Raw genomic sequence first — 57,671 nt, forward strand, 5'->3', positions numbered from 1 at the left:
ACCAAAACCAGACGGTTTCATGCTATTTTTATGCCAGTTATTATTGAATTTTCAAGGTGCATAGGCACTTATTCAAGTGCGAAGTTTGAGTTATTTAAATAAATTGCCGGAGGGCTATATTTTTATCCATTATCAGTTATAATAGTAATATGCTACAAGAATTATAAGATCATACTGCTTCTGCTGAGGTACTTGCAGACCAGTGATGATTTCTACTTTGAAAGGAGAAAACAATCATGAAAGCATCGGTTGACCAGGACGGCTGCATCAGCTGCGGATTATGCGTGGATGTCTGTCCGGAGGTATTTAGCTACAACGACGATGAGGTATCCCAGGCAATTGAGGGAGAGATCCCCCAGGACTGCCTGGAACGCGCAGAGGAGGCCCGTGACGGCTGCCCTGTCAGCGTAATTGATCTCTTTTAACACTCACCCTGTAGAAAGCGAAATGCATAATTGTGCCGGTATCATTATGTCTAGGGAATTCTGCCTGCACAATGGTACCGGCGCGATTATGCCCACCTATCTGCTTAAGAAAAGGATGGTATTATGGATTTTAAACAAGAGGCGAACAGAATTTATCTTAATGATGACAACAACCATATGATTGCTGTTGTAACCTTTCCAAAGCTGTCGGAGGGCGTGGTCCAGATTGACCATACCTTCGTCGACCCTTCCCTCCGGGGACAGGGTGTGGCAGGAAAGCTGATGGAGGCCGCCGTGGCTTATTTCCGGGCCAATGCGCTTAAGGCAAAGCTTACCTGCAGCTATGCGGTAAAATGGTTTGAGGAACATCCGGAATGCAGCGATGTGCTGGTATAAGCTCTAACAAAATAATCTTCTCCCAAGGCGGAAAACAGAAAGGCAACATATTTTTGTGTCTTTTGGCCAATCCTATTAATTGAAAACAGAGGGGTTTCTTTCTATTTCGTAATATTAATCGGAGGTAATGTTTATGAACTTTGTAAAAATAGGCGTTTCCGCCTTGGGTACCTTAGTCTCACTCTTTGTATTCACAAAAATCATGGGAAACCGGGAAATGTCGCAGCTGAGTATGTTTGACTATATCAGCAGCATCACCGTCGGTTCCATAGCCGGCGAGATGGCGGTAATGTCCACCGGCAGCTTCTGGGAACCCTTCGTTGCCATGAGTGTCTTCAGCGTATTATCCATGCTCGTTTCCTATGCCACCTGCAAATCCATGAAGCTGCGCCGATTATTAGGTACCCAGGTTCTCCTTCTGTACCAGGAGGGACAGATCTATGAGAAGAATCTGTTAAAAGCAAAGCTTGATATCAATGAGTTTCTTGCTGCTTGCCGTCTCTGCGGCTACTATGATCTGGAGGAGGTACACACCGTCTTTCTGGAGGCGAACGGAACCATCAGCGTCCTCCCCCTGTCGCTGAAGCGTCCCGTCACGCCCGCGGATCTCAAGCTGACGCCCACCCAGTGTAAGCCCTTGGCCAATGTCATTGTTGACGGCAATATTCTCTATGATAATCTCAAGAGCACCGGTAAGGACGATGCCTGGCTGAAGAATCAGCTTACCGGGAAGGGGATCTCGGATATCCGGGATATCATCCTGGCAACCTTCGATGCCAGCGATGATTCTGTCAATTTTTACCGGAAATCCCATGGTAAGGTAACAAGGGATATCTTTCAGTAAGTATCCGTACCCCGGCCAGGGAAAGTGTATGTATCCGGCGTACAGCGCTATGCCATAATAATCATGATACGATTATGGTATAGATGCTTTACGGACAACATAAAATATTACAACGATGTAATACTGGGGAAGTCTTATGCTCATGGTCCGTCACATCAAAGCAAAACATATCATACTCCTGGAGTCTATTGTATTAATCCTTCTCGCTGCCTATCTTCTTCCTTTCCGGCATCAGGAGCCGGCAATTACTGTGTCAACCAATGCACAGGGAAATGATTATATAAAATGGGTCAGTTTCGATGTCACCAGCTCCGCCATGGAGCGCGCCTGCAAATATGATGTTGAATCCCAGTCGGAAGAAGTAAAGATAAACTGGATTCAACTTCTGGCAATCCTGGGCTGCAGGTACGGCGGTGATTTTTCCAGGTACAAGGCCAAGCACATGGATGAAATTGCAGAAATGCTCAAGACAAAGCAGGCAACCATAGAGACTCTGACCGCAGACATGAAATACTATCCTTATTATTATGAGGCCTATGAGGCAGTATTGGGCGGAATGGTCGGCACCTATGAGATCGAGGTTCCGGACGAGACCGCCCCGGGAGGCCGGATATGGAAGGAACGGTATGGCTTGAAGGCCTATCTTCCTCTTGCAAAGAACTATCCCTACAGCCATTTTAATGATTTCGGGGTGTCCCGAAGCTATGGTTTTCGCAGAAAGCACCTCGGCCACGATATGATGGGCCAGGTGGGCACTCCGGTAATCGCCGTAGAATCAGGTTATGTGGAAGCGCTGGGCTGGAACCAGTACGGCGGCTGGCGTATCGGTATCCGCAGCTTCGATAAAAAACGCTACTATTACTATGCTCATCTGCGTCAGAACTTTCCCTACAATAAAGGCCTGGAGGAGGGAAGCATCGTCCAGGCCGGTGATGTCATCGGATATCTGGGAAGAACCGGCTACAGCAGCAATGAGAACTCCAACAACATCCGTACCCCCCATCTGCACTTCGGCTTACAGCTGATCTTTGATGAATCCCAGAAGGAAAGCAATAACGAGATCTGGATCGATTGCTACGAGTTGGTGCAATTCCTGTACAACAACCGCTGTGAGACGGTTAAAAATCAGGAGACCCGTGAATACCACCGGGTCTATCAATTCAAGGACCCCATTGCCCAGCATTATATCTACCGTTCCCTGTACAAATATGAGGATGATGAAATTAATATTCGTATTTATGAGTAGTTATATAACCGTTCAATCGGTCTGCGCAAAAAGATATCGAGCGCTACCGGCTGAACGGTTATGACTGCTTTACCGGTACCTTCTTTCTGCGGAACAGGCACAGCAGGGCCACCAGTGCCGGTATGGCATATTCAAAGATCAGATTCAGATTCACCAGCAGTACCCGGTAGAGATAATTAAATTCAAACTGGGTGCTGCTTAAATAATGAGTCAGATAGAAAATAATTACCGCCATAGGAATCAGCAGATACGAACTGTTCTCCAGATGAAAGATCCATTCCAGACACCGGAGCAGTAACACGGCAAATATGGCAATGGCGATATAATCGGACAAAATACAGATCAGCGTCACCAACACCTCAAACCGCTCAAATACATTAAAGAAGGAAATACTCTTCACGGTGATATAGAAGGGAAAGGGCAGACCCGCCGTAAGACCGGCACCCGATATTCCGAAGGTAAATAAGGTAATGACGAAGGCCAGTGCCGTAAAGGTGAATGCCGCGCCCCACAATCTGCGAAAATGACTTTTGTTCAGCTGCACCCCCAGCTTATCCGCAAAAAATAATGCAATAATAATATTCCCCCCAACCGCTGCCACATGCTTTGCAGCAAAAGCAGTTTTTGAAAAATTAACAGTGGATATGGGAAGCAGATAATCCGTGCGGAGTCTTGGAAGCGCGCTTAGAAAAAGAAGGCCGAACAAAATGAGTACCGTGCCCAGGGTCAGCTCCGAGAAGCGGAATATGGCTTTCATCCCATGCAGCAGCGCATAAAAGACCAGAATGAGCATTACTGTCATAAAGAAATCCGATCTGGTTCTGGGCATTAGGGTGAATTCCAGGGTAAGGCTGTAGCTGCTCACCTTTGCCGTCGTCGCCAGCAGCAGCCAGATAAAATAGAACAACAGAATCACCTTTGACAGAAAGCTCCCCGCCACCTGCTCCAATACCTCATAAAAGCTCTTGCCGGGATAGGATTTCATAATAAAGATGATCACCGCGGTCAACGGCACCGTAGCTGCCAGTGACAGAAGGGGACTGATATAACCGCTCCTGCCCGCCTCGGCGGCCAGGGCCTGGGGAATCTGACGAAGTACGGTAGATATGGATATAAACAGATACATAAAGGTAATCTGCCGGAAGGTTATCTCGCGATTCATTGTAATCACCTCATTCCATGTATTTTTCCATCATAAGGGTAATGCTGGGCAGATAGGGATTGATCAAGTATACAATCCCCAGCGCAAGACCCACAGTGGACAGGAATAGGTAGATAATCAGGTTTTTTTTAGACTTAAGCAGCTTCTCCCTTTGACGAATCAAGGTGTAAATAATGGTAAAGCCAAAGATATAAATCATATTCACAACCATGCCTTTCCTTATACTTTTTATAACTCAACATGGGAAACCCTTGATTTCCGCACTATTTTTCATACCAAAATTAATAATTTTCCGTATTTTCTCCAAGAATAAAAGATTTTGTAATCTGTGACCGTACCTCATACCGGTACTGTATCTCTGGAATGATCTCCTTCCAGTTTTTCTCCAGGCCCTTCCAGTCGCGCACATTCTGGTTCTCCACCATCCGGGCTAAGTTGAGAATATCCGTTCCTTTCTCATGGGAATACTGCACCGGCTTTTCCAGCACGGCCCGGATATAGTTATTCTGTTCCTCCGTCAGGCGCAGCAGCTCCCTTCGGTTAAACACATTGCCCGACCGATTGATCTCCTTCAGCATGGTTTCAAAATACACCTGGATGGTCACAGTAACTACATTATCCTTCCACTCCGTCTTTAATTTTGTATTGGTATAAGAGATGGCCAGACTGACTCCCTCCGGCAGATAGATGGGATAGCTCCGCATGGTATTCCGGATAAAATTCACCCCGTCCGAGGTCTGGGTATCCAGATAATCCGCCAGCTTTAAGTCCTGGAATACTCCATATCCTTCTATTAAAAAACCGGCTTCCGTGGCTGTGATATACGGCAGCAGAATACCGGAATAACTCTGCTCCATATCATTTAAAATATTGACAAAGGTATTATCGTTGCGGGTCAGAAGCTCCTTCTGCTTCTGCTGTATTGCCTTCAGATCCTCATGGATAACCTGTTCCTGCTTGATTCCCTCTTCCATGAAATCAATTGCTTTCGTTCCCTTTACAATATAGAGCAAGGCCTCCATCTTAACCGTCTCATCCCGCTTTAGAAAGTCCAGACACCGGTCAAGCCCCTGCTCTGCCGCCGCCTCACCGATTAAAAAGGAACCCGCCTGAGCCAGGGTGATATTCTTCCTGTTCTTTTGCTTCAGATCCTCCAGCGCCTCATACATGGAGCCGCCCTTTCCCTTTGCCAGCTTCTCCTCGCCGGAAGCTCCCCCTTCCTCTGAATCCGCTCCTCCTCCGGCGCTGTAAAGAGCGCTTAATTCGTATTCGGAGTCAGAATAATCAATTCCCAGTACCAGGGCCAGATCAATTTCATCAATCTCCTTCCGGTTCATGTCATGCGTACAGCCGCACAGCAGCCCGCACAACAATAAGGAAAGTATTCCAGGGAACATACGTCGTTTCATCGTCAATTCCTCCATTACGGTGCATCCCCGGCCTGTTTTCTCGGATTCTCAGGGGCAATTCCCTCCGGCCTTCGGGTGAAATATTTAATGGGAAAACGGAACAGGGTATCCTTATGATTGCTTTTCTCCCCGTCCACAAAGGGCGCCAGATACGCCACCCCGTAGTTATCCAGACTGCAAAGATGAGTCAGCAGCAGAATCAGCCCGACGGCCAGACCAAGGAAGCCTCCAAGGGCGGCAATCACTGCAAAAACAAACCGGACCACCCGGATTCCGCTGCTCAGATCCTGGTTCGGGACAATAAAGCCGGCAATGCCTGCCAGGGATACGATCACCACCACCAGAGGAGATAATATATTAGCAGCAACAGCGGCTTGTCCTACCACGATACCGCCCAGAATGGACATGGCCGTACCCACATTCTTCGGCAGCCGCAAGCCCGCCTCAATCAATATCTCAAAGGAGATCAACAGCCCCAGTACCTCCGAGGAGGAGGAAAAGGGCACATTCTGCTTCGCCGCCTGGGTCGACAGAGCCAGCTGCACCGGCAGCATCTGATTCTGATAGGTTGTTGCCGCAATGTAAAAAGCGGGCAGAAATATGGTTACGATCATTGCAAGATAGCGCAGCATCCGCAGGGAGGAGCCGATATAAAAATGGTTTGCATAATCCTCCGGTGACTGCATCAGCATGGGAAGCTGGCAGGGGAGGAGATATACAAAGGGAATTCCATCCACCGCCAGGGCGATGCGGCCATCGGTGAGATTCGCCGCCACCCGGTCCGGCCTCTGGGTATACATAATCTGCGGAAAGAGGCTTTTCTTGTTCTCTATCAGATATTCCTCGATAAAAGCCGGGCTGGATATATTATCAATGGTTATTTCCGTAATCACATCCCGGATCTTATCCACCGTTGCCATATTGACAATATTGCTGATGTAAATCAGAGACATGTCCGTCTTCGACAGCTCCCCGGCGGTCAGACTCTCCACAACCAGATACTGGGAGCGTATTCTCCTTCGGATTAAGGCGGTATTCGCTCTCATGACCTCGATAAAGGAATCCTTCGCCCCTTTTATGACAGCTTCCTCCGTGGGCTCGGAAACAGAACGCTTCTCTGCTTCACGGATATCATATACAATGGCTTTTTCTTCCGCATCGAACAGAAATGCCACCAGACCGCTGAGCACGGATTTAATTAACTTGTCATAGTCGCTTTCTTCCTCTGTAAACACATGATAGGCCCCCCCGCTCAGGAGATAATCCATGACTTCCCGCTGTGTTTTGCATTTCTCCAGATTCCTGTCGATCAGCATGGATTGAAAAATACCTTTATCCACCAGCGCGGAATCAATCAGCCCGTCCACACAGAAGATGGAGAAGGTGATTCCATTCTGGTTCATCTGAATCGGGCGGACTAAGACATCGCTGCTCTTTTCAAATAATTTCTTGATATAAGCCGAATTTATTCTCTCTTCCATTATTCCCTCGCATTCTGCATGTACAGAAACATACGTGTTAACCGATACTATTCTTTTATTCTTTCATAATGTGCCGGGCTTTATTCACATGCGTTAACTTTTTCCAATAAAAAAAGGCTGTCCTGCGCAGAGGTTGCGCTGGAACCAGCCCTTTTTCAGTCAGCTTTATGTAGTCATAATCTTACGTCCATGATAATATAGTAGAAACCAATCTGTGACTGCTTCCTTTTATCACGTATCCCAAACCGGCCTGCTCACGCCTCCGGCCTCTTTTGTATGCTACATTAAGGCAATATGTAGAAGCTCATACCGCAAAATAATCAGCTGCGATATCCTGTATATGTACGGGAGACACTTTTCCCCTGGCTACTATCTGAAGAAAAGCTTCTGCCTCTCCTTCATCATCTGTAATATCCTCTGCCAGGCAATAGTTATTGGGGTCATCCAGATCGGAATCTTCCCGATAACACTCTATGCTGTAGAGAGCATTTCTAAAAATAAGATTATAGACTACTGTACTTATTGTACTATTCCCTTGCCGTACTTTCTTCGCGTCGGATTTTAACAACTGTTCTACCATGCAACGCCACCCTTCTTCTTAGATTGAATACGACCACATAAATATATCTATGACATAACTATTATATCATAAAATAAACGTTTGATAAGTAGGGAATATCGCAAAAGACGATGTAAATAATAGTACCGCTGGCTTATAAAACCAATTTCCAAGGCTAAAAAAGCCTCCCCTCTCGGAACCTGGCAAAACAGCCTTTAAAAAGGAGCCGTTACATAATTGTAACAGCTCCTGTCTCAATTTATTCAGACTGATCGGAGTGGCTGCCAATGGGCTCCGCTTCCGCCATCTGCTTATAGATAGCATACCGTTCCTTTGCCATCTTCTCTGCCTGCCCAAAGAGTGTCTGGGCTTTCTCCGGAAATGCTTTCTCCAGGGAGCTGTAACGCACCTGTCCCAGAATGAAATCCCGGAAGCTCTCCGTCGGCGCCTTCGAGTCCAGAATGAAGGGATTCTTTCCTTCCTCCTTCAGCACCGGATTATACCGGTATAAATGCCAATAACCGCACATCACCGCTTTCTTAATTGTGGCCATGCTCCTTCCCATGCCTTCCTTAATACCATGATTAATACAGGGAGCATAGGCAATGACAAGGGAGGGCCCGTGATATTCCTCCGCCTCCCGCAGGGCTCTGATTAGCTGGGTATTGTCCGCATTGATTCCCACCTGGGCCACATATACATTTCCATAGGTCATCATCATTCTTCCCAGATCCTTCTTCCCCTGCTTCTTGCCGGAAGCTGCAAATTTGGCAATGGCCGCCGTCGGTGTGGACTTGGAGGCCTGCCCGCCGGTATTGGAATATACCTCCGTATCAAATACCAGCACATTGACATCCTCTCCCGAGGCCATCACATGATCCAGTCCGCCATACCCAATGTCATAGGCCCATCCGTCACCGCCCACCAGCCAGACAGAACGCTTGACCAGATAATCCCGGTTCTCTTTGATATCCTTAACCAGCATCATTGTTTCTATATCTGTAGAGGTAATGGTTTCCAGCACATTCAGCACCTTTTTGCTTGCTTCCTCCGAGGCCTTGCCATCCTCCTTATAGTGAATCCAGTCATGAAGAGCTTCTTTTATTTTCTCTTCCACATTTTTGTCCATCAGCAGGCGCATATCCTGCTCCAATTTATTTCTCAGCTGCTTCACCGCAAGATACATTCCGTATCCGTACTCCGCGTTATCTTCAAAGAGCGAATTTGCCCAGGAGGGGCCTTTTCCCTCCCGATTGACGGTATAAGCCGTACTGGGTGCCGAGGCCGCCCAGATGGAGGAACAGCCGGTGGCATTGGCAATCATCATCCTTTCTCCGAACAGCTGGGTAATCAGCTTAATATAGGGCGTCTCTCCGCACCCGGCACAAGCGCCGGAGAATTCAATGAGGGGGGTCTTAAACTGACTGTCCTTGAATGCCGGTCCGTAAGCCACACTGCGCTTAAAGGATAGATTACCTATGGCATATCTCCAGTTCACTTCTTCCGTCGGAAGCTGGGTCTCTATGGGTTTCATGATCAGCGCCTTACCCTTGGCAGGACATACTTCGGCACAATTGCCGCAGCCGGTACAATCCATGGGGCTGATTTGGATTTTATAATAATAGCCCTCCAGGTTCCGTCCCGTCGCTTTTTTCGTGATGAAGGTCTCCGGCGCCTTTTCCCGCTCATCCTCATCCAGCAGGAAGGGACGGATGACGGCATGAGGGCAGACATACGCACACTGATTACACTGGATACAGCGTTCTTCAATCCACTCCGGGACATTTACCGCTATGCCGCGCTTTTCGTAGGCACAGGTTCCGGGCGGAAAGGTTCCGTCCTCTCTTCCGGCAAAGGCACTGACCGGAAGCTCCCCTCCTTTTAACTCTGACATGGGGCGCATAATCTTTAGTATAAATTCAGGTTCTTTGAGTTCTCCTGTCTTATTCAGAGGGTTTTCTACACTTGTAGATCTATTAAGGGCTGCATCATTCCACTCTTGTGGAATCTTCACCTTATGAATGGATTTGATACCGCGTTCCAATGCATCCACATTCATTCTGACAATCTTATCGCCCTTATTGCCATACAGCTTATGAATTCCTTCCTTCAGCTCCTTAATATAGACATCCTCGCTTAATATTTCAGTGAGTTTAAAGAAGGCCCCCTGCATTATCATATTGATTCGGTTTCCCAGCCCCAGCTCCTCTGCAATACCCATAGCATTGATGGTATAAAACTGTACTTTTTTCTCCGCCAGCTGTTTCCTAAGCTCAGCCGGAAGGTTCTCATCCAGCTCCTTATCCTTCCAATGGGTATTCAGAACAAAAATGCCTCCGGGCTTGATGCTCTTCAACAGATCATATTTATTTACATAGGACTGATTATGGCAGGCAACATAATCCGCGCTGGAAACAAGGTAGGTGGAGCGAATCGGCTCCCGGTCAAACCGCAGATGGGATACGGTCAGTCCGCCGGATTTCTTGGAATCATAATCAAAATACGCCTGAACCTTCAGTTCCGACTGTTCCCCGATAATCTTTACCGCCTGCTTATTGGCGCCTACCGTACCGTCGGAGCCCAGTCCCCAGATCTGGCAAGCCTTCATTCCCTTGGATTCCACATGAATATCCTTTACCGGCGGCAATGAATTCCCGGTGATATCATCGGTGATTCCTATAGTAAAACCAGTTCTCGTCCTGCTGTCGTTCCGATTTTCACACGTCTTTAACAACAGATATACAGCTGCAATATCCCCGGGGGTGGTATCCTTGGAAGCAAGACCATATCTTCCTCCGATAATCACCGGTACCCTCTCCTTTCCCAGATAACAGCCGCAGACATCCAGATACAGCGGTTCCCCTACGGCTCCCGGTTCCTTGGTCCGGTCCAGGACAGCCACTTTTTTTACAGTGACCGGCATCTCTCTCAGGAAATGTTCCATGGAGAAAGGCCGGTACAGGCGCACCTTAATCAGGCCGTATTTCTCTCCCAATTGATTATAATAATCAATGGTCTGTTCGATGGTCTGAGTGACGGAACCCATGGCAACAATTACATACTCCGCATCCGGGGCGCCGTAGTAATCGAATAAGCCATAGCTTCGCCCGGTATAGCGTTCCATTTTCTTCATATATTCTTCCACAAGGGGAACCATATTCTCATAGAAAGGGTTGGCCGCTTCCCTTCCCTGGAAATAGATATCCGAATTCTGCGCCGTCCCGCGGATGGCCGGATGGTTGGGTGACAGAGCCCGGTCACGGAAGCTCTTTACCGCCTCCATATCCATCATATCCGCATAATCCCGGTATTCCAGCACTTCAATTTTCTGTACCTCATGGGAGGTGCGGAAGCCGTCAAAAAAATGAACAAAGGGGAGTCTTCCCTTTACCGCTGCCAGGTGGGCAATGGGAGCCAGATCCGCCACCTCCTGTACGGAGCCGGAGGCAAGCATGGCACAGCCTGTCTGCCTTGCCGCCATGACATCCTGATGATCTCCGAAAATACTCAGCGCATGAGTGGCAATCGCTCTTGCACTGACATGAATGACTCCGGGAAGCAGCTCTCCTGCTGCCTTATACATATTTGGTATCATTAACAGAAGTCCCTGGGACGCCGTAAAGGTTGTGGTCAGGGCACCGCCCTGCAGGGAGCCGTGGAATGCCCCTGCGGCTCCTGCCTCCGACTGCATTTCTACCACATTAACCTCCTGCCCAAAGATATTCTTCCTGCCGTTTGCCGCCCATTCATCTGTGGATTCCGCCATGCCGGAGGAAGGCGTGATGGGATAGATTGCCGCCACCTCCGTGAAAGCATAAGCCGCATAGGCAGCGGCTGTATTACCGTCCACTGTCATTTGAATCTTTGCCATATTATAATAACCATACCTTTCTCAAAGTCTGCAAATCTGGAGGTATCGACACAAATTTGCCGCTTAAAAATATTGATCTTTCTAACCACTTTCCTTTGCTGCCCTGCGGCATCGCCGTTCTTCCCCGCGGCCGGCCCATCATAATTTGCTTCCGTTGTCCACCCAGTCCTTGGCATCAATGACACGCTCGATGGGCGGCTTCCCCACATGGCCCGGCTGATAATCCGTGGCTGAGTCCTGCCATGCGGCCGTCCCTTCGTTATTGGTCGGCTTCGGCCAGATTACAGAATTCTTCTTCTTTTTGTCGTCGTCCTTATCCTTCGGTCTGATGATCATATCATTTCCTCCGTTTCTACGTTACACTATCTCTACGTTTTGTTATTTTTCTACACATTGTTAACAAGGCATCGGTTGCTAACATCGTATACGCATTGCCTCTTTTTATTGAAGCAGGCATCTTCGTAGATATACTTTCTACTGCTTTCATTGTTTCCGAATCCTTATCTATCTATAACCAGTTTTAAAAATTTTAATTATAAGCAAAAAAGCAGCAAAAAAGAGGACCTCACCTTTTGTAAGATCCCCTGCCCCTGTTCCTACTGCCCTTGGTTCTCGGACATCAGACGCTTCTCGCCCTGGATTGCCTGAATCGGTGCGATATCCTGGGTAAATTCCAGAACTCCCAGGAATTCTCCCTTTGCATCCCTGACGGCAAAATACCGGATCAGCACGTATTTATCCCTCATGCGAATCCAGAAATCCTCATGATCCTTCTTCCCGGATTTCAAATCCTCCACAATCTGCTCCACAATATGAACGCTTGCCGGAGGATGGCAGTTGGACACCTGTCTTCCGATTACCGCCTTTGTTCTGGGGAATATCCGTTCCTTCCCCTGGGTGAAGAACTTGACCGCTCCCTCCTTATCCACAAAGGTAATGTCTACCGGCAGTGTGTTGAACACCGCTTCAATCTCTTCCCCGGTCATCAGGCCGGATTCAAACTGAAGATAGCCATCTCCGGCCGGAGCCTCTCCCTGCCGGATTGCCTTATCCTCCATATCCACCCTCGCCGGCTTCCATACCTGCTTCGGTTCGTAGAGACAATAGCCGATCTCCCGGCTTTCCTCGGCAATTTTAAGCCATTCGTCTTCGGATAAGGTCTCCAGCACCATGGGGAATAGTATATTCTCTTCCTTGAAGATCATTTCCTCTACCCGTCCAAAAGCTGCTTCCAGGATCTCTCCCAGCCCCTGTTTTTCCTTCTCCTCTTCCGCCGAGTTCTGCTTTCCTTTTTCCCAACTGCTAAGACGCCGGAGTGCTTCCTTCAGATCCGCCCGGATCTCGTCATCCACTCCCCACATGACCTTGGGAGGGGCGGTAATGCCGTATTTCTCCATATAAGGGAAGAGCAAATTCTCTTTTCGAAGATAGTGTTTATCCAGCTCCCAAAGCTGTTCCATGTACATGACAAGCTGTTTCCTGCTCTCTTCCCCTTCTCCCGCAAGAAATTCCTCCAGAGCGGGACGGAGCTTTTTATCCAGAAGCCGCTTCACAGCCCGGTTCTCCGCCCGAAAGGTGAATACCGGATGCCCCGGATTATCCTCCGGCTTCTCCGGCCTGTGGATCTCCTCGATGGAGCCCTTGAAAACCGCGGCATGCACATCGCATAATCTTTGCACCTCCGATACCGGCATCCCCTCCTTGATCAATTCCGTCTCCATGGCGGATATCTCCGTGGCGGATACGCCCTCAATCAGCTTGCCAAACTGCTCCTTCACCTCTTCCACGCTTTTCCCGTCATGCAGCTCCAAAATCAGTTCCTTCAGTACCTTCTGCCGGTACTCTCTGTTATTAATGTACTCACTCATGCTTCATCCTCCATTTCTGTAATGATTGTTTATCTATTATATAATCACTATAGCTTCTTTATGGGAATTTAAGTGTGATACGAATCACACTTTTTATCTTTTGCAGTTTGGCCTTTTTTATGTACAATGCAAACCGACATGTGTTATAATTTTACTATTGTACTAAAATCATATCATAGAAAAGGGGCGATTAAGTGAATTTTCCAGGATTGCTCATCCGCCGGACGAGATTGGAAAAAGGATGGAGCCAACAGGGTTTGTGCGATGGTATCTGCGCCGTGTCTTATTTAAGCAAGATCGAGCAGGGAAAAGCGGAACCAAGTGCTGAGGTATTGGAGCTTTTGCTGAAGCGCCTTGATATTGTATGGCATACAGGGAAGGATGCAAGAAAGGCAAAGGAGCTGACAGAGCAAATTTATGATGCTGCGGGTGCAATGGATGCCGCTCTGCTGGAACAACTTTTCCAGGAACTAGAGGAAAACAGGGAGGCTTATGTCAACGGTCCCTGCATGCTGGATATGCTTTTATTCGACTGCCTTCAGAAGGAAATGCCGGATCAGTCATTAGAGTTGTTTGAAAGTGTGATGAATGAACGGCAGCGCACTCTGTGGTTTATTATAAATGAACGCTATGAGGAGGCGTTACGTCTCTCTCCTTCGCCCCTTTCCTATGCTCTTACCGGTCTTTCCCATTACAGATCCGGGAGCTACACACGGGCCGAGGAACGGCTTTGGCATGCCTTTCATCTGGCAGCAGAGGATTGTCTTGTGCATGTGATGCTGTTCTGCCGCCTGATTTTGGGCAATTGCTACAGCGATTTAAATCAAAATGAAGCCATGCTGCACCACTACCGTGCTGCGGAAAGACTGGCCACCGCATTAAACAACAAAGAAATCCTCAGAGACATCCGCTACAACATTGCATCCACCCAAATACAATTCAAGCATTATCAGAAGGCATACTCCTATTTTAGCACTATTAAAGAACCTACGGTCATGGATCTGCATAAGCTGGCTATTTGCTGTGAGGGGCTGGGATACAGGGAAGAGGCATTAACCGCTCTGGAAAGAACGGCAGACTTATCCCCCAATCTTATAGATCCCCTGATTGGGATACAAATGTGTGAGGTAGTACGCTATCGCCTGACCCATTCCAACTATCTGCACGACGAGACCTATGGGCATCTGCTGATCGATTGCTTCCAGGCAATGCGCAGCAGCCTTCCCAGAGGTTATGCGGCATTCCATCTGCCCTGGGTAGAGGCATGGTATACCGCCAACCGGCAATACCGGCAGGCCTGGGAATTGCTTCGTGATTTTCCTTCCTATGCCTCTTTAACCGACGTTAAAGGCTGAAACATCGGCATGGTTTTCCCAAAACAACGGGATGTTCTTCGTATAAGCAGCATGCTATACTTGTAGAGAAAGGAAGGTATCCCTATGAAAAAAGATCTTTGGACAAAAAATTTTACATTGCTCACGGTGGCAACTGTGCTGGGTGCGGCTGGCGGCATTGCATCCTCCTTCGCACTCTCATTTTTAGTGTTTGACGAAACCGGAAGCACCCTGGCTGCTGCTCTTTTGATTGCAATCCAGTTAGTGCCTCAATTTTTAATCCCATTAATTGCTGCACCATGGCTGGACCGCCTGCCGCGCAAGCCTTTCCTGGTTGCGGGTGATGCGGTGAACGGCGCCTTATATGCCCTGGCCGGAATGTATCTGCTTTGCCGTCCATTTACCTATACCGGGTATATGTTTTTTTCACTGTTGCTGGCCTCCCTTGGCTCCTTCGATTCACTGGCCTATAACAGCCTGTATCCAAATCTGATTCCGGAGGGCTGCGAACAGAAAGGCTATACGGTCAGCGGCATGGTTTATCCTACTATGACGGTAATCATGACCCCCATCGCAGCAATTCTTTATGAGCATACGGGAGTTGCAGTGATCCTGATTGCTCAGGGCGCACTGTCACTGCTGGCCGCAGGGCTGGAAAGCCGAATTCAAGTGAAGGAGACACGCCGGCTCCATGAGGAACACTTCTCCTTTCAGCTATGGAAGCGCGACCTTAATGATGCGTTTCAATATTTGCGAAAGGAACGCGGCATTGCATCCATTTATTCTTACATGGCTGTTACCAATGGCATCGGAAATGGCTACTCCCCGATTCTGATTGCATTTTTCCGCAGTACGCCGGGCTTCACCATTGCGATGTACTCCTTATTCTCAGTGGCAGAGTTTGCGGGACGTACCTTGGGCGGGTTCCTGCATTATCATATCCAGATCCCCAAAAAACACCGTTTTTCTTTTGCATTCCTCATCTACCAGTTCTACGAGACAATGGATATGCTGCTTCTATGGCTTCCCTACCCTCTTATGCTTGCCAGCCGGGGGATCTGCGGTTTTCTGGGTATCAACAGCGCCACCATGCGGGCAACCGCAGTACAAGTCTATATCCCCGATGAACTGCGGGCAAAGCTCAATGCCTTTGAATCTATTCTAATCTCGGCAGCTTGCTGTATTGCCGCATTGCTGGTGGGAGCATTGGGTGAAATCCTGGATTACCGTGTCTGCATAACATTATGCGGCACAGTCACCCTCCTGGCCTGCTGGCTGACTATTTGGCGGAACCGCCGTACCGTCCGGCAGGTGTATGTTATACCGGAGCCGGAAAGGTAATCCTTGAAACAGATGAATTTATTTCAGCAGTATCGCTCTGACTGGAGCGGCCTCGGCTTCCGGAATGCTGATGGGGATCGCAATCAGCTGATAGCTGTCCTCCATAATATCCGCCAGGCGCAGTCCCTCCAGAATATGAGCTCCTATTCCCATCAGGGCCAGATGGGTCTCATGCCCCGGCTGGTCCCTTTCAATTCCCAGTCCGTCAATTCCCACACCCTTAATATTCAAATCCGCCAGGTATTTTCCGCCGCTCTGATCCAGATAGATAAATTCCCCTTCCAGAATCGGTTCAAAGGAATTCCTTGTCTTGAGAAGAATGAAGTCACCGGGCTTGATATCCTTCCTGGCCAGGTCCTGGTCGGTGATCTTCTCTCTCACCTCCGTCAGATTCAGCACCTTGCATTCGGTCACCAGATCAGAAAGCTTCAGCGTCCCGATGGTATTGCCTCCAGGCATCATGTGAAGCGTCCGGTCCAGATGAGTGCCGGTATGAAGATTCATTTTAATGCTGCTCTCACAGACCGTCCCGGTATTAAAGTCACTTTCCAGAGTGATAACCGGTCTCTTGGAATCTCTTCCCTTATAAACCGGCATATCCGCAGTAATCGGCATTGATATGTCATAAATTTTCCTGTTTGTATACTCCATTTCCCTTGCTACCTCCATAAAATCAGAATTCTGCACCGCTTACACATGCCACCATTTTCTTCCGTCCCTGGCCAATAATTCGAATGCCCGGACCGGTCCCATGGAACCCGAGTCATAATTCGGGAAGATATGCTTTTTCTGTTCCCTGTATTGAATTAATTTATCCGCTATGGACCATGCGGCCTCCACCTCATCCCAGCGGGAGAACAGCGTCGCATCCCCGCGGAGAATATCATAGATCAGCCGCTCATATGCCTCCGGGGTATTTCCCTGGGTCGGGCTGTAGGAGCTGGTATCCATCTGTGTCGGAACAATTCCCTGGTGGCTGCTGAAGTCCTTGGTGTTAAACTGGAGAAATACTCCCACATTGGGCTGAATCCGAAGCACCAGAAGGTTCGGCTCCGGAATTTCCTTGTCTTGAAAATACAGGATATTAGGCACATCCTTGAATTGAACCACAATCTCCGCGGAGCTCTTGCCCAGCCGCTTGCCGGTGCGGATGTAGAAAGGTGTTCCTGCCCACCGGAAATTATTGATGTGCAGCTTAAGGGCAACAAAAGTCTCCGTATCGGAATTTTTCGGAACATTCAGCTCCTGGCGGTAGCCCTCCACAGGATTCCCGTCGATGACACCGGCGCCGTATTGTCCGAACACCACATTATTGCGTAGAAATTCCGGCGTGATATTCTCGATTGCCTCCAATACCTTCAGCTTCTCCGTCCGTATGGAGTCCGTCTTCAGATTAATAGGCGGCTCCATTGCAACCATGGAGAGTATTTGGATGATATGATTCTGTATCATATCCCGCATCGCTCCCGAATGCTCATAATAGCCTCCCCTGGTGCCGACCCCTAGCTTCTCCGTCAGGGATATCTGGATATTATCAATAAATTTGTTATTCCAGATGGACTCAAAGATGGAATTCGTAAAACGGAGCACCATGATATTCTGTATCATTTCCTTACCCAGATAATGGTCAATCCGATATATATCCTTCTCCTGAAACACCTCAATTATTCTTTGATTTAATTTTCTTGCCGTCCCTAAATCCTTGCCGAAGGGTTTCTCGATCACCAGGCGGCTCCAGGCACCCGGCGCATCTGCCAAATGGCTTGACTGCAGCCCCTGGACGATGGTTTCAAAGTACTCCGGAGCAACCGCCAGATAAAACACCCGGTTCCCTACCGTATGGCAGATCTGATCCAATTGATCCAAATAGTCCTTGAGCCCCGCAAAACCTTCCAGGTTCGTAAAATCAAACTGGTAATAGTGTATCCTTTCCTGGAACTGATTCCAGGTTGGTGCATCGATTTTATTTCTGGAATACTTTTTAACGGATTCATAGATATCCCTTCGATATACCTCCTCCGATATATTCCTTCGTCCGACACTCACAATAGAAAAATGTTCCGGAAGCAATTGATCCAGGACCAAATTATACAGAGCGGGCATCAGCTTGCGGTTGGTCAGATCTCCGGTTCCCCCGAAAATAACCAGGGAGGCGGATAAATTATCTTCTTTATAAGCTCTTTCTGTCATAAATACCTCCTTATTCCATGTCCGCTGTATATTCTGCACAGGTGTCCATGCATGACACTGTGTGCCGGAATACACTTACGCTTACTCCATCCAGTTGGTATGGTAAATACCTTCCCGGTCAACTCTCTCATAGGTATGGGCCCCGAAATAATCTCTCTGTGCCTGCAATAAATTCATGGGCAGGCTGTCACAGCGGTAGCTGTCATAGTAAGCCAGGCTGCTGGAGAAGGCCGGAATGCTGATTCCATTGGATATCGCCGTGATAATCACTTCTCTCCAATCCCTCTGATATTCATTGATGGTATCCTTAAAATAATCTTCCAGCATCAAATTAATAAGATTCGGGTTCTTGTCATAAGCCCGGCTGATCTGATTCAAAAACTGTGCCCGGATAATACATCCTCCCCGGAAAATCTTCGCAATCTCACCGCAGCGCAGCCCCCAGCCGTATTCTTCGGATGCGGCACGCATCAGCCCGAAGCCCTGGGCATATGCCATGATCTTGCTGGAGTACAGTGCCCTGCGGACGGACTCTATGAACTTCTCCCTGCTCTGAATATACTTCCAGCTCTCCCGTTCCTCAGCTATGTCCTGTACATTCTCCGAGTCGGAGCTCTGTGTCATTCCCAAACTTTCCTGTATCTCTTCCGGTGCTCGGAGGCTACCCTTCGGCCCCTCCAGGCTCTTGCCGGCATTCCGCCGTTCTTCCTTCATGGCGGACAGGTAACGCTCATATACTGCCGTTGTGATGGTGGGTACCGGAACCCCCAAGTCCAGAGATATCTGCCCGGTCCATTTGCCGGTTCCCTTCTGCCCTGCCACATCCAAAATCATATCCACCAGATAATGATCCGTTATCGTATCCTTCTTCTTGAAAATATCCGCCGTAATATCAATCAGATAGCTGTTCAGCTCACCCTTATTCCATTCTGCAAATACCTCATGCAGCTCCGGCGGTGTTAATCCCAGAACCTTCTTCATGATCTGGTACGCTTCGCTGATCAGCTGCATATCGGCATATTCAATCCCGTTATGCACCATTTTCACAAAATGTCCGGCCCCGTCTCCGCCGATATAGGTGCTGCAGGGTTCCCCCTCTGCCTTCGCCGATATCGCCGTCAATATAGGTTCCATCAGCTCATAGGCTTCCCGCCTGCCGCCCGGCATGATCGCCGGACCCTTTCTTGCTCCTTCTTCCCCGCCGGAGATACCGGTTCCCAGATAATTGATTCCCTTCTCCTCCAGCTCCCGGCTTCTGCGGACGGTATCCTTATAATAGGAATTCCCTCCGTCCATCAGAATGTCCCCTTTGGACAATAAAGGCAGCAGCTGCCGTATGGTATCATCCACCGCATCTCCCGCCTTGACCATCATAATTATTTTCCTCGGAAGCTCCAGAGAGTCTACAAACTCCTCCAGTGTTTGGAAGCCTTCCAGATTAGTATCCAAAGCTTCCTCCGGTGTTTTGCTGCCCGCCGCAAAATCCTCTGCGGATTTCTCTATGGCGTACTCCGTCATAAGCTCCTTTGTCTTCTGATAAGAGCGGTTGTATACAGCTACGCGAAACCCCTTCTCAGCAATATTCATCGCCAGATTCTTACCCATCACTGCCAGTCCGATCACTCCAACCTGTCTACTCATACCGTATCCCTCCATATTATAACTTGATTACAGCGTCAAAGATCCCGCCCTAATCTGTCTTAGTGAATATAATACCGGCGGCTATGCCGCCCATGATTGTCTAGATACAATGGAAACCCTGCTCTTCCAGCTTTGCCTTTATCTGTCCGAAATCAATTTTTTTCGCCGCGGCTCCTTTTTGCAGAGTCATAAACCTTCCCACACTAATCAGCATCCCCGGCTTGGCAATATCCTTAAAGCCCAGTCCGGCAAGAATCTGCGGCAGCTCCGGGTACTGGCTGCAAAGCTCATATACCGGCTTCGTCAGGTCAATCGGTTTCTCATTCATATTGATCCATCCTCTCATTTCTCATGATTCATTATGATCAAAGTGTATGGGAAATAATCCGCTTTTTCTGTGATTTGAATCACAGAAAGGGCTTCCCTATCTGTTTATCTATCCTCCATTGAGGAGCTCTGCCATCATCTCCCCAGTATTCGTCCAAGAGCTTTATCTTATCCTCACTGATTTTAAAAAATGAGGTCACATGAAAGGAGTTTGCCTCTGACCAGACATGAGTGACTGTAATAATAAGATTTTCAGCCTGCTCTATCCGCTCGACCTGACCGCTCCAGCTTCCGGGATAATCGCAGTTGGCTCTCAAAAACTCTTCGACATTGAACTCTTCATTTGTATTATGCCACCGTATACAGGCATCCTTGTGAAAATACTTTCTTAACTCTTCTTCATCCTGTGCTGCAATATAACGCCAGTATTCAGCTATCCTTTGATATATATTCATTGCTGTTCTTCCCTCTCCACAGGTTTCCTGCAGTAAAAGTGACAGGAGGTTAAATGATCATTCACCATTCCTACGGACTGCATCAGCGCATATACGGTGGTAGTTCCGACAAATTTAAAACTGCGCTCTTTCAACCCCCTGCTGATCTCATCGGATACAGGTGAGCTGGAAGGAACATCTTCCATCCGGGACCAGGTATTCACAATGGGGCGGCAACCGACAAAGGACCAGAGATAATGATCCAGGGAACCAAATTCTTCGCACAGCTTAAAATAAGCCTTTGCATTCTGAACCGCCGCATTGACCTTCTGCCTGTTTCTTATAACCCCCTCGTTTTGCAGGAGCGCTTCGATCTTCTCCTCATCATAGGTAATCAGAATTTCCGGATCAAAATCATCGAACGCCGCGCAAAGAGTGCCCATCTTTTTCAAAATTGTCGACCAGCTTAACCCCGCCTGCATTCCCTCCAGCATTAACATTTTAAAAAGCCTTTTATCTTCATGAACCGGAACGCCCCATTCCCTGTCATGATACTCCTGCTCCAGCCGGCTTCTTTCGGCCCAGCCACAGCGTTTTACTTCCACAGACATTATAATCATCCCTTCTATAGAATAATTGAATTATCCGGTTTTATCATTTGTATATTTCTCAATCTATTGAACCTCTTAAATAAATGTAGTAATTTCTTCAATTGGTCTGCGTCCTGTTTTTGCGCCCTCCTTTTGAGAATAGCCGACCGGTATAATCGCGACGGGACGCATCTTGCCGGGCAAATCCAAAATCCCGGATACTCCATCTTCATCAAAAGCTCCGCACCAGCAGGTGCCAAGCCCTAAGCTTGCCGCACAAAGCAGGATATTTTCAATGGCTGCAGCCGTATCCTGCAGACAGTAAAGCTCCCTTCCTCTTTCCGCATAACGTTCCTCCGACCTTGCAATATCGGCACACACAAGAATCAACACCGGGGCGGTTGTAATAAATGCCTGTTTGCAGGCCTCATCACGAATCCGCTGTATGATCGTCCTGTTTTTTATAATGTAAAAATGCCATGGCTGGCAGTTTCCGCCACTGGGTGCCGCCTGCGCCGCTTCAATCAATTGAATTATTAGCTCCTCCGGCACTTCATCACTTTTAAAACTGCGAATACTTCTCCGTGACCTTGCCAATTCGATAAAATTCATCCTTACACCTCCGTATTCAAACAAAAATCCTTCCTCTCAAGCTTCCTTCCAACCAGGATTCTCTTGATCTGATATCTATAACAATAACATAAATAGTAAAAAAAGTCACGTTTGTTTTGTATATGCTAAAATACCAGCTCTTCAAAAATCGCTCTTACAGTTGTCATCTCCTTCAGCCGGTCCACCTTCGCTCCGCAGAAAATCAAGCCTTCCTCTATATTCCCTTCTACTGCATTAATCAATGCCTTTGTAATGCAATATGGAATTTCCTTAGGATTACAACGTTCCAGGCATTGATAGCATTTTGACACTGCAATCCGCCCGTTCTCCACAGATTTTAAAAACGGGTTTAAGATGGCTCTCCCCGGCATTCCCACCGGACTGACCACGACCTTAACATCCTCTTTGCCCGCCGCAAGATAGGCATTCTTGTATTCCTGGCTGGCATCACATTCCTCCGTGACAACGAAACGGGTTGCAATCTGAACTCCGTCGGCTCCTAATGCCAGAGCCTTTCTGATGTCCTCCTGATCAAAAATACCTCCTGCCACAATCACTGGAATATCTCTCTCATATTTATTCTCATATTCCTTCTTACATTCTATGATGCCCCTGATCTCCTCATCATAATTCATCTCCTCCACATGCTCCAGCTGTTCCCCGGTAAATCCCAGGTGACCGCCTGCAAGAGGTCCTTCAATTACAATAAAGTCCGCAGTGGTCTTGTATTTTTTATCCCACATCTTCAATAGAACGGAGGCCGCCCGGATGCTTGACACAATCGGGGCGATTTTCGTCTGAAATCCCCGCACCAGTTCGGGAAGTGAAATCGGGAGCCCTGCGCCGGATATGATCACCTGTGCTCCTCCCTCGCATGCCGCTTTTACATAGCGCTCATATTGCTTGGTTGCAACCATAATATTCACGCCGACGATCCCGCCTTCCGCCCGCTCCCTGGCAAGCTTCAGATGCTTCTTGACGGCAGAAAGATTGCTTTCTATGGGATGTCTGGAGAAGTCCGGTTCATCATAGCCAATCTGCGCCGTAGACAGAATGCCGATCCCGCCTTCCTTCGCCACGGCTCCCGCCAGCCTGGAGCGGCTGACTCCCACGCCCATTCCTCCCTGTATGATTGGTATTCTGGCAACTAAATCACCAATTACTAAAGGTTTCATCTTCATAATTCCGACCTCCGTTTTCTATGCTGTTCCTTGTTATAATTATTTTGATTATCAAAGTAATTGATAGTAGAAATCCGATGTTTCCATCGGTCTACGGCAAATATAATTTATTTTAATTTTTTTTTAATTATAACTTGTATACAGAGATATTGTCAATATGTAATAGTATGCCCTTCTATTTTATATAGTTTTTATAACTATGTTAATTTTCAAACAAAAAGCTTCGCCAGGAGCACCACGTTTCTCCAAGTAAAAAAAGATCTGCAGTGACAATAATTCGCATAAAAAAACACTATGAGTAATTTGTATTCCCATAGCGTTTTTCGTTTATTTATACCGCTAACTTTCCCTGTGTTTTATATCCGCATGGCTTCAAAGGGTCATCTCCAAAAGATTACGAGGATGATACCTCACTCGGAATACGGGGCCAGGGACAGACGTATAAAATAACCCTGATCATGCTGGCAGACCGGACATAACTTGGGCGCCTCCTTCCCCCAATGCACATAGCCGCAGTTCAGGCACATCCACCCGGTTTCCACATCGGATACATACAGCTTGTTCTCCTCCAGAAGCTGGGCAAACCGTGCAAATCGATCCCCATGAGTCTTCTCCACCCCGGCGATCATGTGAAATGCGGATGCGATCCGGGAAAAGCCTTCCTCCTTCGCTATATCTCCGAATTGTTTATATACCGGATCATATTCCTCATATTCGTTATGCTGGGCCGAACGGAGAAGCTGAACCAGGTCGTCATGAATATCCACCGGATAAGCCCCATCTACATGGATATTCTCACCCGCCAGCTCCTTCAGAAAATTATAAAACACCTCCGCATGCTCCTTCTCCTGATCGGCAGTAAAGCGGAAGATCGCTTCTATCACATGCTGATGCTCCTTCTTTGCCTGGGCCGCGGCAAAGGTATAACGGTTTCTTGCCTGGCTCTCTCCCGCAAACGCTCTCATCAAATTATCCTTTGTCTGACTGTTTTTAAAATCCATGGTGGCATACCTCCAAATATTATTTGGTAAAAGTATCCCCAAAATTCAAATTATAATACCATGAGGAACGCGCTCATGGTATGGCGCTCCGCGCCAGGATGCGCACTCACTTTGTTCGGCGCAGATACCAATCTAAGATTGCAATTGGATAAAATTCAGTTTACAATAGGAGTATAAAATCATAAAGGTGGAGATCAGCTTGAGATTACATTTTATCCGACATGGACAGACCGATTGGAATCAAGCCAGAAGAATTCAAGGCAGCAGTGACATCGAATTGAACGAGACCGGAATTGCCCAAGCCAGAGATCTGGGCAATAAACTCCTGAAGGAGCAGGCTCCGATAGTCCGCATCTATTCCAGTAAACAGAAAAGAGCCTATCAGACCGCTTCCATCATAAGCCAGATTATCGGCTGCCCGCTTCTCGTGGCAGACGGACTGGAAGAAGTTTGTCTTGGTCATTGGGAGGGATTGACCTGGCTGGAGGTTAAAGCTTCCTATCCAGCCGAGTATGAATTCTGGTATCAGAACCGCAGCGACGCCAAAAGTCATCAGGGTGAATCCTACCGGGAGCTTGTGGAGCGGGCCTTATCTGCAATTCACCGGATTATTGCCGAGAATACACAGGATGTTGCCATCGTCACACATAACGCCGTCATCATGTGCCTGCAATGCTATCTGGCTGATGTACCCTTCCAGCAGATGGGTGAATTCAAAGCCGGCAATACCTCGATTACCACCCTTGACAGTGAAGTATTTCTGCAAAAAAAGAATACCGGTCCACCAATTCATCAATAGGCACCGGCAATTGCCCCCAGCGCTTCCTTATTCAGAATCAGTATGGACTTATTATTTACGGAACGGATAATGCCTTCACTCTCTAATTGTCCCAGCTTCCGGCTTACTGTTTCCCGCGCTACTCCAAGATAATTGGCGATTCCTTCACGGCTGAGGGGCAATTGAATTAATGTCCCTTCCTTATCCTCGCTTCCGTACTTGGCTGCAAATTCCAATAAAATTCCGCTGACACGGTTATCCACATTGCGGACCCCCATCCCCTGCATTGCATTCTCCAGCCTCGCCATCCGCTCTCCCAGCTCCGCAATAATCTTCACGGCAATATCCGGATATTGGTACAAAAGCTGCTGAAACTGACCTTTCGACAGCGAGCAGGTCTTCACCGGCTGAAGCGCTTCCACGCTATAGGTGGCCGCCCGGTTGGTCAGCAGATTCTGTTCCCCGAAGAAGTCCCCTTCCGAGAACACATACAGGATCTGCTCTCTTCCGTCCGTGGTATATTTAAAGGCCTTCGCACTGCCCTCATGAATAATTACAATATTCTCCGACCTTTCACCGTCATGCATCAGAAGCTCGCCCTTCCTGTATTCCCGATGATTGATCAAGCCCGATATTGTCTCCACCTCGTCATTGCTGAGGGAAGAAAAAATCGGCACCTTTTTTATACACAAATCATTATGACAAAATCCGCATTGGCAGGAAGCAGTCATATCATACACCTTCCTTAATCTATTATGTAGTCTTCCCCGGCATTTCCGTCCATAAGCCAATATTATCCCGGCCGTATACACTCAGCCATATGTGCTTAACCATATGTGCTTAACTATACGCTTTATCGGCATAGAAAACCGGCGGAAGTATTCTAACTAATTTTAATATGTACTTGGAACCCTGTCAACCAGAAGCAGAAGATATCGTCGTTTCAACACAAAAAACGGGATACCGTTTCAAACAGTATCCCGCATCCTGACTACTATTCTATTTTGTACTGCGTTCCGCTTGCCCGCTGGACAAAATATTGATTTCCGGAGTCCCATACTTCCTAAGCTTCCAGATTCCTCTGGTATCTCTCACTGTAATGATGAGCCTGCTCCAGCATCATATCCTTTACCTTCATCAACCGAACCTGGGTGCTTCTCTCGTTCTCATCCAGCTTCATTACGATATACTTGATGTTCTCCCTCAATTCCGGGATCATCACATGCTCCAGAGCGTTCACACGGCGTCTGGTCTTCTCGATCTCCGCCGCCATCAGCTGACAGGATTTCTCGATCTGGGCTAACTTAAGCATATCCGGAAGGATATCCTGCAGGGATTTTACCGCATCGTCCAGATCACTGGAGGTAAAAGCAAAGCCGTAGGGAAAGATATCATTGGCATCCGGCGTCCTGGTACGGACATCAAATTCCGGTATCTCAACACTCATTACATTGCGCTTGCCCGCCTCCAGGGTAATCTCCTGCTTCGGTGCCATCAGCGCCACGTTCAGCATCTCATCCGGCATCGAGGACCGGGCCAGTACAAAGTTCTGATTGGCATCCCGGATTCCTTTTTCTACTTTTTCACGAAGTGCCCTGTTCTCTCGAACCAGGTCGAGGAACTGCCGCATCAGCTCATCCCGCTTGTCCTTTAACAGCTTGTGACCGCGGGTTGCCGTCGCCAGCTTTTTCTTCAGCTTCGTAAGCTCCATTCGTGTCGGATTCACACGTGTCTTAGCCAAAGTCCAGCACCCCCTTATACCTTGCCATAATACTGATCCAGTAATTCATCCTTAATTCTCTTCAGCTCTGTCCTGGGCAGAATGGATAATAATCTCCAGCCCAGATTCAAGGTCTCCTCAATATCACGGTTGGTTTCATAGCCCTGGGACACATAATCCCGTTCAAAAGCATCCGCAAACTTGGCATACAGCTTATCAATATCCGTTAATGCCGCCTCTCCAAGAACCACCATCAGCTCCTTGGCTTCCTTACCTCTCGCATAGGCTGCAAAGATCTGGTTCATGGTATTGGCATGATCCTTTCTGGTCTTACCCTCTCCGATTCCCTTATCCTTCAGACGGGACAGGGAAGGCAGTACATCAATGGGCGGCTGAATGCTCTGGCGGTGCAGCTCACGGCTTAAGATGATCTGACCCTCGGTAATATAGCCGGTCAAGTCAGGAATCGGATGCGTCTTATCATCCTCGGGCATACTTAAGATAGGGATCATGGTAATACTCCCGTTCCTGCCCTTCTTCCTTCCTGCTCTCTCATAAAGGGAAGCCAGGTCCGTATACATATAGCCGGGATAACCGCGCCGTCCCGGCACCTCCTTACGGGCTGCCGATACTTCACGGAGGGAATCCGCATAGTTGGTAATATCCGTAAGAATAACCAGTACGTGCATATCCTTTTCAAATGCCAGATATTCCGCGGCGGTCAATGCCATACGAGGAGTCGAAATACGCTCAATGGCCGGGTCATTGGCCAGGTTGACAAACATTACGGTACGGTCAATGGCTCCGGTCTCACGGAAGCTCTCCGTGAAGAAATTAGCTTCCTCGAAGGTAATACCCATGGCTGCAAATACTACGGCAAAGGGCTCTGAGGTTCCCCGCACCTTGGCCTGACGGGCGATCTGGGCCGCCAGCTCGGCATGGGGCAGGCCGCTGGCCGAGAAGATGGGAAGCTTCTGACCCCGAACCAGGGTGTTCAGTCCGTCAATGGCGGATACACCGGTCTGAATGAATTCCTGGGGGTAATTTCTGGCCGCCGGATTCATGGGAAGACCATTGATGTCCAGCCTCTTCTCCGGAAGAATCTCCGGGCCGTCGTCGATGGGACGTCCCAGGCCGTCGAATACACGGCTCAGCATATCCTCGCTTACTCCCAGCTCCATGCTCCGTCCCAGAAAACGAACCTTGCTGCTGGCAAGATTAATACCCGCCGAGTTTTCAAATAATTGCACCAGGGCATTGGAACCATCGATTTCAAGCACTCTGCAGCGGCGTTTCTCTCCGCTGGCAAGCTCTATTTCCGCCAGCTCGTCAAAGGCAACATTTTCTACCCCCTGCACTAACATAAGAGGGCCTGCCACCTCTTGAATCGTTCTATATTCCTTAGGCATTAGGCTTCCTCCTTCTTCTTCACTAAATAGTTAATTTCAATCTGCAGCTTCTGGAGAATATCCTCACATTCGCTGTCGATCCGATCCTTGGATACATACTTGAAACGGCCGATATTCTCCCTGACCTCCAGCTTAACCAGGCTGTCGATACTCACACCCTTGCCCAGCGCCTCCAGGGCCGCATCATAATAATGCAATACCAGCTCCATCATCAGATACTGCTTCTGAAGATCCGTATAGGTATCCACTTCGTGAAAGGCATCCTGATGCAGGTAATCCTCACGGATGGATCTGGCAGCCTCCAGCTTCAGACGGTCCGGTGCGGATAGCGCATCCATACCTACCAGCTTCACAATCTCCTCCAGCTCCGCTTCGTCATTGAGCATCTTCATGATCCTGGCTCGGAGATCCACCCACTTTTCATTGACATTGGCGTTAAACCATTTGCCCAGATTATACAAGGAATAGCTGGTCAGCCAGTTAATGGCGGGGAAATGTCTCCGGTAGGCAAGATTGGCATCCAGCCCCCAGAATACCTTTACAATACGAAGGGTTGCCTGGGATACCGGCTCGGAGATATCACCGCCGGGCGGCGACACCGCGCCGATTGCGGACAGGGCTCCCTCTCTCCCCTCTTTTCCGAGAGCGATGACACGCCCCGCTCTCTCATAGAACTGTGCCAGACGGCTGGCAAGATAAGCGGGATAGCCTTCCTCGCCGGGCATTTCCTCCAGACGTCCGGACATCTCACGGAGAGCCTCCGCCCAACGGGAGGTAGAGTCTGCCATCAGCGCCACGGAATAACCCATATCACGGAAATATTCCGCAATAGTAATACCGACATAGATGGATGCTTCCCGGGCAGCAACGGGCATGTCCGAGGTATTGGCGATGAGAACCGTACGTTCCATCAGGGATTTGCCGGTCTTCGGGTCCTTCAGCTCCGGGAATTCATTCAATACGTCGGTCATCTCATTGCCGCGCTCTCCGCAGCCAATGTATACTACAATATCCGCCTCCGCCCACTTGGCAAGCTGGTGCTGAACCACGGTCTTACCGCTTCCGAAAGGACCAGGTACCGCTGCAACGCCGCCCTTGGCGATGGGGAACAGGGTATCAATGACCCGTTGTCCCGTCACCAGAGGCTTATCCGGTGACAGCTTCTGCTTATAAGGCCTGCCGTTACGAACCGGCCACTTCTGCATCAGGGTAATATTCTCCAGGCTGCCGTCCTGCTTCTCCACAACGGCAACGGTATCTGTAACCGTATAATCACCCTCACTAATCGATCTGAGAGTTCCCTGTATTCCATAAGGAATCATAATCTTATGAGATACGATCTCTGTCTCCTCAACCGTACCGATGATATCACCGGCCTCCACCGCATCTCCCGCGGTAACCCTGGGTACAAAATGCCACCGGGCATCCCTGTTCAGGGAAGGGATTTCCACGCCTCTCTTTAAGTTGGTGCCAATGGCCTCCATAATGTCCACCAGCGGACGCTGAATACCGTCGAAGATGCTTCCGATCAGTCCGGGGCCCAACTCCACGCTTAAGGGTGCTCCGGTGGATTCCACCGGTTCCCCGGGGCCCAGGCCGGAGGTTTCCTCATATACCTGAATGGATGCCTGGTCACCATGGATTTCAATAATTTCTCCAATCAGACGCTGGTCGCTTACCCGAACCACATCGAACATATTGGCATCGCGCATTCCTTCGGCGATAACCAACGGACCGGCAACCTTTTTTATTGTGCCTTTGCTCATAATAATCTCCATTCTTCTTAACTATTAAATATGATATCGGAGCCAACCGCACGCTCCACGGACTTTTTCACATTGCGCATTCCGCTTCCTGTATTGCCTGAAACACCGGGAATCGGAATGATCGCCGGCAGGTAATCGGATATATAACGGTCAATCTCCGTTTCCAGCTCCGCCTGAAGCGCCTCTGTAACATAGATAACCGCATACTGTCCTTCCGCCAGCTTCTTCAATTCCCTTGCCGCTTCCTCCCGGTCTGTGACGGGACGGGTCTCCAGACCAAGGGCTGCAAATCCGTAGATACTGTCCCGATCACCGAGAACTGCTACCTTATACATACATCTCCCTCAATCTTTCCCGGATCGAATGGTCCGGAATACTATTTCTCTTGCCGGAAAGTACAATTCTCACCGTTTTAATCTCGTTCTCCCTGGCGAGGATATACGCTGCCAGGGGTGAAATGGTAAAGGGGTTATAAAGCTGCGGCTGTATGTGCCGGATAATCAGGTTATCGCTCCAGCGTTCAAAAGCGGAGGAGGACTCCCGGAGTGCGGCAGCCGCATCTGCGTATACCGTGGACGACAGGTATTCATAAATCGCTTCCGTCCCCGACAGCGCCGCATCCATCAGCTCCTGTTTGTCCAGGGTGTCACAGGGGGCAAGAGCCCGCTCCAGGAACTCCCTGCTCTTTCCCGTCCTGCTGCTCCGTATCGCGATATTGATATCCGCCGCCGCGACTTTTAACTCGGCATATTGGGTAAACAGTTCATTCCCCGTTGCCTTGCCCTTCGCCAGGATCGTCTCCAGAGCCGCCCGGTCGATAATCACATCACACAAGCCGCTGTCGCCGGTATGCATCTGTATCTGATAGGCTTCTTCCGCACAGGCCTGCATATGTCCGGGAAGAACACTGAAATCATGTTCTATTACCGCAGCAATCACAGCAGCCGGCTCTATGGTTCCCTGATGGATATAAATATCACTGAATTCACTATTCGTATACACCTGCTTGATGGCGGCCTTCAGATTATGAAAGTCGTTGCCGTACAAAAATGTATCAAATACGGACATGTCCTCTACCAGTTCCGAGATCAGGCCCCAGGTTTTATCACGTTCCACTCTTAACAGCTGATCCGAATTCTCATCACCTGCCCTGCCCCAGCCCTTATCGGCCAAAAGCCGAAGACACTGGGCTTCATTCTCACAATTCATCAATTGATCCAGGTCGGATTTATTCAGAAGGGAAGTCTCCTTCGAACGAATTCGGGCAACCGCATATAAATATTGATTGTCCGCCATATCATCACCTCTCTCCGGTCATTTATTCGAACAGCAGCGAATTGACCTTGTCCAGCAGATTCTCTCTTTGCTCCGCAAACAGCGCATCCAGGGAGCAATTTTCCTCGACATCCCCATAAACCAACAGGAATCCGCCTTCAAATCCAGGCTTTCCCTCCGTGATGCGAAGCTGTGCCCCTGGCTTGTCCTTGAGGGCCTCGGTCAGACGCCCGGCAAAGTCCGGTGTCAGCCGTCTCTTATCCGCATCGGAAATGAGGATCTCGCCCTGCTCATTATGTGCATGTTTTTTAATAATGGATAAAATAATATCCGTATACTCGGAACTAGGCATCTGTGACAGTTTATTTCTAGCACTGGTGATGATATTGCTGATGATCTGCTGTTTTGAATCCAGGATCATCTTTTTCTCCTGCAGTACGGCGGCGGATTCTGCACGGTGGCGAACCAGCCTTACATCCTCCTCTGATTTCTCGGCAATCCGGCGGCCGTTTACTTCTGCCTCCTTCCGGGCCTCTGCAAGAATTACCTCCGCCTCGCCCTTCGCCTTAGCGATGACTGCATCCGCCTCTTTCCGGGCATCTGCTTCAATCGCCTCCAATATCTTTTCTAATCCAGTCATAGGAACACATTACCTTTCATAGTAATTCTTAAGTTTATCAAATATTAATACCATTTACACCGGTAACAGCCAGGATGGAGATAAGCAATGCCAGAATCGCATAGGTCTCAACCATTGCGGGGAAGATAATGGACTTACCGAAAGCCTCCGGCTTCTTCGCAAGAATACCCATGGATGCCACGGATGCCTTAGCCTGACGGATGGCGGAGTCATAGCCTACGATAGCCATAGGAAGACATGCCGCAAAATACAATAAGCCTTTAATAAATGAAATATCACTGCTGCCGCCAAGTACGCCAATCTGCGTAAAGGTGATGAAGGCAATGATCAGGCCATACATACCCTGAGTACCGGGTAACAGCTGAAGTACAAGAGCCTTACCGAACTTGCCGGGATCCTCTGTTACAACACCCGCTCCGGCTTCACCGGCCATACCTACACCCTTGGAAGAACCAATTCCGGGTAACAATGCTGCTAATGCCGCTCCTAATAAAGCTAATACAATTCCTAACGTATCCAGATCAAATTTCATTTCTCACGTTCTCCTTAATCTTATAATATTTTGTTTTCATATTAAAGGGATGGAAGGCCCTGCCCCCACCGCTGTAAAACTTTCCAAAGAACTCGACATACTGTAAACGGTTTGTATGAACATATGCACCCAGAATACTGATTGCAAAGTTCAAGGTGTGACCGAATAAAACGATCACCGTGAATATAACCGGGCCGATCAGTCCTCCTCCTACCATAGCCGCCATTTTATTGACAACGGAACTGATAACACCGGCGGCAAGTCCCAGGGCGAGAAGCCTGGAATAGGATAATACATCGCCCAGATATCCTGATATTCCGTAAAATGCATACAGTCCCTTTAAGAAACGCTTGAAGGGATTACGGGATTCCCGTCCGTTGGTCGCAATAATGATTATGGAACAAATCAGGGCCGCGATGGTACAGATATTTAAAATGCCTTTCGGAATCTCCATTGCAACTCCAAGGATGGATTGGATCATATCCATGGAGCACAGGATTACAGTGCAGCTCAGGATCAAAATAAACCAGGACAGAGAATCATATATGATTGCAATATAATCCTTCTCCCTGATGAGCTGATAAGCCTTTACCACCAAGCCTGTAAGCAGATGAACGATACCAAGGGCCATCGAGAAGGTCAGCATCTGCATGGGTTTGCTGATGGGGAAGAACCACGCGGGAGGAATGATCGGTACACTCTCCGCCCCAAAATAATTCACTGCCACCACGTCAATCAGGTCGCCAAAGTAGCTTCCGAAGGCAACTCCCCATATCATGGAGGAAATACCGCAGTATAAGAACATGGTCATGAAATTCTTCATAAAAGGGTCCATGGTCTTGCGGCCTTTTAATAATAAGCCTCCGAAGGCAGCCACCATAAGCAAGCCATATCCGGCATCCGCCATAATGATGCCAAACAGCAGATAATAGAAAATCGCCATCATAAAGGTGGGATCAATCTCACCCTTTACCGGCAGGCTGAAGCCTTCCACAACCCATTCCAGCGGTGCTGCGAACCGATTGTTCTTTAACTTGACGGGAACCTCTTCCTCTTCCTCCGGCTCGTCAAACTCCACGGCCAGTTCAAAGCGTCCTGTCAATTCAGCCTCAAGCTCTTTTGCATCCTCTTTCGCAATGTATCCGGTGAGAATAAATACATTCTTTGATTGCAGCAGCCTTCCGATGGTGTCATATTTCTCAAACCGTGTCCCGTCATAATCCTGGAGAAGCTTCAGATCCTCCCGGAAGACGGCGGCATCCACAATCCTTTGCCGGTTCTCCCGAACTGCGGCCTCCGCTTCCTCCACCTGCCCCTGAAGAACCGCCAGCTGTTCCGAGGGTGCCAGGTCCGTAAGCATTCCCGGATGGGCAAAATCCATCTTTCTCAGCGCATCATATACACGGGCTCCGTTCTCCCTGGCACACAGAAGAAAAATACAGGTCTGCTCTCTGGAAGAACTGATGATATCTGCGTCAAAGGGCATATACTCCGCCAGTTCCTGATAAATCTCCTCCAGGGTCCGCTTCCCCGGTATCGTTCCGATAAAGCATCTGGTCTTCCTGGTGCCGGTAAATTTCAACGGTACATCAAGAGTTACCCAAGGGGATAACATCTCCATCTGCTGTTTAAGCTTGGCCAGCTCGGCTCCGTATTCTGCAATTTTCTTATTCCATTCCAGAATCTGGCCGGCAGCCCGGATTGTTGCTTCACGCCTGCTCTTGAACTCCTCATATTCCTGTACCGATAATTCTCTGCGTCCATTGAGTGCGGCAAGCATGGATTGCTTCACGGCCGCATACTGGTCCAGAATGCCGACTGCGTCCTTGCAAATCTGGACCGTTCTCTCAAAACTGCTTTTCGCATAGGACATATCCGTTTTCCGAAACACCTGGTCTTCCTGCATCCCATCATCAATCTCCACGACTCCTCGGCGCTGCAGCAGCTCAAGCAACGGCTTCCGGTCTTTCTTCAATGCATAGATGGAAATTCGCTGCATTTGCAGCATAGCCATAGCGAACACACCTCCCTGTCTTTATAATCGTACTGCCCTTTGCTCAGATAACATTGAAAAGAACCAGGTCTATCGCTGCTTCTTCCTTATTCTTCGCCATTTCCTTCATTAAAACAACTTCTTTTTCCGCTCTGCTCATTGCAGCTTCCATCATCCTTTCACTCTGTCTGCCGGCTAAAGCCAGTTCCTGCCGGGCCTGTTGTTCAGCCTGCTGCGTTGCCTCGGCAACCAGGGCCTTTGCTTCCTGCAAAGCGGCGGACAGGATTTCCTCCTTCCTCCGGATTGCCTCCTTTTCCAGCTCCGCAGCCTTTTGTTCTGCCTGGCGGACGGCCTCCACTGTTTCCTTTGCCATGAATTCACCTCCGGGATTTCAATAATGGATAACGTATCCATTATAACTGATACAATGGTATTATTCAACTAGGATGCATAAAAAAGCTTCCTTTTCCTGTACAAAACGACAAATATATTACATTTAAAATTATATGTCACAGCGTAGGAACATGGATCCGGCATGAAAAAAGGATTTCATTTCCCACCCAATTGTCTGCGAAAATGAAATCCTTTATTCTTTATTTCTAATACTCCCCTTTGCAAAGCTTCTATATTTATAAAGCTTTGTATTAACTTCGCCGTTTTAACGGCAACAGGTTGTTTTGCCATGCGGCATCCGAATTCCCTGCCTGACCGGACTATCTCCCCATCCTCCGGCCGGGGCAATAAAAACACTTGCCTGTTTCCGCCAGGTCCCCAGCGATACCGCACTTTAAACTTATTCCCTGTTAATTCTTGCTCATCTCTCTCTCGGACTTCCCACTGAGGTTCCGGGAAGCACCCTTCCTTCCACAACTACCCTTTCAATGATTGCTGCCTTGGGATTCTCAATCAGCGCAATCAATTTCTGTGCCGCGCTTCTTCCCAGAAGCCCGGTATCCTGCTGCAGGGTTGTTATCTTCGGTTCCAATACCTGTGACAGAAGAATTCCGTCATATCCCGCAATGGAGATGTCCTCCGGTATTCGCAGCCCCTGCTCCTTAATCGCATTAATTCCGCCGATACAGGAAAAATCATCGGGGAAAATAATGCAGGTAGGACGGTCCTTCAGCTCCAGAAGCTCTCTGGTGAGTCTCGCCGTGGTTTCAACATCATGATAGATGCCGCTCTTCACGTAATCGTCGGATACTTCAATCCCCAGCTCTCCCATGGTCTTATAGAAGCTTCCCACCCGGTTCTGGGTAACAGAGGAATCGGCTCCGTGGATATATGCAATCTTACGGTGACCCTTCTCATAAATATAGGTAAGCAGATCTCTCATTCCCTTAATATTATCCGAGATAATGGCTGTCCGGTTGTCAAACACATGATCAATGGTCACCACCGGAAGATCCCCCCTGATTAATTCCTGTACGGAAGGATCCGTAAAATTGATACAGGCAATTACTACTCCGTCCACTCCACGGTACTTGCTGTGCTCATAATAGGACATATTCTTATGCCCTGTGTGCTTACTGATAAAAGTTATATCATAACCGTGTTTCTCCGCCTCCACCTTAAAGCTGTCCAGCACATTGGCAAAGTATGCATGGGTCAGGCCGCTCTGGGCTTCATCCATGAATAACACGCCGATGTTATAGGTACGGTTTGTCTTTAAAGCTCGGGCTGAGGAATTCGGGAAGTAGCCCATCTCCTTCGCAATCCTTCTTACATTCTCTTTTGTTGCCGCAGCAATATCACTATGATCATTCAGGGCCTTGCTCACGGTTGCCACCGATACCCCGCATCGAATCGAAACATCCTTGATTGACACCACGCTATATTCTCCTCGTCATTACTTAATCGTTTTCTGTCCCTGTTTTCAGCTTTATGTATTATTATCCTCCGGTAGGAGCTCCTGTTGCAAAAAAAACTTTCTGCAATAAATCCGGATGTTTTATTAACCTTTTTCCGTATTATATCAAACATTTCCTATTTTTATGATGAATATCTATCCAACTGCTATCTTTAGTTTAAACCTTTTCGAAGAATTTTGCAAGCCCTTTTTCTGCTTTTTACTTAAACGTTTTCTAAATATTTTTTATAAGTTTTTTACATAATACATTATAATTATTCATGAAATTGTACATATTCACTATTGCAAATAATTAAAAACGAGTTATGATAATGTGTGTATTCATGTCGTCGGTAGGAGGTAGCATATGGAAAAGGTCATTAGTCTTTTATTTGATATAGAGAAAAAAGCCAATCAAATCATTGAACGTGCCAATATCGAAAAAAATGAACTATATGAAGAAAATGAAAAGCAGATTGCCCAGCTGGAATCCGGCATTGCCGAAGAGAATAATAAGAAAATCAAAAGTCTTATGGAACAGTCCGAGAAGGAAATCGAGCAGGAGAAACAGCAGCTTATCAATGATAGCGAGATACAGCTGAAGGAATTGGAGACCTATTATCAGGAGAACCATGATACCCTGGTTGAAAAGGTGTTCCAATGTATTACCCGGATCTAATCTCTATTATCTCTACTGGCAGCAATAATCATGGCACAGAGTACCGATACCATGGACGCCCGCGTACATGGTAGATGTTGCCTAAAGGCAACTGCGCGGCAGCGCAAGAGTCCGCAAGCGGACTCTATATTTTTTCTTGTAAGAATGGAGGTGGTTGCTTATGGATTCCGCAATTTCTTATAGCGGTATTAATACAAAGGTTAAGGCAATGCATTCAAAGCTGATCAGCAAAGCCGATTATGAAAAGATCACTAACCTGGAGACAGTTGCCGACTTCGTTGCTTTTTTGAAAAGGCACCCGGGCTATGCCGAATTTTTACGGCATTATGATGAGCGTCAGGTTCACCGCGGCGAGGCCGAGCGTGTGCTGTTCAATACCCTGTTTATCGACTATGCAAAAATCTATCGCTTTGCCAACGATATTCAGCGTCAGGATCTGGAACTGGTCTTCTTCCGATATGAAATCAATGTATTAAAGACCTGTATCCGGTTAATCCACAGCAGTGAAAAAGTCTATGACCTGTCAGCGTTCCAGCAATTTTTCAGCAGGCACTCCCAGATCAATGCAGCTTTGCTCTCCTCGTCCCGGTCCATTGATGAATATATTCAGAATTTGAAGGGAACACAGTATTATAAGCTCTTGTCCAAGCTGAACGCCAAGCCGGACCTGACCTCCTTCGATTATGAGATGACCCTGGACGTTTATTATTTTACCCGTTCCTGGAAGCTGAAGGATTCTCTTCTGAGGGGGAAGAACCGTACCGCCTTTACCCAGCGCATGGGTACGGAGATTGATCTGCTGAATATTATGTGGATCTACCGCTCCAAAAAAATGTATGATATGAATTCCGCCCAGATCTTCACCTACTTAATTCCGGTGAATTACAAGCTGAGTATTTCCCAGCTCTCCCGGCTGGTACAGGCGGCCACCACGGAGGAATTCCTGAACGCCCTGCAAACAACCCGTTACAAATTTTTTATTCCTTTTTTGAAGGATGGTTCCATGGAGCGGGAGTATTCCAGAATCATTGATAAAATATATTTAGTCAATATAGCGCGTTATCCCGCATCCATGACCCAGGTCAACTATTATCTCTTTTGCAAGGGGATGGAGATACAGCGGCTGACCTCCGCCCTGGAATGCATCCGCTATGGTCTGGATTTAAAGAAGAAGCAGGAATATATCCTATATTAAATATAGAACTGGAGGTGTGAAGCAGTGATTGAAAAAATGAAATTTATCAGTATTACCGGTCCCAAAGAGGATTTTGACCGGGTAATCAATACCTATCTTACCAAATATGATATCCATTTAGAGAATGCTCTTACGGAGCTTAGTACCTCCCATAATTTGAGGCCCTTTATAGAGAATAACCCCTACAAGGAGCTGGCTGCAAAGTCCGAGGATCTGGTGAAGAAGCTGGAGGGTCCCGATCCCGGCAATCAGGAACTGATGTCTCCCCAACAAGCCGCCGATATTATTAATGCCGCATATAACACCCTGTCGGATCTGAATGATAAAAAGAAGGTTTTAAAGGCCCAGCAGCACGAATGCAATGAGCTTCTTACCCAGATTGAGCATTTCCGTCATCTGGATTATGACATTCATAAGATTATGGACCTGAAATTCATTAAATTCCGGTTCGGTAAGATTCCTCATGAATTTTACACCCGTTTTTCCAAATACGTGTATGAGAATCTCACCACTGTTTTTTATGAATGCGAGCGTGACAGGGAGTATGTGTGGGGCATCTACTTTGTGCCGGCGAATGAAGCGGTGAAGATTGATGCGATCTATACCTCTCTCCATTTCGAACGGGTCAAGCTGCCTGATGCCTACGAGGGAACTCCGGAGGAATCCTATCATTCCATCGTCACAAAGATCAGCGATCTCGGCAAGGAGCTGGATGATATCTACAAGGAGATTAAGGCACGGCTGAACGATGTGGCATCCGATCTGAAGAGGGCCCATTATACGGTTGATCTTCTTTCCAGGAATTTTGATGTCCGCAAGCTGGCCGCCTGTACACGGGAGAAGGGCAAGAAGGATGTCTTCTATATTATCTGCGGCTGGATTACAGAGAAGGATTGTGCTGCCCTCCTTGCAGAAACAGAAAAGGATGACCTGGTATACTGTCTCACGGACGACGGGCAGGCGGATAAGGATATGAAGCCTCCCACAAAGCTGAAGAACCTGAAGCTGTTCAAGCCCTTTGAGATGTTCATCAAGATGTACGGCCTGCCGGCCTATAATGAGATTGATCCCACCTCCTTCGTGGCCATTACTTATTCCATCATCTTCGGCATTATGTTCGGCGATGTAGGCCAGGGGCTCTGCCTGGTGGTCGGAGGCCTGCTGATTTACAAGTTCAAGAAGATGAGCCTGGCTGCCATCATCTCCCTTGCAGGTGTTTTTTCCACCATTTTCGGCTTTCTCTACGGCAGCGTCTTCGGCTTTGAGGAGCTGCTGCATCCGGTATGGATGTCACCCAGGGAAAACGTCATGAGTATGCTGTATACCGCCATCGGCTTCGGCGTATTCCTGATTGTACTGGCAATGCTGATTAATATCATCAACGGAATAAAGGCAAAAGATTGGGGCCGTGTGCTGTTTGACACCAATGGAGTAGCCGGGCTGGTGTTCTATGGAATGCTGATTACCTGTGTCGTTCTGGTATTTACCGGACGTCCTCTGCCCGCAGTGATCTTCTTCGCGATCTTCTTTGTCCTGCCCCTGGTGATCATTTTCTTCCGGGAGCCTCTCACCCATCTGGTGGAGAAGAAGGCACATATCTTTCCGGAGCATAAGGTAATGTTTTTTGTAGAAGCAATTTTTGAAATGTTTGAAGTTTTACTCAGTTATTTAACCAACACCATCTCCTTCCTCCGTGTAGGTGCCTTTGCACTGAGCCATGCGGCCATGATGGGCGTTGTAATGCTGCTTGCGGGTGCGGAGACCTCCAATCCCAATATCGCCGTATTGGTTCTCGGCAATGTAATTGTTGCTCTGATGGAAGGTCTGGTAGTCGGAATTCAGGTTCTGCGTCTGGAGTATTATGAAATGTTCAGCCGTTTTTATAAGGGTACCGGCAAGGAGTTCAAACCTTATAAGAGCAGGAAATAGAAAATATTGAATTTTAAGGAGGATGCTATTATGGCATTAAAAATCACAATCGTTATCGCATTAATTTTAACTATTATCGTTCCTTTCGGTTCCTTTTTAGCAAGCAAGAGAAGCAAGGGCGGTTTAAAAGCAACCCTGGGCTTTAATATCCTTATGTTCTTCGGTGTTCTGGTAATCGCCAATATCATGATGTTCTCCGGTCATGTATCCGCTGCGGAAACCGCCGGAGCTGCTGCTTCCACCGATGGCTGGAGATACATTGCAGCCGCTCTTTCAACGGGATTATCCTGTATCGGCGGCGGTATCGCTGTTGCCTCCGCTGCTTCTGCCGCTCTGGGTGCCATCAGCGAGGACTCTTCCATCATGGGTAAGTCCCTGATCTTCGTGGCTCTTGCAGAAGGTATCGCCCTCTACGGCCTGATCGTATCCTTTACTATTCTCGGATAATTCACCGGTGCGTTAACGGTTCATCATCGATAGGGAGGAATACTTATGCGTATGTATCTTATCAGCGACAATGTTGACACCTATACCGGCATGAAGCTGGCCGGAGTCAGCGGTGTCGTGGTTCACACAAAACCGGAGTTAAAAGAAGAGTTGGATAAAGTGCTTGCAGATAAGACGATAGGCATTATTCTGATTACCGAAAAGCTATGCGACGATATTCGTGAAACCATCAATGACATTAAGTTAAACCGAAGAGTTCCGTTGGTTGTGGAGATCCCGGACAGACATGGAACCGGCCGTAAGCCTGACTTTATTACGTCTTATGTAAACGAAGCCATTGGATTGAAATTATAAGAATTGGAGGTTGCAACCAATGACCCTTGATGAAAAATTAGATCATTTTTATTCTTCGGTAATCGAAAGTGCTACCAAGCAGAATATTGAAATTGTAGAAGAATATAAGAAAACCCTGCAGAAAAACTTTGAAGAACGCAGGGAAGCCGCCCTGCGCAAGGCAGAGGCAAATTACCGCATCGCTTCGGAGAACATCGTCCGCGAGAGAAACCGCAAGCTGTCGGCAGAGGCTCTGGATATCCGGCGCAAGGTGCTGGAGAAGACGGAGGAGATCGCAAACCAGATCTTTACCGATGTCCATGCCCGGCTCCAGGAATTCATGCAGACTCCGGAATATGAGGAGCTGCTGGTGGCGTGGATCAGAAACGCTTCTGATTTTGCCCACGGAGATGCTCTTACCGTGTATCTGAACCCTTCCGATGCTCCCAAAAAGGCGGCTCTGGAGGGCAAAACAGGAATCACGCTGACTATAAGCGACCGGGATTTTATCGGCGGTATCCGTGCCGTCATTACAACCCGCAGTATTTTAATCGATCATTCGTTTTTAACTAAATTGGAGGAAGCAAAGAATTCCTTCACTCTTTAAGTCCAGGAAAGGGAGATCATCCTTATGAGTTTAACAGGTAAAATATTCGGCATCAATGGTCCTATTGTATATGTGGGCGAAAATAAGGCCTTCAAGATGGGGGAAATGGTTTTGGTAGGCAAGGATAGGCTGGTAGGGGAAGTTATCGGACTCTCTTCCGGCCGGACCACCATCCAGGTATATGAAGAAACCACGGGACTGCGGCCTGGGGATGAGGTGCTGTCGACCGGCGCTGCTATTTCCGTCACTCTGGCTCCCGGCATCATCAGCAATATCTTTGACGGGATCGAGCGCCCCTTACAGGAAATCGCTGCAAAATCCGGCGCCTTCATCTCCCGCGGTGTCAGCGTGGAATCCTTGGATACCTCAAAGCTCTGGGATGTCCACGTTACCGTAGTCCCCGGAGACAAGGTATACGGCGGCACAATTATTGCCGAGGTTCCCGAGACCAGGGCCGTCATTCATAAGTCCATGGTTCCGCCGGAGGTATTCGGAACCGTAACAAAGGTTGTTCCCGATGGAAAATACACAATCAATGATACCATTGTAACTATAATTGACAGTAAGGGACAGGAACGGGAGCTGACGCTGACCCAGCGGTGGCCGATCCGCGTTCCCAGGCCCACGGCAAAGCGCTTCGCTTCCGACCGGCCTTTGGTAACAGGGCAGAGAATTCTGGATACCCTGTTCCCCATCTCCAAGGGCGGCACTGCCGCTATCCCCGGCGGCTTCGGAACCGGCAAGACCATGACCCAGCACCAGCTGGCCAAATGGTGCGATGCGGATATTATCGTCTACATCGGCTGCGGTGAGCGCGGCAATGAGATGACCGAGGTTCTCGAAGACTTTACCAAGCTGGTGGATCCCAAATCCGGCAATCCTCTGCTGGACCGCACCACTCTCATCGCCAATACCTCCAACATGCCCGTGGCTGCCCGTGAGGCCAGCATCTATACAGGAATTACCCTGGCGGAATATTACCGGGATATGGGCTATCATGTGGCCATCATGGCGGATTCCACTTCCCGTTGGGCGGAAGCCCTTCGTGAATTATCCGGGCGTCTAGAGGAAATGCCTGCCGAGGAAGGCTTCCCGGCCTACCTGGCTTCCCGTCTCTCCGCTTTCTACGAGAGAGCCGGCTTTATGCAGAATCTCAATTGGACCGAGGGCAGCGTATCCATCATCGGAGCCGTATCCCCTCAGGGCGGTGACTTCTCCGAGCCCGTCACACAGAATACCAAGCGCTTTGTCCGCTGCTTCTGGGCCTTGGATAAATCCCTGGCCTACGCCAGACATTTCCCGGCGATCCAGTGGCTGACCAGCTACAGCGAATATGTTAACGATCTGGCTCCCTGGTATACGAAGAATGTAGGAGAAGATTTTATAGAATGCCGCAACCAGATTCTCAGCCTGCTGACCCAGGAAAGCCAGCTGAATGAAATCGTAAAGCTCATCGGCAGCGATGTTCTTCCCGATGATCAGAAGCTGGTGCTGGAAATCGCCAGGGTGATCCGTCTGGGCTTCGTACAGCAGAATGCCTACCACCCTTCCGACACCTATGTGCCCATGGCAAAGCAGCTGAAAATGATGGAAACCATCCTGTATCTGTATCAGAAATCCAGACTGCTCATTGACCGCAACATGCCCATGTCCCTGTTAAAGGAGAGCCCCGTATTTGACAAGGTAATTTCCATCAAATACGATGTGGCCAACGATGAGCTGGAGAAATTCGATGACTACACCGCAATGATTGATCAGTTCTACGAGCAGATCATGTCCAAAAACGCTTAGCTGGAAGGAATTCGGAAAATCAGAAGCGCTTTTTACAGGATTACAAGCTGCCTGGCGGCAGAATGGAGGTAATTATGTCGATAGAATATTTAGGACTAAGTCAGATCAATGGCCCCCTGATCGCTTTGGAGGGGGTCCGCGATGCATCCTTTGATGAAATCGTTGAGCTGACCATAGAAGGCAGCAAAAAGAAATTAGGCAGAATTGTAGAATTATATGAGGATAAAGCAATTATCCAGGTATTCCAGGGTACGGAAGACATGTCCCTGTTCAATACCCATACCAAGCTCACCGGACATCCCATGGAGGTTGCACTCTCCCCCGATATCCTGGGCCGGGTATTTAACGGAGTAGGCCAGCCCATCGACGGTCTTGGCAATATTATTGCGGAGACAAAGCGGGATGTCAACGGCCAGCCCCTCAACCCCTGCTCCCGTGAATATCCCAGAAACTATATCAAGACGGGCATTTCCGCCATCGACTGCCTCACCACCCTCATCCGGGGACAGAAGCTTCCCATCTTCTCGGGAAATGGTCTGCCCCACGACCAGCTGGCGGCACAGATTGTAAAACAGGCTTCCCTGGGAGAGAATTCGGAAGGCGATTTTGCCATTGTATTTGCTGCTATGGGTGTAAAGCACGATGTTGCTGATTTCTTCCGCCGCACCTTTGAGGAAAGCGGCGCCAGTTCCCATGTGGTAATGTATTTGAATCTGGCCAATGACCCGGTGGTAGAGCGTCTGATCACACCGAAGGTTGCTCTCACTACCGCGGAATACCTGGCTTTTGAGAAGGGAATGCATATCCTTGTTATTCTTACCGATATGACTTCCTTTGCAGAGGCCATGCGTGAGGTCTCCTCCTCCAAGGGTGAGATCCCCAGCAGAAAGGGCTACCCCGGTTACCTGTACAGCGAACTGGCTACCATCTATGAGAGAGCCGGTATTGTTCACGGCTGCGGCGGTTCCGTAACCCAGATCCCGATTCTCACCATGCCCAATGATGATATTACCCATCCCATTCCCGACCTGACAGGATATATTACGGAAGGTCAGATCGTTCTTGACCGGGGACTGCATCAGAACAATGTATATCCTCCCATCAGTATCCTGCCCTCCCTCTCCCGTCTGATGAAGGATGGTATCGGAAAGGGCTTTACCAGGGAGGACCATCAGGACCTGGCCAACCAGCTCTTCTCCTCCTACGCCCGTGTGGGCGATGCCAGAGCCTTAGCCAGTGTTATCGGTGAGGATGAATTATCCTCCCTGGATAAGCTGTATCTGAAATTCGGCGCATCCATGGAGCAGGAGTTCATTGCCCAGGGCCGTCTGGAGGACCGTACCATTACCCAGACCCTGGATAAGGGCTGGGAACTGCTCTCCCTTCTGCCCAGAGAGGAACTGGACCGTATCGATACCAAGATTTTGGATCAGTATTATAAAGCCGGCAAAACGGCAGACGAATCGAGGTGATCCCATGAACCCCAATACCTTTCCCACAAAGGGTAATTTAATCTTAGCCAGGAATTCACTCCGGCTGGCAAAGCAGGGCTATGAATTAATGGATAAAAAAAGGAATATTTTAATGCACGAGCTGATGGAATTGATTGATAAGGCAAAGAATATCCAGAGTGAGATTGATAATACCTTTACCTCGGCTTATCTCTCACTTCAGAAGGCCAATATTGAGATGGGTATTGTGAATGTTCAGGAGCTGTGCAATACCATCCCGGAGGAGAATTCCGTTGAGATCAAGCAGCGAAGCATCATGGGAACCGAGATTCCCCTGGTGGAGTATGACAGCACCGTAAGCAAGCCCACCTATGCCTTCTTCCAGACGAAGCTATCCCTGGATGAGGCGACAAAACGCTTCGTTAAGGTGAAGGAGCTCACCATCCGCTTATCCATGATCGAAAACTCCGCCTACCGCCTGGCCACCAATATTAACAAAACACAAAAACGGGCAAATGCCTTGAAAAATATTACCATTCCCTATTATACCCGGCTTACGGTAGAGATACAGAACGCGCTGGAGGAAAAGGAACGCGAGGAATTTACACGGCTTAAGGTGATCAAAAGGCGGCAGGCAACCCAATAATCATCCATAAATTAACATTAAAAAACATTTATTTTGCCGCATATAAATTCTTTATCGGAGCATAATAAATATCAGATACGACATACCGCTTAACTTGTTAACTTGTATGGAGATCATAGACTTTAATTCGGAATAAGTCGTTGTCGTATCTAAAAAAATGAATATAGACGCCTATAATTTCGTCTCAGAATTACGGGCAGCAAATTCCTCGATGTGAGTTCTGAAAATGAATTCGCGCATGATGTTGGGAGATGGTAGCTTTGGACAGTCAAATGTTGTTGGTCAAGTCTCACAATGGATTTGATGATTTGCGTTAAAGAATGAGACAAAGCCCTAACGGGCACAGTAGAAGGAGCGGGTATCATGATTGATGCCTGCTTTTTCTACTTCATCCTCCCGCATGGGTTATCGTTCTGCGGCATTCTTTTTCTTGCTATTTTTTTCGCTTATGATAAAATAGCTATAATATTTCATTAAAGCGTCAAAAGGTGCTTTTGACGCTTTAATCATTACAATATCTATACCACAAAATCCATACATCCACACTATAAAATTAAGAAAGGATCACAATACATGCATACAGCGAATGATACCATGCAAGTCATATACAAGATGATCTACCTGGCCGGAGGATGCTTCTGGGGTACGGAGAAATACCTGGCGGGGTTTCCCGGAATTCTTCAGACCGAGGTGGGCTATGCCAACGGCCATACAGAGAATCCCACCTATCAGGAGGTGTGTCATAATAATACCGGACACGCCGAGACCGTCCAGGTTCTCTATGATCCGGAACAGATCGGATTGAACACTATTCTGAGCCTGTATTATGAGGTTATCGACCCTACCTCCGTCAACCGGCAGGGCGGCGATGCAGGCAGTCAGTACCGGACCGGAATTTATTACGTCGATACCGCTGACCTGCCCGTGATCCGGACATCCGTAGAAGAACTGCAGAAGCACTATGATAAATCCATAGCAATCGAAGTTCTTCCTCTGGATAACTACTACCCTGCCGAAGAATATCATCAAAAATATCTGGATAAGAATCCAAACGGATACTGCCATATTCCCAGAGAAAAGTTCAAAAGAAGGGACGGATGAAGCCATTTGGAAGAACACAAAAAGAGGATATGCTCTTTCGTCTAACGCATATCCTCTTCTATTGATGACCCAATATTCGATGAATTCCAATATCCAACGAATTAATTCTCACCGGCTTGAGAATTCCGATTTGTCTGATTCGTTTTTTTCCCTTTCATTGCACTGATAACCGTACCGATGATCAGTCCGACTGCAGAGCATAAGATCCCAGGAAGTAAATCCGTTATATCCGGGATATGCAAATTTCCGAATGCAATTGTATTCGCCAAGCTAAAGGTAGCATAATGAGCCAGCATATACATAAGTCCAAAAAACAGCATCATAATCCACTTATAATTAGCCCAGCCGCTATCTTTTCCGATCAATACAGAGATCACTAATGTAGTCACAGGTAAAACAAGATAGAATACAACCAGTGAGTATCCCATTGCATCTGATCTTCCTCCAAGCCAAAACACAATGATTGACATTGCCCAGATTAACAGATACCCCATAACCTGTATTAATTTTGAAAACTTCTGACGGCTTTTCACCTCATTGGTGCTTTCGCTGAGATATTCGATCATTTTTTTGTCCTCCTTCAATAATTCATCAAGGCTGACAGAATAGAGATCACTCAAGCTGATAACGCTTACGATATCGGGGAATGACCTGTTGTTTTCCCAATTTGAAATCGTCTGACGGCTGACACCGATCTCTTCAGCGACTTTTTCCTGCGTCATTCCTACTTTTGTCCTTGCACTTTTCAGCTTACTTCCAATCTCCATTGCTGCTCCTCCTTGTTGACCTTATTATCACTCCAAAATGTTCGAAAGTCTATCAAGCCGCTTTTACATAGCCCCAAATACCGTGTCAAAATCCTTTTACATCGGTTAAAATAAGGTTATCACAGCGTATCCAAGCCCTTCGCTCGCCAACATTCTCCTGACCTGCTTTCGGCTCATGCCAATAGACTCAAGTATCGCCAGTTCGCGCTTGCGAACCATAACACTAACCGACATTACATTTACAAAATTGAGAATACCAATCAAAGCGATAACAAGCGCAACGCCGCCGCCGAGAACAAGCAATACCGTTTTTTACAGCTTTGTAAGAACATTGAGAATGCCGTATATTTCCCCGGCTTAGAAGCTACGCTGCGGGAAACATCATTATAATTATATGCGCTTAGACGAATAGATACAAGTACTCACTCCACTCCTTTTAACGAGCTTACCATATCAGCGCTTCTCACCCGTTTGGAAAAGAAGAGATTTACTGCTGCTGAAAGCAGCAATGTACCTATAATACATCCAAGATAAGAGCTTATATCTACTACAATAATAAAGTCAAATACATCGCCGATGAATCGGAAAATATACCGCAGAATCATTATTCCCAGAGGAATTCCGGGTAAAATCCCGATGACCGTCAGCCATATATTCTGGGTCAGCAGCAGGCGGCGCAGCTTACCGGTCTTAAATCCCATAACCTTCAGGGTGGATAATTCTCTCTGCCTCTCAGTGAAGGACAGAACGCCCAAATTGTATATTACAACAACGGCAAGAATGATTGCCGCAAGCATCAGAGTATACACCAGAATATCCATCGCCTGCGCCATGGTCCGGTAGCCTTCAATTAACTCCTCCCTCTCCAAAATCTTAGCCACGCCTCCCTCTCCCTCTGTCGGATAGTCTTCCTGAGGGATTCCTGCACTGACAATCGCCGTGGGCTGGTAATGGTATCCATAGCTTTCATAAACTCCCCGGTACATTGCGATTCCCTGCGCAAAGGGAGTACGATGAATCGCACCGATTTCTGCTCTGTTCCATCTCTCCTCCCCATACCGGTGCCATTCGATTTCATCCCCAACCTGCAGTTGAAGATCTTTGGCCATCTTATAGCTGATGGAAATCCGGTCTCCCGGGAGGTCAATTCTGTTCCGGTCACTGTCCACAAAGCGGATTAACTCCGCATCCTCCTCCACTACCAGGAGTTCGCCGCTTTTTTTCACACCACCCGCTTTGAGCTCCACTGCCCCCTCAAAGCTCCCTTCTCCCTCCACTCTATGGATTATGGAAGCAATCTGCTCTTCTGTTGCCGTTTCCTCCAGCTGGATGCGCGTCTGGTATCTGTTAATCACCTCATAATTCCACTCCACAATATAATCCATCGTATCCTGCAGTCCGAAGCCGCAGATCAGCAGTGCGCTGCAACCCAATATTCCGGTAATAGCCATAGCGGACCGCCCTTTACAGCGAAGGATATCCCTCAGATTCCATTGGGAATGGAAACTCAATCTTCCCCATAACCTGCTCCGGTCAAGAAAATTATGCTTCACGGCTGTGGGTGCTTTCGGCCTCAGGCTCTGTGCCGGGGTGTCCTTCAGCACATTACGGCAGGTCAGATAGGTCGCCAGGATACAGACAAGAACCGTTGCCGCAGCCATATAAAATACGCTAACAGGCATGGATGCCTTCCATTCCGGCAGAGTAAACGCCGCCTGTAAAGGTCCGTAAAACAGATAGGGCAGCAGCATGGAGCCCAGAATAACACCCAGAGCTGTTCCTGTCAGGCTGATCCACAGACCATAGGATATATAATGAAACAGGATTCGCCTTCTACGAAATCCCACCGCCTTCAGTACTCCGATTTGCGTTCGCTGATTATTGACCAGCCTCGACATGGTTGTTACCATGGTCAGAACGGCTACGGCCAGGAATACCAGGGGAAAGATCTGTCCCATCGCCTTATGCTCCTTGATCTCCTCTTTAAATTGCATATAGCTTCTCATATTCTCCTTGCCAAGATACACACTGTATTTCCCCTGCAGCACCTGATCTGCGGAGCTTTCCAGATCGGAAGACTCCAGATCGGAGGTGACCAGAAGCTGTGTATACTGTACCGGTATTCCTTCCGGAACCGCTTCATAAGAAAGGTATCCAAAGCCGTGGTCCTTCCGGTTGGGCACCATGTCGTCCGTTCCTGCATAATATACATACTCGGGGCTCAATACCAACCCCCGGATGACTGATTCAAAAGGAATTCCTGAAACAGTAAAAACAAGTCTGTCTCCCGGCTTCAGACCCATTTCCCCGGCAAATAACTGATCCAGCCAGACTCCCTCCTTCTCCGGGGAAAATTGTTCTCCCTCCATCAAATGAAACCGGGATATCTCACCTTTCTCTACAAAATTCAGCTGCAAGTCCGGCTTGTTCTCATATTCCCCCATAGCCGGAAGCGTCATCCTGCGTTCTACTCCCGTTACGCCTTCCAAATTCCTGACGCTCTCCGCCGCCTCCTCGCTAATTTGTGTACCATAGATTATAGCATCCGCTAAATTAGTCTCCTCATAATATTTCTCCGAGGTTTCCTTCAAACCATTCCATTCACTGCTGATCCCGGAGTAAACAAATACCCCCAGAAACGCCATAATGAAGATCGAGATAAACTGCATTTTATTTAACTTCATATCTCTAAGCATTTTCCGCAACAGCATTACCAGTTCACCTCGCTCACCTCTTCCGGGCTCTCATTTTCTGCTACCCGGGTAATTCTTCCGTTCTTTATATGTATCACCTTATCAGCCGCCTGCGCCAGCGCTGCATTATGGGTCACGATAATGACTGTTTTATTCTCTTCCCTGCTTAAACGCTGCAATAAACTCAGAATCACCGTCCCGGTTTCTGAATCCAGGGCGCCGGTGGGTTCATCACACAGCAGCATCTTGGGATTCTTGCAGACAGCCCTGGCGATGGAAACCCTCTGCTGCTCTCCTCCTGACAGCTGGGCCGGAAACTGGCTTAACTGCTCCTTGAGTCCGACTGCTTCCAACACCTTCACAGGGTCCATAGAATTTTTCGCCACCTCCCTGGTCAGAGAGACATTCTCCAATGCGGTCAGAGTGGGAATCAAATTATAGAATTGAAATACAAAGCCAACATTGACGGCCCGGTATTCGGTTAATTCATTATCCCGATACGCAGTGATGTTATTACCGCCGATCAGAATTTCCCCGGAGGTCGCATAATCCATGCCTCCCAGCAAATTCAGCAGTGTTGATTTTCCTGCACCGCTCGGTCCGAGGATCACTACAAATTCCCCCTCCTGAATCGTAAAACTGATCCGATCAACCGCGGACAGCTTCCTTTCCCCTATGATATACTCCTTTGATACATCACGAAATTCAATTAAATTCATATCTTTCCCACCCTTTCTGCTCCAAGCTTATCAACAGTTCCCCGCAAAATATAGAAAATTCACCTGTAAGTCTCATTATTAAGTCTGTAATATGAAATATATTTCATGTTCATATATTATATGCTTTTCATTTTATCATGTCAACACAATATATGAATGATATTTCACATTTTTGATTGATGCTGTCACCTTATTGTTGACGAAAGCAATCTTCCTCTTTATAATCATAATTATGGTTACAAGGAGGCTGATTATGGAAAAGAAGCAAATTAGAACGCCTCAACAGCAGCGTTCCATCGAGAAAAGAAATAGAATAATAGATGCCGGCTATGAATTATTCTGCGAGAAAGGCTTTCATCATACAAATACTGCCGAGATAGCGAAATTTGCCGGTGTATCCACCGGTATCGTATATAGCTATTTCCAGGATAAAAAGGATATTTTTCTGGAGGTAATTAAGAGATACGAGAACAACATCACTTCCCCCATGTATGAGACCATACAGAATCTGAAGCTGCCGTTGGATTTACCCGGGGTGATTAAAGAAATTATTATCAAATTAGCCAAATCCCACACCCTGAATAAAACGGTTCATGAAGAGATGCTGGCTTTAGCTCACACAGATCAGGAGATCGGCGAGCTGTACAACCGTTCCCAAGCCAATATTGCCGCGAATTTGGTAGAGCTCCTGAACCGATTTGATATTCGTCCCTCTCATGCATACGAAAAGGCCTATTTAATCTGCATCATAGTGGAAAATCTGACCCATGAAATGATGTATCATCAGCAAGAGAATGTGGATTATAATGTCATGGTGGACGTTACCGTTAAAGCGATAATAGATATGCTTACAAATTAAGGGGTGTCAGGCACCAAAAAAGTCTTGACTATCACGTTGCGTTATAGTTTACAATGATATTTGTAAGGGAGAGTGATGGCAATGAACGCAAAGGAAGTAGCAAAAATAACCGGTGTAAGTGTGCGCACGCTTCATCATTATGACACGATTTCACTCCTTAGTCCAAGCCGTAACCCGGAAAATGACTATCGCGAATACTCTGATGATGATATGGATAGACTGCAGCAAATCCTATTCTTTAAAGAGTGCGGCTTCTCTCTTGCACAAATCAAGGAGCTTTTAAACAGTCCGAATTTCGATAGGGAAAAATCCTTCGATTTACAGAGGAAATCTCTTCTGCATGAAAAAAGACGTATCGAATCGATGCTTGAAACTCTTGAGAAATCCGTACAGAACATGAAAGGAAAGACGACAATGAGTGTCAAAGACAAGTTTCATGGGTTTGATTTTACCAATAACCCATATGAAGAGGAAGCAAGACGTTTATGGGGCGACAAGGCTGTTGACCAAAGCAACGCCCACATAAAATCACTATCACAGAATGAGCAAGAGGCAATAGCAAAAGGCATGGATGATTTGTTTATTGATCTGGCCAAAATAAGGAATGAAGCGCCGGACTCCGCAGCCGCACAAGCTGCCATGGATAAAATGTACCGTCATTTCAATGCCAACTTTGGTTACAAATATTCTCTGGAGGCCTTTGCCGGAGTCGGCCAAATGTATGTTACTGACGAAAGATTTACTGTAAATGTAGACAAATATGGAGATGGCCTATCTAAATTCTTATCCGAAGCCATGAAGATTTATGCCGAAAACCGGAAATAGCCCGACATAAGCATATAAGCAGTACACTGACAATCTGAGATATCACATTGATAGTGTACTGCTTATTACTGTTTGCAGATGGGATGGCACCAAAATTACAAAAACAAGGATTTATAGAAGTAAACATAAAAAACGACTCCTAAATATAGTAATGGAGTGGGCTTCAAAAAAGCCCACTCCAACCGTTTGCATGTATTCCATAACATTACAATTGCACAACATTTTCGAATGATCTAATATGATACAGTTTATATTTTACCAGACTAAGTAACAAGTTCGAGATATATTTATTGGATAAGATGCTATTTTAACTCCGCCCGGAAGAATGGCCCATACATCTATAACCCCAGATGTGTATATATATACATCCTTTTCATTACTTTTTATTTCCGCTCCGATAGTAGATTGGGTCCATGTGAGAGCAAAAGTAAATCCAGATAGCTGTGTATAGGGATTACAGTATGTAATCTTACCCCTATGATTATCACCACTTGTTCCATAGGCAGCATATAAAGTAACTGTAGCTCCACCGGCAGACTGAGAACCAACAGTTACTGTATCATCTGTTGACATAACTCCTACTGAATTTGCACCAGTCAAATTGTCATAATTATATGTAATCTTGAAATTCTTTAAATAATCTTGAAATTCATCTTCGGAATTAAATTGCATGGGAATTATTCCTTCGGGAATATCTTCCAGTGTAGCAGATTTTATACTAATATTAGTGTTTTCATCATTCGCACTCGCCGCAACAGGTGATAAACATAATACAAAAATTAAGGAAAATGATAGAATTCCTATTATATATTTTTTCATGCTATTGACTCCTTTCATAATATCATAATAGATCATTCAACCATATATTACCATATTATGAGATTTTGTCAAGCTATTTGGATATGTTTTACTTTTAATTTTATTATCTATATTGCTATTTATTTATATATTTAATAACAGCTCGAATAATTATAATGGAAATAAATACAAAAAAGACAAACAACAGTATTTGTAATAAAAGTACTATCCAATTCATAATTTTCCTCTTTTCTTAATAATTATTAGTTTAAAACATTATACTCCATATATTTCTATATTGCAATCAATTATTAAGAATCTTTTTATTCACGTTATTAGAAAATTAAATTCTACCTTTACCCGGAATTTGTCACTATACTGCTTCTTTATTATTTGCTCGTATATTTTATACCTTACCTAATAACCATTGCTTGGCAATCTCAGGATCATCAAAATACCTTGTCAAGTAATACAGGTCCATTTCGGCAGACTTCATTTTCTTTTTGATTGCTCTTTGCGCCGCAGAAGAACATCCCACCAAACACAAATTGAAAATCTTATGCCTAATTGCCTGTAAATGCCCGGCTAAAACCTTCGCAACCTCGTCGTCAACAGTAGTTTCGTATAAATCAATCCATATTCGTCTGTTGTTTGTGCCGGAAGACTTAAGAATAAATTCCTCCTCTGCATTTATTATCTCAAAAAGTTGCTCTTTGTTATCAAAATAACTGCCGTATTTGAGAGGATGCAGTTCGCCATCCATATAATAATAGGGGCATAAGCTACCGCTTGGTGATTTTTTTAACATATATTCACTTCCTGCTGTTATTTGTTTACATATTTAATAAGGGCTCGGATAACTAAGATAGAAATAAATACAAGAAAAGCAAATAACAGTATTTGTAATAAAAATAATATCCAAGACATGATTTCCCTCTTTTCTTATAATTATTAGTTTAATTATTAATTTAAAAGTATTATAACCCTTTTATTTCTAAATTGCAAACATTTCAGCTATAATTCCTAATGCTCTTTCCCTAACGCTTTTAATAAGAGTGGGAAGCTTCAATAAATTCATTCAGCTTCTTCTGGGCGGCTCCGCTGTCGATGATTTCCTTCGCCAGCACTGCCCCCTCCTTCCATGTATCCGCCTTATCTCCAATCATCAGCGCCCCTGCTGCATTGAGAATGACAGCCTGCCTTCTGGGGCCTTTATTCTTGCCGGAGAATACATCCTTAATCATCACCGCATTAGCCTCCGGCGTACCCGTTAAAATGTCATTAAGCTTGCAGCGGGTAAGACCAAGCTCCTCCGGCACCAGCTCATAGCTTTCGATGCTTCCGTTCTTTAGCTCATGAATCTTTGTCCTGCCCAGCAGAGAGATTTCATCCATGCCATCCTCTCCGTAAACGAACAGGGCGCGGGTATAGTGAAGGGAAGCTGCTACCTGGCTTACCTTATCCAGCAGCTCCGGCTTATAGACTCCCATAACATGTCTGGTTGCCCTGGCAGGATTAATCAGAGGCCCGATAATGGTATAAAATATGGTTTTGATTCCAAGCTCCTGTTCCGGATGTATCATCTTCTGCATTACCGGATGGAATAAGGGTGCATAAAGAAAGCCAATTCCCACCTCTTCAATCATCCGTTCCACGCCCTTTTGTGTCTGGTGGATCTGTACTCCCAGGGCCTCCAGTACATCTGCACTCCCCGACAGGGTAGTGCTGGATCTGCTCCCGGTCTTCGCCACTTTAATTCCCGCAGCGGCGGCAACAAAGGACACTGCCGTAGATATATTAAAGGTACTTAATCCGCCGCCGGTTCCGCAGGTATCCATCAGCTCTTCGCTGACCCTGGGCATAACCGGAATGCAATGATCCCTCATTGCCCCGGCAATGGCTGATATCTCGGTCAGTGTCGGCCCCTTCATCAGCAGGGCAACCTGAAAACCCATGATCTGCGGACCTGATAGCTGATCCTCCTGTATCGCAAGAATGGTATCATATGCCTCCCTGGCTGACAGCTCCTGCCCCGCCTGGAGCTTTTGCAGAATTTCATTTATATTGATTTCCATGAGAGACATGCCCCTTTCATTTTCCTCACATATTCCTCTACCAACGGAACACAGTCCTCACCATGTTCTCCGATGATTCTTACAATGGCGCTGCCCACGATTACTCCGTCCCCAATTCCGGCCATGGCCTTTGCTTGCTCAGGGGTAGAGATTCCAAAGCCGATGGCACAGGGAATATCCTGAACCTCCTTCACCTGGGCAATCATGGACTTTGCCTGGTTGCCGATCTCACTTCTTACACCGGTGACTCCCATGGACGATACGCAATAGAGAAAACCTCTGGCTTCCCTGGCAATCTTCTGTATTCTTGCTTTCGAGGTAGGAGCAATCATGGAAATCAGAGTCACTCCATACTGTTCGCAGAAGGGCAGAATTTCTTCCCGCTCCTCATATGGAAGATCAGGAACAATCACCGCATCTACCTGCGCTTTCCGGCAGTTCTCCATAAATCTCTCCGTCCCATAGGTATAAATCGGGTTGATATAGGTCATAAATGCAATGGGGATATCACATTCCTTCCGAAGCCCCTCTACCATGGCAAATATCTTATCTGTGGTGGCTCCCCCGGCCAACGCACGGTAATCGGCCTCCTGAATCACCGGGCCTTCTGCCACCGGATCTGAAAACGGTATCCCAAGCTCGATCAAATCCGCCCCGGCCCCGGCCATGCACAGCACCAGCTCCCTGGTAATCTCCAGAGAAGGATCTCCCGCAGTAATAAATGGGATAAACGCTTTATTATTCTGAAAAATTCCCGTTATTCTATTCATAGAGCTGCACCCCCCGATACCTGGCAATGGCTGCCACATCCTTATCTCCCCTGCCGGAGAGGTTAATCACAACAATCTGATCCCGTTCCATGGTTGGCACCAGCTTTCTTGCATACGCTACGGCATGAGCGCTTTCCACCGCCGGAATAATCCCCTCTGTTCTGGCAAGATACTCAAAAGCATCCACCGCTTCCTGATCCGTTACCGGAACATAACAGGCACGCCCAATGTCATGCAGATATGCATGCTCCGGACCCACCCCCGGATAATCCAGCCCCGCCGAGATGGAGTAGACCGGAGCAATCTGTCCGTACTCATCCTGGCAGAAATAGGACTTCATCCCATGGAAGATCCCCTGGGTGCCGGTGGCGATGGTTGCAGCCGTTTTCTCCGTATCCACTCCCAGTCCGGCCGCTTCGCAGCCAATCAATCGAACCGAAGGATCTTTGATGAATTCATGGAAGATTCCCATGGCATTGCTTCCTCCTCCGACACAGGCCAGCACCGCATCCGGCAGCCTGCCCTCCAGCTCCAGCATCTGCTCCTTCACCTCTTTGCCGATGATGCTCTGAAAATCCCGGACAATGGTAGGAAAGGGATGGGGGCCCATGACGGAGCCCAATACATAATGGGTATCCTCCACCCGTTTGGTCCACTCCCGCAAAGTCTCATTCACCGCATCCTTCAAGGTCTGGGTGCCGGAGGTTACAGAGTGAACCTTGGCTCCCAGAAGCTCCATGCGATAGACATTCAGCACCTGGCGGTCCGTATCTTCCTTGCCCATGAAGATTTCACATTCCAGCCCCAGCAAAGCGGCGGCGGTTGCTGTTGCCACACCATGCTGCCCTGCGCCGGTCTCTGCTATTACTCTGGTCTTGCCCATCTTCCTGGCAAGCAGCACCTGCCCCAGGACATTATTAATCTTGTGGGAGCCGGTATGGTTCAAATCCTCTCTTTTCAGATAGATTTTCGCACCGCCCAGATCCCTGGTCATCTTTTCTGCATAATATAACAAGGAGGGCCTGCCCGCATAGTTCTTCAGCAGGTTCTCCAGCTCCCGGCAGAACTCCTCATCCTCTTTATAGTGATAATAAGCTTCTTCCAGCTCAATGATTGCATTCATCAAGGTTTCCGGTATATACTGCCCTCCGTGGGTACCAAATCTTCCTTTTGCCATTATCCTAACCTCCTGACCTTTTTTACAATCTCCCGTATCTTCGCCGCATCTTTGTATCCGTCCGTCTCCGCTCCGCTGCTGACATCCACACAATAGGGCCGGCACTGCCGTATCGCCTGTTCCACATTTCCGCTGTGAATTCCTCCGGCAAGAAAATATGGCCGGGATGTCCTTGGTATCATAGACCAGTCAAAACTCTTTCCGCTTCCTCCGTATTGGTCCTTCCTATAGGTATCAAAGAGAAGATAATCCCCGAAGAATTCCGCTGCTCCTTCTGACGTTCCCATGAAGGTACCTTCTGCTTGTTCCTTCACAATGCTTTCCGGTTCTCCCCTGGCGGTACTTTCTGATTTTCCTTCCGCCAGGCTCTTTGGGGGGTATTCCGATCTCTCCCCCAATATGCCCTTCGAAACTCCCTCTGATATGCTTTCCGGTACTCTGACTTCTCCGATCCGCACGGCTTGTATGATCCGGCGGTCAATTTTGCGGCGCAGCTCCGAGACATAATCCGCTCCCTCCTCACCGTGAAGCTGAACCAGATCAATTATATTCCTTTCGCATAGCCTCTGTATCCGTTCCGGGTCTTCATTGACAAACACTCCCACTGCTTTTATGGCCGGATGAAGAAGCTTTCGCAATTCCCCGGCCGTTTCTTCCGAGATTTGTCTCCGGCTCCTGGCAAACACAAATCCGACATAATCCGGCAGTACTTCATTCACCGACATAATATCCACAGGTCTTGATAATCCGCAGATTTTAATCTTTGTCATATTAATCCCTTCCTCGTAAATGATCCAGCTCTTCTTTTTTATTTCCGCTGCGCATTAAGGTCTCACCAATCAGTACCGCATCCACTCCGGCGGCTCTGAGAGCGGCAATATCTCCCGGACTTTGAATTCCGCTTTCCGCAACAAAGATAATATTCTCCGGCACCA

The 57,671-nt window shown here is 47.5% G+C and carries 59 protein-coding genes (1 of these 59 running past the window's edge); 19 read left to right on the plus strand and 40 right to left on the minus strand.

Annotation, left to right across the window (positions count from 1 at the left end; translation table 11 throughout):
* Positions 1–236 precede the first annotated feature (236 nt).
* The 4 genes from HNQ56_RS14810 to HNQ56_RS14825 all read left to right on the plus strand — a co-directional run bounded on the left by HNQ56_RS14810 (position 237) and on the right by HNQ56_RS14825 (position 2,911).
* Positions 237–425, plus strand: coding sequence for a ferredoxin (locus HNQ56_RS14810; protein ID WP_429147721.1), 189 nt, complete (start codon positions 237–239; stop codon positions 423–425).
* A 123-nt stretch (positions 426–548) separates the two neighbouring features.
* Positions 549–821 carry a GNAT family N-acetyltransferase gene (locus tag HNQ56_RS14815; protein WP_429147724.1) on the plus strand — a complete coding sequence of 91 codons (273 nt, stop codon included), beginning with the start codon at positions 549–551 and terminating at the stop codon, positions 819–821.
* A 133-nt stretch (positions 822–954) separates the two neighbouring features.
* Positions 955–1,665, plus strand: coding sequence for a DUF421 domain-containing protein (locus tag HNQ56_RS14820; protein ID WP_429147727.1), 711 nt, complete (start codon positions 955–957; stop codon positions 1,663–1,665).
* A 142-nt stretch (positions 1,666–1,807) separates the two neighbouring features.
* Entirely contained in the window at positions 1,808–2,911 is a 1,104-nt protein-coding gene (locus tag HNQ56_RS14825) for a M23 family metallopeptidase (RefSeq protein WP_429148321.1), read from the plus strand.
* Between the two features lie 58 nt (positions 2,912–2,969).
* Here HNQ56_RS14825 and HNQ56_RS14830 read toward each other — a convergent pair whose 3' ends face one another.
* From HNQ56_RS14830 to HNQ56_RS14865, 8 genes are all read right to left on the minus strand, one after another.
* Entirely contained in the window at positions 2,970–4,073 is a 1,104-nt protein-coding gene (locus tag HNQ56_RS14830; protein WP_429147730.1) for a GerAB/ArcD/ProY family transporter, read from the minus strand.
* 10 nt (positions 4,074–4,083) lie between these two features.
* Positions 4,084–4,278 (minus strand): hypothetical protein, encoded by a 195-nt coding sequence (locus tag HNQ56_RS14835; protein WP_429147733.1) that lies wholly within the window; start codon positions 4,276–4,278, stop codon positions 4,084–4,086.
* Positions 4,279–4,354: 76 nt separating this feature from the next.
* A complete protein-coding gene (locus tag HNQ56_RS14840; protein ID WP_429147736.1) occupies positions 4,355–5,482 on the minus strand; it encodes a Ger(x)C family spore germination protein in 1,128 nt (375 codons plus the stop codon).
* 14 nt (positions 5,483–5,496) lie between these two features.
* On the minus strand, positions 5,497–6,963 hold the full coding sequence (locus tag HNQ56_RS14845; RefSeq protein ID WP_429147739.1) for a spore germination protein: 1,467 nt from the start codon (positions 6,961–6,963) through the stop codon (positions 5,497–5,499).
* Between the two features lie 304 nt (positions 6,964–7,267).
* Positions 7,268–7,543, minus strand: a complete 276-nt coding sequence (locus HNQ56_RS14850; RefSeq protein WP_429147742.1) for a DUF6514 family protein — start codon at positions 7,541–7,543, stop codon at positions 7,268–7,270.
* 238 nt (positions 7,544–7,781) lie between these two features.
* Positions 7,782–11,393 (minus strand): pyruvate:ferredoxin (flavodoxin) oxidoreductase, encoded by a 3,612-nt coding sequence (gene nifJ, locus HNQ56_RS14855; protein WP_429147745.1) that lies wholly within the window; start codon positions 11,391–11,393, stop codon positions 7,782–7,784.
* 138 nt (positions 11,394–11,531) lie between these two features.
* On the minus strand, positions 11,532–11,729 hold the full coding sequence (locus HNQ56_RS14860) for a CDIF630_02480 family spore surface protein (RefSeq protein WP_429147748.1): 198 nt from the start codon (positions 11,727–11,729) through the stop codon (positions 11,532–11,534).
* Positions 11,730–11,989: 260 nt separating this feature from the next.
* Entirely contained in the window at positions 11,990–13,261 is a 1,272-nt protein-coding gene (locus HNQ56_RS14865) for a DUF438 domain-containing protein (protein ID WP_429147751.1), read from the minus strand.
* A gap of 194 nt (positions 13,262–13,455) precedes the next feature.
* On the opposite strand from HNQ56_RS14865, the gene HNQ56_RS14870 reads away from it, so the two are divergent.
* On the plus strand, positions 13,456–14,616 hold the full coding sequence (locus tag HNQ56_RS14870; protein WP_429147753.1) for a helix-turn-helix domain-containing protein: 1,161 nt from the start codon (positions 13,456–13,458) through the stop codon (positions 14,614–14,616).
* Positions 14,617–14,700: 84 nt separating this feature from the next.
* Positions 14,701–15,936 carry an MFS transporter gene (locus HNQ56_RS14875; protein WP_429147756.1) on the plus strand — a complete coding sequence of 412 codons (1,236 nt, stop codon included), beginning with the start codon at positions 14,701–14,703 and terminating at the stop codon, positions 15,934–15,936.
* An 18-nt stretch (positions 15,937–15,954) separates the two neighbouring features.
* Here HNQ56_RS14875 and HNQ56_RS14880 read toward each other — a convergent pair whose 3' ends face one another.
* The 9 genes from HNQ56_RS14880 to rbr form a co-directional block, all read right to left on the minus strand.
* Positions 15,955–16,587, minus strand: coding sequence for a cyclase family protein (locus HNQ56_RS14880; protein WP_429147759.1), 633 nt, complete (start codon positions 16,585–16,587; stop codon positions 15,955–15,957).
* A 39-nt stretch (positions 16,588–16,626) separates the two neighbouring features.
* Complete coding sequence (gene zwf, locus HNQ56_RS14885; protein ID WP_429147762.1) at positions 16,627–18,126, minus strand: glucose-6-phosphate dehydrogenase; 1,500 nt, start codon at positions 18,124–18,126, stop codon at positions 16,627–16,629.
* An 81-nt stretch (positions 18,127–18,207) separates the two neighbouring features.
* Positions 18,208–19,767 carry an NADP-dependent phosphogluconate dehydrogenase gene (gndA, locus tag HNQ56_RS14890; protein ID WP_429147765.1) on the minus strand — a complete coding sequence of 520 codons (1,560 nt, stop codon included), beginning with the start codon at positions 19,765–19,767 and terminating at the stop codon, positions 18,208–18,210.
* 100 nt (positions 19,768–19,867) lie between these two features.
* Entirely contained in the window at positions 19,868–20,095 is a 228-nt protein-coding gene (locus HNQ56_RS14895) for a DUF1858 domain-containing protein (protein WP_429147768.1), read from the minus strand.
* Positions 20,096–20,174: 79 nt separating this feature from the next.
* Entirely contained in the window at positions 20,175–20,549 is a 375-nt protein-coding gene (locus tag HNQ56_RS14900) for a nuclear transport factor 2 family protein (protein ID WP_429147771.1), read from the minus strand.
* On the minus strand, positions 20,546–21,139 hold the full coding sequence (locus tag HNQ56_RS14905) for a DNA-3-methyladenine glycosylase I (RefSeq protein ID WP_429147774.1): 594 nt from the start codon (positions 21,137–21,139) through the stop codon (positions 20,546–20,548). The genes HNQ56_RS14900 and HNQ56_RS14905 overlap by 4 nt, the downstream gene beginning before the upstream one ends.
* 75 nt (positions 21,140–21,214) lie before the next feature.
* Positions 21,215–21,730 carry a nitroreductase family protein gene (locus HNQ56_RS14910; protein WP_429147776.1) on the minus strand — a complete coding sequence of 172 codons (516 nt, stop codon included), beginning with the start codon at positions 21,728–21,730 and terminating at the stop codon, positions 21,215–21,217.
* A gap of 125 nt (positions 21,731–21,855) precedes the next feature.
* On the minus strand, positions 21,856–22,911 hold the full coding sequence (locus HNQ56_RS14915) for an NAD(P)H-dependent flavin oxidoreductase (protein ID WP_429147778.1): 1,056 nt from the start codon (positions 22,909–22,911) through the stop codon (positions 21,856–21,858).
* 410 nt (positions 22,912–23,321) lie between these two features.
* A complete protein-coding gene (gene rbr, locus HNQ56_RS14920; RefSeq protein WP_429147781.1) occupies positions 23,322–23,912 on the minus strand; it encodes a rubrerythrin in 591 nt (196 codons plus the stop codon).
* Positions 23,913–24,111: 199 nt separating this feature from the next.
* Here rbr and HNQ56_RS14925 point away from each other — a divergent pair, with 199 nt between their 5' ends.
* Entirely contained in the window at positions 24,112–24,711 is a 600-nt protein-coding gene (locus tag HNQ56_RS14925; protein WP_429147784.1) for a histidine phosphatase family protein, read from the plus strand.
* On the opposite strand, the gene HNQ56_RS14930 is transcribed toward HNQ56_RS14925, so the two are convergent.
* From HNQ56_RS14930 to HNQ56_RS14985, 12 genes are all read right to left on the minus strand, one after another.
* Positions 24,705–25,382, minus strand: coding sequence for a Crp/Fnr family transcriptional regulator (locus HNQ56_RS14930; RefSeq protein WP_429147787.1), 678 nt, complete (start codon positions 25,380–25,382; stop codon positions 24,705–24,707). The two genes, HNQ56_RS14925 and HNQ56_RS14930, sit on opposite strands and share 7 nt — an antisense overlap.
* Positions 25,383–25,753: 371 nt before the next feature.
* Positions 25,754–26,431 carry a V-type ATP synthase subunit D gene (locus tag HNQ56_RS14935; protein ID WP_429147790.1) on the minus strand — a complete coding sequence of 226 codons (678 nt, stop codon included), beginning with the start codon at positions 26,429–26,431 and terminating at the stop codon, positions 25,754–25,756.
* Between the two features lie 14 nt (positions 26,432–26,445).
* Positions 26,446–27,819 (minus strand): V-type ATP synthase subunit B, encoded by a 1,374-nt coding sequence (locus HNQ56_RS14940; protein ID WP_429147793.1) that lies wholly within the window; start codon positions 27,817–27,819, stop codon positions 26,446–26,448.
* A complete protein-coding gene (locus tag HNQ56_RS14945) occupies positions 27,819–29,585 on the minus strand; it encodes a V-type ATP synthase subunit A (protein ID WP_429147796.1) in 1,767 nt (588 codons plus the stop codon). The genes HNQ56_RS14940 and HNQ56_RS14945 overlap by 1 nt, the downstream gene beginning before the upstream one ends.
* A gap of 17 nt (positions 29,586–29,602) precedes the next feature.
* A complete protein-coding gene (locus tag HNQ56_RS14950) occupies positions 29,603–29,920 on the minus strand; it encodes a V-type ATP synthase subunit F (protein ID WP_429147799.1) in 318 nt (105 codons plus the stop codon).
* Positions 29,913–30,881: a V-type ATPase subunit gene (locus tag HNQ56_RS14955; RefSeq protein WP_429147802.1), complete on the minus strand. Its 969-nt coding sequence runs from the start codon at positions 30,879–30,881 to the stop codon at positions 29,913–29,915. The genes HNQ56_RS14950 and HNQ56_RS14955 overlap by 8 nt, the downstream gene beginning before the upstream one ends.
* A gap of 22 nt (positions 30,882–30,903) precedes the next feature.
* Complete coding sequence (locus HNQ56_RS14960; protein ID WP_429147805.1) at positions 30,904–31,500, minus strand: V-type ATP synthase subunit E; 597 nt, start codon at positions 31,498–31,500, stop codon at positions 30,904–30,906.
* A gap of 37 nt (positions 31,501–31,537) precedes the next feature.
* Positions 31,538–32,020 (minus strand): V-type ATP synthase subunit K, encoded by a 483-nt coding sequence (locus tag HNQ56_RS14965; protein ID WP_429148324.1) that lies wholly within the window; start codon positions 32,018–32,020, stop codon positions 31,538–31,540.
* Between the two features lies 1 nt (position 32,021).
* Entirely contained in the window at positions 32,022–34,046 is a 2,025-nt protein-coding gene (locus HNQ56_RS14970) for a V-type ATP synthase subunit I (RefSeq protein WP_429147808.1), read from the minus strand.
* 43 nt (positions 34,047–34,089) lie between these two features.
* The gene (locus tag HNQ56_RS14975) at positions 34,090–34,398 is read right to left on the minus strand and encodes a hypothetical protein (protein WP_429147811.1); all 309 of its coding nucleotides are present in this window, start codon (positions 34,396–34,398) and stop codon (positions 34,090–34,092) included.
* 176 nt (positions 34,399–34,574) lie between these two features.
* On the minus strand, positions 34,575–34,709 hold the full coding sequence (locus HNQ56_RS14980) for a hypothetical protein (protein WP_429147814.1): 135 nt from the start codon (positions 34,707–34,709) through the stop codon (positions 34,575–34,577).
* A gap of 130 nt (positions 34,710–34,839) precedes the next feature.
* Positions 34,840–35,856 (minus strand): LacI family DNA-binding transcriptional regulator, encoded by a 1,017-nt coding sequence (locus HNQ56_RS14985; RefSeq protein ID WP_429147817.1) that lies wholly within the window; start codon positions 35,854–35,856, stop codon positions 34,840–34,842.
* A gap of 385 nt (positions 35,857–36,241) precedes the next feature.
* Here HNQ56_RS14985 and HNQ56_RS14990 point away from each other — a divergent pair, with 385 nt between their 5' ends.
* From HNQ56_RS14990 to msrA, 10 genes are all read left to right on the plus strand, one after another.
* Positions 36,242–36,553: a hypothetical protein gene (locus HNQ56_RS14990; protein WP_429147819.1), complete on the plus strand. Its 312-nt coding sequence runs from the start codon at positions 36,242–36,244 to the stop codon at positions 36,551–36,553.
* A gap of 160 nt (positions 36,554–36,713) precedes the next feature.
* The gene (locus tag HNQ56_RS14995) at positions 36,714–37,748 is read left to right on the plus strand and encodes a V0D/AC39 family V-type ATPase subunit (RefSeq protein WP_429147822.1); all 1,035 of its coding nucleotides are present in this window, start codon (positions 36,714–36,716) and stop codon (positions 37,746–37,748) included.
* Between the two features lie 24 nt (positions 37,749–37,772).
* Complete coding sequence (locus HNQ56_RS15000) at positions 37,773–39,677, plus strand: V-type ATP synthase subunit I (protein WP_429147823.1); 1,905 nt, start codon at positions 37,773–37,775, stop codon at positions 39,675–39,677.
* A 30-nt stretch (positions 39,678–39,707) separates the two neighbouring features.
* Positions 39,708–40,124: an ATP synthase subunit C gene (locus HNQ56_RS15005; protein WP_429147826.1), complete on the plus strand. Its 417-nt coding sequence runs from the start codon at positions 39,708–39,710 to the stop codon at positions 40,122–40,124.
* 45 nt (positions 40,125–40,169) lie between these two features.
* Positions 40,170–40,478 (plus strand): V-type ATP synthase subunit F, encoded by a 309-nt coding sequence (locus HNQ56_RS15010; RefSeq protein WP_429147828.1) that lies wholly within the window; start codon positions 40,170–40,172, stop codon positions 40,476–40,478.
* A gap of 19 nt (positions 40,479–40,497) precedes the next feature.
* Positions 40,498–41,064: a V-type ATP synthase subunit E gene (locus tag HNQ56_RS15015; protein ID WP_429147831.1), complete on the plus strand. Its 567-nt coding sequence runs from the start codon at positions 40,498–40,500 to the stop codon at positions 41,062–41,064.
* Between the two features lie 24 nt (positions 41,065–41,088).
* Positions 41,089–42,855, plus strand: a complete 1,767-nt coding sequence (locus HNQ56_RS15020) for a V-type ATP synthase subunit A (RefSeq protein ID WP_429147834.1) — start codon at positions 41,089–41,091, stop codon at positions 42,853–42,855.
* Between the two features lie 74 nt (positions 42,856–42,929).
* Entirely contained in the window at positions 42,930–44,327 is a 1,398-nt protein-coding gene (locus HNQ56_RS15025) for a V-type ATP synthase subunit B (protein ID WP_429147836.1), read from the plus strand.
* A 4-nt stretch (positions 44,328–44,331) separates the two neighbouring features.
* A complete protein-coding gene (locus HNQ56_RS15030; protein ID WP_429147838.1) occupies positions 44,332–44,952 on the plus strand; it encodes a V-type ATP synthase subunit D in 621 nt (206 codons plus the stop codon).
* A 594-nt stretch (positions 44,953–45,546) separates the two neighbouring features.
* Positions 45,547–46,053, plus strand: coding sequence for a peptide-methionine (S)-S-oxide reductase MsrA (gene msrA / locus HNQ56_RS15035; RefSeq protein WP_429147841.1), 507 nt, complete (start codon positions 45,547–45,549; stop codon positions 46,051–46,053).
* A 101-nt stretch (positions 46,054–46,154) separates the two neighbouring features.
* On the opposite strand, the gene HNQ56_RS15040 is transcribed toward msrA, so the two are convergent.
* The 4 genes from HNQ56_RS15040 to HNQ56_RS15055 form a co-directional block, all read right to left on the minus strand.
* Positions 46,155–46,820 carry a helix-turn-helix domain-containing protein gene (locus tag HNQ56_RS15040; protein ID WP_429147843.1) on the minus strand — a complete coding sequence of 222 codons (666 nt, stop codon included), beginning with the start codon at positions 46,818–46,820 and terminating at the stop codon, positions 46,155–46,157.
* A 105-nt stretch (positions 46,821–46,925) separates the two neighbouring features.
* Positions 46,926–47,123, minus strand: a complete 198-nt coding sequence (locus HNQ56_RS15045) for an FtsX-like permease family protein (RefSeq protein ID WP_429147846.1) — start codon at positions 47,121–47,123, stop codon at positions 46,926–46,928.
* Between the two features lie 119 nt (positions 47,124–47,242).
* On the minus strand, positions 47,243–49,504 hold the full coding sequence (locus HNQ56_RS15050; protein WP_429147848.1) for an ABC transporter permease: 2,262 nt from the start codon (positions 49,502–49,504) through the stop codon (positions 47,243–47,245).
* Between the two features lie 26 nt (positions 49,505–49,530).
* Positions 49,531–50,232 (minus strand): ABC transporter ATP-binding protein, encoded by a 702-nt coding sequence (locus HNQ56_RS15055; protein WP_429147850.1) that lies wholly within the window; start codon positions 50,230–50,232, stop codon positions 49,531–49,533.
* Between the two features lie 253 nt (positions 50,233–50,485).
* Between HNQ56_RS15055 and HNQ56_RS15060 the strand changes: the two genes are divergently transcribed.
* Together HNQ56_RS15060 and HNQ56_RS15065 are read left to right on the plus strand one after the other, a co-directional pair.
* Complete coding sequence (locus HNQ56_RS15060) at positions 50,486–51,091, plus strand: TetR/AcrR family transcriptional regulator (protein ID WP_429147853.1); 606 nt, start codon at positions 50,486–50,488, stop codon at positions 51,089–51,091.
* Positions 51,092–51,172: 81 nt separating this feature from the next.
* Positions 51,173–51,916, plus strand: a complete 744-nt coding sequence (locus tag HNQ56_RS15065; RefSeq protein WP_429147856.1) for a MerR family transcriptional regulator — start codon at positions 51,173–51,175, stop codon at positions 51,914–51,916.
* A gap of 255 nt (positions 51,917–52,171) precedes the next feature.
* On the opposite strand, the gene HNQ56_RS15070 is transcribed toward HNQ56_RS15065, so the two are convergent.
* From HNQ56_RS15070 to trpC, 7 genes are all read right to left on the minus strand, one after another.
* The gene (locus tag HNQ56_RS15070) at positions 52,172–52,735 is read right to left on the minus strand and encodes a hypothetical protein (RefSeq protein WP_429147858.1); all 564 of its coding nucleotides are present in this window, start codon (positions 52,733–52,735) and stop codon (positions 52,172–52,174) included.
* A gap of 385 nt (positions 52,736–53,120) precedes the next feature.
* Positions 53,121–53,522 carry a hypothetical protein gene (locus HNQ56_RS15075; RefSeq protein ID WP_429147861.1) on the minus strand — a complete coding sequence of 134 codons (402 nt, stop codon included), beginning with the start codon at positions 53,520–53,522 and terminating at the stop codon, positions 53,121–53,123.
* Between the two features lie 238 nt (positions 53,523–53,760).
* The gene (gene trpD / locus HNQ56_RS15080) at positions 53,761–54,789 is read right to left on the minus strand and encodes an anthranilate phosphoribosyltransferase (protein WP_429147864.1); all 1,029 of its coding nucleotides are present in this window, start codon (positions 54,787–54,789) and stop codon (positions 53,761–53,763) included.
* Entirely contained in the window at positions 54,774–55,559 is a 786-nt protein-coding gene (trpA, locus tag HNQ56_RS15085; RefSeq protein ID WP_429147867.1) for a tryptophan synthase subunit alpha, read from the minus strand. Before trpA ends, trpD begins: the two co-directional genes overlap by 16 nt.
* On the minus strand, positions 55,552–56,736 hold the full coding sequence (trpB, locus tag HNQ56_RS15090) for a tryptophan synthase subunit beta (RefSeq protein ID WP_429147869.1): 1,185 nt from the start codon (positions 56,734–56,736) through the stop codon (positions 55,552–55,554). Before trpB ends, trpA begins: the two co-directional genes overlap by 8 nt.
* On the minus strand, positions 56,736–57,506 hold the full coding sequence (locus HNQ56_RS15095; protein ID WP_429147872.1) for a phosphoribosylanthranilate isomerase: 771 nt from the start codon (positions 57,504–57,506) through the stop codon (positions 56,736–56,738). Before HNQ56_RS15095 ends, trpB begins: the two co-directional genes overlap by 1 nt.
* Before the next feature lies 1 nt (position 57,507).
* Positions 57,508–57,671: the 3' portion of an indole-3-glycerol phosphate synthase TrpC gene (gene trpC / locus HNQ56_RS15100; protein ID WP_429147875.1), read on the minus strand. It continues 673 nt past the right edge of the window; the window shows 164 of its 837 coding nt (coding positions 674–837); the start codon falls outside the window, past its right edge; the stop codon is at positions 57,508–57,510.

The organism is Anaerotaenia torta, from assembly GCF_050433395.1.
Taxonomy (GTDB): Bacteria; Bacillota; Clostridia; order Lachnospirales; family Lachnospiraceae; genus Mobilitalea; species Mobilitalea torta.

What these genes read in the sequence shown, in the direction of transcription:
- HNQ56_RS14810 (WP_429147721.1), top strand. Translation starts at nt 237, where the DNA reads ATGAAAGCATCGGTTGACCAGGACGGCTGCATCAGCTGCGGATTATGC.
- HNQ56_RS14815 (WP_429147724.1), top strand. Translation starts at nt 549, where the DNA reads ATGGATTTTAAACAAGAGGCGAACAGAATTTATCTTAATGATGACAAC.
- HNQ56_RS14820 (WP_429147727.1), top strand. Translation starts at nt 955, where the DNA reads ATGAACTTTGTAAAAATAGGCGTTTCCGCCTTGGGTACCTTAGTCTCA.
- HNQ56_RS14825 (WP_429148321.1), top strand. Translation starts at nt 1,808, where the DNA reads ATGGTCCGTCACATCAAAGCAAAACATATCATACTCCTGGAGTCTATT.
- HNQ56_RS14830 (WP_429147730.1), bottom strand. Translation starts at nt 4,073, where the DNA reads ATGAATCGCGAGATAACCTTCCGGCAGATTACCTTTATGTATCTGTTT.
- HNQ56_RS14840 (WP_429147736.1), bottom strand. Translation starts at nt 5,482, where the DNA reads ATGAAACGACGTATGTTCCCTGGAATACTTTCCTTATTGTTGTGCGGG.
- HNQ56_RS14845 (WP_429147739.1), bottom strand. Translation starts at nt 6,963, where the DNA reads ATGGAAGAGAGAATAAATTCGGCTTATATCAAGAAATTATTTGAAAAG.
- HNQ56_RS14850 (WP_429147742.1), bottom strand. Translation starts at nt 7,543, where the DNA reads ATGGTAGAACAGTTGTTAAAATCCGACGCGAAGAAAGTACGGCAAGGG.
- nifJ (WP_429147745.1), bottom strand. Translation starts at nt 11,393, where the DNA reads ATGGCAAAGATTCAAATGACAGTGGACGGTAATACAGCCGCTGCCTAT.
- HNQ56_RS14860 (WP_429147748.1), bottom strand. Translation starts at nt 11,729, where the DNA reads ATGATCATCAGACCGAAGGATAAGGACGACGACAAAAAGAAGAAGAAT.
- HNQ56_RS14865 (WP_429147751.1), bottom strand. Translation starts at nt 13,261, where the DNA reads ATGAGTGAGTACATTAATAACAGAGAGTACCGGCAGAAGGTACTGAAG.
- HNQ56_RS14875 (WP_429147756.1), top strand. Translation starts at nt 14,701, where the DNA reads ATGAAAAAAGATCTTTGGACAAAAAATTTTACATTGCTCACGGTGGCA.
- HNQ56_RS14880 (WP_429147759.1), bottom strand. Translation starts at nt 16,587, where the DNA reads ATGGAGTATACAAACAGGAAAATTTATGACATATCAATGCCGATTACT.
- zwf (WP_429147762.1), bottom strand. Translation starts at nt 18,126, where the DNA reads ATGACAGAAAGAGCTTATAAAGAAGATAATTTATCCGCCTCCCTGGTT.
- gndA (WP_429147765.1), bottom strand. Translation starts at nt 19,767, where the DNA reads ATGAGTAGACAGGTTGGAGTGATCGGACTGGCAGTGATGGGTAAGAAT.
- HNQ56_RS14895 (WP_429147768.1), bottom strand. Translation starts at nt 20,095, where the DNA reads ATGAATGAGAAACCGATTGACCTGACGAAGCCGGTATATGAGCTTTGC.
- HNQ56_RS14900 (WP_429147771.1), bottom strand. Translation starts at nt 20,549, where the DNA reads ATGAATATATATCAAAGGATAGCTGAATACTGGCGTTATATTGCAGCA.
- HNQ56_RS14905 (WP_429147774.1), bottom strand. Translation starts at nt 21,139, where the DNA reads ATGTCTGTGGAAGTAAAACGCTGTGGCTGGGCCGAAAGAAGCCGGCTG.
- HNQ56_RS14910 (WP_429147776.1), bottom strand. Translation starts at nt 21,730, where the DNA reads ATGAATTTTATCGAATTGGCAAGGTCACGGAGAAGTATTCGCAGTTTT.
- HNQ56_RS14915 (WP_429147778.1), bottom strand. Translation starts at nt 22,911, where the DNA reads ATGAAGATGAAACCTTTAGTAATTGGTGATTTAGTTGCCAGAATACCA.
- rbr (WP_429147781.1), bottom strand. Translation starts at nt 23,912, where the DNA reads ATGGATTTTAAAAACAGTCAGACAAAGGATAATTTGATGAGAGCGTTT.
- HNQ56_RS14940 (WP_429147793.1), bottom strand. Translation starts at nt 27,819, where the DNA reads ATGCCTAAGGAATATAGAACGATTCAAGAGGTGGCAGGCCCTCTTATG.
- HNQ56_RS14945 (WP_429147796.1), bottom strand. Translation starts at nt 29,585, where the DNA reads ATGAGCAAAGGCACAATAAAAAAGGTTGCCGGTCCGTTGGTTATCGCC.
- HNQ56_RS14950 (WP_429147799.1), bottom strand. Translation starts at nt 29,920, where the DNA reads ATGTATAAGGTAGCAGTTCTCGGTGATCGGGACAGTATCTACGGATTT.
- HNQ56_RS14955 (WP_429147802.1), bottom strand. Translation starts at nt 30,881, where the DNA reads ATGGCGGACAATCAATATTTATATGCGGTTGCCCGAATTCGTTCGAAG.
- HNQ56_RS14960 (WP_429147805.1), bottom strand. Translation starts at nt 31,500, where the DNA reads ATGACTGGATTAGAAAAGATATTGGAGGCGATTGAAGCAGATGCCCGG.
- HNQ56_RS14970 (WP_429147808.1), bottom strand. Translation starts at nt 34,046, where the DNA reads ATGGCTATGCTGCAAATGCAGCGAATTTCCATCTATGCATTGAAGAAA.
- HNQ56_RS14975 (WP_429147811.1), bottom strand. Translation starts at nt 34,398, where the DNA reads ATGGCAAAGGAAACAGTGGAGGCCGTCCGCCAGGCAGAACAAAAGGCT.
- HNQ56_RS14980 (WP_429147814.1), bottom strand. Translation starts at nt 34,709, where the DNA reads ATGGCAAAACAACCTGTTGCCGTTAAAACGGCGAAGTTAATACAAAGC.
- HNQ56_RS14990 (WP_429147819.1), top strand. Translation starts at nt 36,242, where the DNA reads ATGGAAAAGGTCATTAGTCTTTTATTTGATATAGAGAAAAAAGCCAAT.
- HNQ56_RS14995 (WP_429147822.1), top strand. Translation starts at nt 36,714, where the DNA reads ATGGATTCCGCAATTTCTTATAGCGGTATTAATACAAAGGTTAAGGCA.
- HNQ56_RS15005 (WP_429147826.1), top strand. Translation starts at nt 39,708, where the DNA reads ATGGCATTAAAAATCACAATCGTTATCGCATTAATTTTAACTATTATC.
- HNQ56_RS15010 (WP_429147828.1), top strand. Translation starts at nt 40,170, where the DNA reads ATGCGTATGTATCTTATCAGCGACAATGTTGACACCTATACCGGCATG.
- HNQ56_RS15015 (WP_429147831.1), top strand. Translation starts at nt 40,498, where the DNA reads ATGACCCTTGATGAAAAATTAGATCATTTTTATTCTTCGGTAATCGAA.
- HNQ56_RS15020 (WP_429147834.1), top strand. Translation starts at nt 41,089, where the DNA reads ATGAGTTTAACAGGTAAAATATTCGGCATCAATGGTCCTATTGTATAT.
- HNQ56_RS15025 (WP_429147836.1), top strand. Translation starts at nt 42,930, where the DNA reads ATGTCGATAGAATATTTAGGACTAAGTCAGATCAATGGCCCCCTGATC.
- HNQ56_RS15030 (WP_429147838.1), top strand. Translation starts at nt 44,332, where the DNA reads ATGAACCCCAATACCTTTCCCACAAAGGGTAATTTAATCTTAGCCAGG.
- msrA (WP_429147841.1), top strand. Translation starts at nt 45,547, where the DNA reads ATGCAAGTCATATACAAGATGATCTACCTGGCCGGAGGATGCTTCTGG.
- HNQ56_RS15040 (WP_429147843.1), bottom strand. Translation starts at nt 46,820, where the DNA reads ATGGAGATTGGAAGTAAGCTGAAAAGTGCAAGGACAAAAGTAGGAATG.
- HNQ56_RS15050 (WP_429147848.1), bottom strand. Translation starts at nt 49,504, where the DNA reads ATGAAGTTAAATAAAATGCAGTTTATCTCGATCTTCATTATGGCGTTT.
- HNQ56_RS15055 (WP_429147850.1), bottom strand. Translation starts at nt 50,232, where the DNA reads ATGAATTTAATTGAATTTCGTGATGTATCAAAGGAGTATATCATAGGG.
- HNQ56_RS15060 (WP_429147853.1), top strand. Translation starts at nt 50,486, where the DNA reads ATGGAAAAGAAGCAAATTAGAACGCCTCAACAGCAGCGTTCCATCGAG.
- HNQ56_RS15065 (WP_429147856.1), top strand. Translation starts at nt 51,173, where the DNA reads ATGAACGCAAAGGAAGTAGCAAAAATAACCGGTGTAAGTGTGCGCACG.
- HNQ56_RS15070 (WP_429147858.1), bottom strand. Translation starts at nt 52,735, where the DNA reads ATGAAAAAATATATAATAGGAATTCTATCATTTTCCTTAATTTTTGTA.
- HNQ56_RS15075 (WP_429147861.1), bottom strand. Translation starts at nt 53,522, where the DNA reads ATGTTAAAAAAATCACCAAGCGGTAGCTTATGCCCCTATTATTATATG.
- trpD (WP_429147864.1), bottom strand. Translation starts at nt 54,789, where the DNA reads ATGGAAATCAATATAAATGAAATTCTGCAAAAGCTCCAGGCGGGGCAG.
- trpA (WP_429147867.1), bottom strand. Translation starts at nt 55,559, where the DNA reads ATGAATAGAATAACGGGAATTTTTCAGAATAATAAAGCGTTTATCCCA.
- trpB (WP_429147869.1), bottom strand. Translation starts at nt 56,736, where the DNA reads ATGGCAAAAGGAAGATTTGGTACCCACGGAGGGCAGTATATACCGGAA.
- HNQ56_RS15095 (WP_429147872.1), bottom strand. Translation starts at nt 57,506, where the DNA reads ATGACAAAGATTAAAATCTGCGGATTATCAAGACCTGTGGATATTATG.